The sequence below is a fragment of the Mesorhizobium sp. ESP-6-4 genome (assembly GCF_020164735.1).
Taxonomy (GTDB): Bacteria; Pseudomonadota; Alphaproteobacteria; order Rhizobiales; family Rhizobiaceae; genus Mesorhizobium.
Genome location: NZ_JAIUGS010000027.1, coordinates 1 through 44,430, shown reverse-complemented (window position 1 = coordinate 44,430; position 44,430 = coordinate 1). Strand labels below are relative to the sequence as shown.

The window sequence follows — 44,430 nt, the reverse complement described above, 5'->3', positions numbered from 1 at the left end:
CCGTCTCGCTCACCGACCAGGACGGCCAGAACGCCACCGGCACGCTCTCGGCCAATATCGTCGACGATGTGCCGACGCTCAACAGCGTGCAGAGCCAGCAGGCCAGCAACGACCCCGCGCAGACGCCCGCCGTCGGGGCCATCAACCTCGTCCCAGGCGCCGACGGCGTCGGGACAGCCATGACGATCACGGCCAATACAGCCGGCCTGACCTCTAATGGACACAACCTGGTCACCGAGCAGTCAGGCAATGTGTTGACCGCCTATGCCGACAACAACAACAATGGCATTCATGATGCAGGAGACACAGCGGTTTTCACGATTACCGTGAACACTGCGGCTGGTACCTCGGGGCAATACACCTTCGATCTGCTGGCCCCTCTCGATGGAACGACGACCAAAGTCTCCATCGGACAGGGCAGTTCATTTGGAAGTGGCCCAAGCTCGTCCGTGGTAGTGCACGACACCCCCACCAATCAAGATATCGTGATGGTAACCGGCTGGAAACCGACTGGCGGCTTCACTGGAACGGAAGAGACCGATTGGTACAATCAGACCGGATCCGGTACCAATCCTACAATGACGCAACAAGATAACATCAGTGGGTCCACCAATGGATGGGGGCTTGGCAACAACAATCTTAATCAGGGCGAGTTCCTCCGTTTCGACTTTGGAACGCCAAATGATTACGTAGGATCCTCCACCAGCTCTTCCGGTGATTACAATCCACCAGCCAACCTAACGTTGGCTAATGCCACATATGCCACATTCAACCTTTTCAACTATTCCGCTGGTGACAAGATTGAGTTCGTAGCGCATTTTACCGATGGAACTTCTGCTCACTACACCCCATCTGTAAACACAACATCTCTAACAATCACGTCGCCTTCCGGTGCGCAAATTGCCTGGATTGATGCATACGAATCGTCAGGTTCCATCAAGCTCAACCTCACCGATGTCGGAGTGGTCTCCACCACTGTCGACCATACAATTCCGGTGACGCTGCAGCTCACGGACGGAGACGGGGATCAGACAGGGACCGCGAATTTTACTGTGCACGTAGCCGACGGACTGACGCCTCTTGCCGTTGCCACTCCGGTCGTACTCGATCTCAATCACGACGGCATCCATACCACCGATCTCACGCACTCGACCGTTTCGTTCGACTACAACGGCGACGGCGTTGCTTCGAAGACCGCCTGGGTCGACACTCACGACGGCATCCTGGCGATCGATCTTAACGGCGATGGCAAGGTGAATAACGGTTCGGAAATCGCGTTCACCCAGCATGCGCCCGGTGCTGCAACCGACCTTGCCGCGCTTGAGCAGCTCTATGATACCAACCATGACGGCAAGCTGACCGCCGCCGACCAAGACTTCGCGAAGTTCGGTGTCTGGCAGGATGCCAATGGCAACGGCGTCGCGGATGCCGGCGAATTCAAGTCTCTCGCCGCCCTGGGCATCGTGGAGATCGGTCTCGAAAGCAACCACCAGCAGTCGGTGTCCGCAGACGGCTCGGTCGTGACCTTCGGCGAAGCCACGTTCACAACCGCCGACGGCCAGACAGGCGCGGTGGGCGACATCGGCTTCGGCAATTATGACGGTGTTGCCTCCGGCACTTCGACCCTTGCCGGCACTTCGGGCGCCGACACGTTCAAGATCGACAATCTGAATATCAAAGATCTGATCACTGACTACCATAGTGCAGAAGGGGACAAAATCGACCTGACCGCACTGTTCGACAAGGCGCCGGCCGGCAACATTGCCGATTATGTGCACTACAACAGCGCGACCGGCACGGTGAGCGTCGACACCAGCGGCTCTGGCAACTCGGCCAACTTCGTGGATGTCGCGGTTGTGCAGAATGCGCCGGCTGCCGGCACGATCAACATTCTCTACGACGACTCGAACCATCAGCAGCATACGGCCACCATTTAGCACTTATGCGTGGCCGCGCTTCCATGCTAAACATCAGCAAAGCATGAATTCGCAATTCGGAGAGGGGCTTACATGAAACATTCCGTAAGATTGCTGGCTTCGGCCGCGGCGCTGCTGGTGGCCGGGTCGACGGGGTTCGCCGCCGACATCATCGGCGAGCCGGCGGTGAATTATTGCCGCACTGTGGGCACGTCGGACCTGGTGCTGACCGACAACATGGTCGAGCTCAAGGACCATGTGGTGAAGCTGATGGACGAATCGGTCGCCGTCGCCAACAGCCCGGAATGGATCAACTCGTCGCGTCCCGCCTTCGTCTGGGCCTCGGAAGCCAAGGTCGCCTGCGGCATGGCCTATGGCTACCTCAAGACGAACTACAAGGACGAAGACACGCTCAACAAATGCGAGTGCTTCCACGACCGCATGGTCGAGTACATGCACTGAGCTGACGGGCAAGCGGACGCTGGCCGGCTGCGATGGTGGCCGACGGAGAACCGGCGAAGGCGATCGCGCTGGACCGGTCCGCCGTTTCACCGAAACGGCGGACCGGTCCATCTCTTTGTCTTGACGCAAGTGCGAGCGGAAGGCTACGGCGAAGTCGCCGAGCCCAACCGCCACGCAGTTTTCCTGGAATTGCCCTGGCGGTCGCCTTGCTTGGCCTGGGGCAAACACCTGTCCACGCCAATTGGCTGGAACGACCGCAGCCGCAGCGGGCGCAGCCCGTGCGCTGCGACGCGGCGCCCGAGCGGACGCGCGCGACATTCAAGGCATTCGCCACCTGCCAGGCGTCGCTCTACGGCCTCGAGCCGGTGCTGGCGCATGCGGTGATGGAGATCGAGAGCGGCTTCGATCCCGGCGTGCACGGCGCCGACGGCGAGGTCGGGCTGATGCAGGTCATGCCGGCAACGGCGCGGATGCTCGGTTTTCGCGGCTCGCTCGACGAGCTTGGCGAGCCGGCCGTCAACATCGCGCTCGGCGTCAGATATCTGGCGCAGGCAAACAGGCTCGCCGTGGGCGATCTTTGCACCACCGTGATGAAATACCGCGCCGGGCACGGCGAGACCCGCTTCTCGGTCCGCTCGGTCGAGTACTGCCGGCGCGCACGCGCGATCCTGGCACGGGAAGGCCTCGACGCGACCGGGCCGCTGCCGGTGGCGACGATCGGATTCTCCGACGTCTCGACGATCAGCTTCTCCGACATCTCGATTGTCGGCTTGCCCGCCGCCGGCGAGGAGAAACGCGTCTGCGTGCGACGATCGTTCGTGCCGGGGCTGCGCTACATGAAATGCGCCGACTATCGCAGCCCGGCGCAAGCAAGGACGATACAGGCGCTGAGAGCGCGGCTGTTCGACGGCTGAAGCCATGATGCAAGAATCGCGGGACGGCCGGGCAGGCAAACGTTAAGAGAAGTGAAGGCAGACCGGGGCGAATACTGGCGGCAGATGGATGGAAGCATCAAATGAAATGTGAGCGGCACGATCCGGACCTGAAGCGCGTCGCGCCGAAACGAATCGTTGCGGCGCGCTTCAGGTCTTTGTCAGATGCATGTCGTCTCCCCAAAACCGGGACCACTTTTGGGCGACATGCATTGGGGGCTCTCGCTCTCGGCCTCGTCGCGACGCTGTGCGCATGCCAGTCCAAGAGCGGCGCGTCGGACGTGCTCGATCCGTCGGCGGTAGCGGCACCCGCCGGCCAGGCGGGCGCGCCCGCGGCGCCCGCCCAGCAGGCAAGCGGCCAGGCCTTGGGCAGTGCGGCCTTGGCCAGCGCGACCTCGGCCGGCCCGGCCTCGGCCGCCGCCGCCAAGGCCCAGCTGACGCTCGGCACGGGGCCGACCAAGGTGGCCATGCTGCTGCCGCTTTCGGCGCCCGGAAGCACGGGCGAGACCGGCCGGAAAATGTATGACGGCGCGCGCCTCGCAATGGCCGACCTCGGCGACAAGCTTCTGACGCTGACGATCGAGGATACGCGCGGCGACAGCGGCTACGCGAAGGACCTCGCGGTGAAGGCGATCACCTCGGGCACGGCGAAGGCGGTCATCGGGCCGTCCGAGCTTGCGGCCGCTCAGCACCTTGCCAAGCTCTCCGGCTCCAAGCGGCCGCCGGTGCTGGCGCTGGCCGACAATTTCGCCGGCGGCCCCGGCGTCTATTCCGTGCGGCTCGGCGAAGCCGACAGCGCTGCGGCGGGCGCGGCGGCGGTCGCCGCCAAGGGCGCCAGGAAATTCGTGCTGCTGGTGCCATCGGGCGCGGACTCGGGCCCGATTGAATCCCGGCTGGCCAACGCGCTCAGCATCTATGGCGCCACGCTTGCGGTGACCCTGCCCTATTCGGCGAGCGACGGCGGCGCCAAGGTGGTGTCCGACATGGGCTCGCTGGTCGAGGCGCCCGACGCCGTGGTCGTCGCCTGCGGCGACGGCAGCCCTGTCGCCGTGCTCGCGGCGCTGAAGGCCAAAGGCATTCCGGGCAAGGCGGTGACGCTGATCGGCACCGACCGCTGGCTCGAGCGCCCGATGGATCCGCTCTACGAAGGCGCCTATATCGCGACGCTCGACCAGAGCGAGACCGGCCCGATCGCCGACCGCTTCAAGGCCACCTACAACTATCAGCCGGACGTCAACGTGGCCTATGCCTACGACGTGGTGGCGCTGAGCGCGGGCATCGCGAGCTCCGCCGGCCCGGACGGCTTCAGCAAGCAGGTGCTGGAAAACACCCGCGGCTTCCGCGGCTCGACCGGCCTGTTCCGCTTCCGCGCCGACGGCTCGAGCCAAAGGTCGATGCCGTTCTTCAAGGTGGAGAAGGGGCGGCTGAAGCTGGTGGAGAAGTCGACGTCGGGGTTTTGAATTTCACTGGGTGAGGGCCGTTGGATCTTCTTAGAAAGCTTCTTATCCTAGCCGTCGCCGGCGCCGTGGCAGCGGGTGCCGTCGCGCTCATCGAACAGCTGATATTTGAGGCGCCAAGACCGGCCGTGTCCGACGAGCCGTCGTCTGTGCCTGTCATCAAGAAGAAGCCGGTGCGGCAATGGAACCGGCACCTGACATAGCTGCCAAATGAGCCGGCAGTCAGCCGTCGAAGCTTTTTGCCTTTCCGCCGCAGGAGCGCAGATCGTCAACCTTTGGTTAGTGGAAAAACTGCCGGAGCGGCAAGGGCCTCCCCACGATCATAAGAGGCGATCGTCCTGACGACAACAATGGAAGCAACGGCAACCACTGCACCGGCAATCACATCGATTAGGTGATGTCCGCCTTCCGGAAGTGTGCTGACAATCATTACGGCATTCAGGCACCCTGCAGACCAGAACAACCAGCGGTAGTCTCGAAGCGCGTAGACGATCATGATGCCGAGTGCGGTGTGATAAGACGGGAAAGTGACGAGACCTTCGGACCTCGTCACGAGTAGATTAAATGGCTCTCCCGATCGTAGTCTCATTAGCTCGGTGAAGTGCCACATTCCCGCTCGTACCGTGAAATTGCTGAAGTCGATTGGTCTCGGTTGGAAATACGCATAGGCTCCGGCCGCCGGCACAAGCGACATCAAGATAGCGGTTACCGCCGATGAAACCGCCAGCAGGGCGATGAACTCGGTAAGACGAAGACGCTTTGCAAAGGCCAGCAAAAGGAACAGAAGCGGTAACTGCCGCGCGAGCGCGTGGTAAGCGAAAACAAGCATTCCTGCCACCAACGGCTGCTTGTTCGTGAGATCGAGAAAGGCGCGCCAGTCGAACCCTATCGCTGCATCTAGCGCTGCCAATGTTTGGTCCATCAGCGGCCTGTCAGTAGCGGAAGCTAGATACATGAACCAGACCGACGCAAAGCTCATTGGGACGAAAAGGCAGCCATTTTTGGCAAGCGAGCGGACGGCAATGGCACTGGCCGCGATTAATCGCCCCGTCCGCGACCTGTCTTTATCAATTCGCCATTCCACGAGCATCATCGCGACAATGATTGCCGCGAGCACCATCATAACATTGGCCAATTCGAACCAATTGTCCGAATCGAGAATGACGCTGGAGCGTCGGAAAAAGAAAAAGTCCACAACAAAGAAGGCCAGCGTAACAGTTGCTATCGTTGCAGCCAGTCTGAACTCGCTACTGCGCACCGCGACGCCTCAGCCTTGTCAGTTGAGTTGCTCAAGTATTCCGGAACTGGTTGCAACCACCACAGCGTGATACATCTGCAAAACCATCGCACAGATCGCCGCCATCGAAATTGGCACGCCAAACGGCACGACGCCCTTGCGGTCCATATGCTGCACGTAGTGGCGAAACATCCCCGCCGGCAATAGGAAAGGATTCTTGACCAAAGCAGCCGTGGCGACCGCGAACACCAGCAGGAACACGGAAAACACCGCGAGATTGCTCCCGCCCACCAAAAACGGAGTTACGCTCATCAGCTTGACGTCGCCAGCTCCAATCTTGCGCAAAAGCCAGAACGGAAAAAGCGCAAGAAACAGCGCGGCGCCACCGAACGCACTGATTCCCATTTCCAACCATGAGTGAGTTTGCAATGCTTGGAACTGCAGCACGCCAAGGCCAAGGCAGAGCAACAGCAGCACGTCACGGTTGGATATCTTCTGTGTGCTGAAGTCGGTCCAGGCGATTCTACCGAGCAGCAGGATGGCCAAGCCCTTGAACACGAGCGAAGCGGTCAGCAAAACGGTCATGACCGCTCTATGTTCCTGACGCTGGAGGACAGCAGCTTGAGATTGTTGGTCACGGTCGGATCGTTGGGCGCCAGCTCATAGGCCTTGAGGAAGTTGCTGCGCGCGTCCTGCAGCTTGCCGCGCAGCAGATAGGAATAGCCGAGATTGTTGTAATATTCCGGCGTCGCGCCGAGCAGCCGGTAGGCTCGTCCATAGGCCATGTCGGCCAGGTCGAAACGGCGGATGCGATCGCAGGAGGCGGCGAGGCCAAGCCAGGCGACGCCATCGTTGGGGGCCAGCCTGGTTGCCTTGTAGAACAGAGCGCCGGCATTGCCGTAGTTCTCGGAACGGAACTGGGTCTTGGCCTCGGTGACCGCCTGGTCGGAGGCGTAGTAGTCAACATCGCTTATCGTCTTCAGCCCGTCGAAGGTATCGCCGAAGGCGGTGTAGTCGCCTTTGGCCGGCTCGTTGGTGCGGACCACCCCGCCGGTGGTGTCCTGCGTCTGGCATCCGGCCAGGAAGATCAGCAGCAGGCTGGTCGCGACTGCGAGGCGCTTTGTCATTGAGTGTCCCACGAGTCCCCGACTCTGTTTTAGAATCTAATCATATGACGCACTAGAAGAAAATGCCCTTCATGCGAATGATAACCGGCAGCATAATGATCATCAGCACCACGGGGAAGATGCAGAGGCCAAGCGGGATCGTCATCTTGACGGGCAAGGAGTTGGCACGTTCTTCCGCTTGCAGGATCCGCTGATCGCGCATCTCGGCGCTGTAAACGCGCAGGGCGTCCGTCAGGCTGGTTCCGAGCTCTTCGGATTGCCGAAACAGAACCGCCAATGCCTTCGCCTCGTCCAGTCCGATGCGATCGGCGAGTTCGCGCAATGCCTCGCGCAGCGGCTTGCCCGCTCGTAACTGCAAATTCATGATCGTAAGTTGGATGCCCAGCCATTTGTGCGTGCCCGCCAGTTCCTGGCTCACCCGTTCGACCGCGGCCTCCAGGCTCATGCCGGCATCGGCACAGGTGATCATCATATCCATAAAATCGGGAAAGGCGCGGCGATAGATTTGCTTCTGCTTTCTCTCGAAGCGATCGAGCATGATGCTCGGGATGACGATGCATCCGAGGCCGATCAGACCCGCGCCCGCAAAGGCGAAGATGCCGGGCAAACGCGCCGGAAGTACCTTCGACAGAAGGGCATACATAAGCAGAAAACCTATGGCGACCGCCCCCAGCCGGCAAAGCGTGTAGATAAGCGGTGCGCTCGCGCCATAAAAACCGGCGCGAAAAAGCTTGGCTTCGAGAGCATCGGGCTCATTGCGCTCCTTCTCCATGGATCTGAAGTAGGCTTCGACCGGTTTTTGCGCCGCGGCCCGGACGAGATGGTCCTGTCCCAGGATCGAGCGGCGATCCACGGACCCATCACCGACGAGACTGTCCGTCACCAGCCTGCGCGTCTGCATCGCGGGCAGGAAAACCAGCGCGGCAAACAGGAACAAGGTCACCGCCGCCACGAAGACGGCGAGCGACACCAGAAAGGTTAGGTCATTCGTGTTCGAAAGCAGGTTCATGGCCGTTCCTAGAAATCGAAAGTGACCATGCGATACATGATGTACGTGCCAAGCAGCGCCCAGCTCCCGAATGACAAGAATACCGGCAGGATCATCGGGTTACCCCAGATCTTGCCATAATAGGACGGCGCCACGAGCATCAGAATCAGGAACATAAAGGGAGGAAACAGCGAGATGATCCATGCCGATACCCTCCCCTCGGCCGAGAGCGCTCTGATCTTCAATCCAAGTTTCCGCCTTTCGCGCAGGACGGATGACAGGTTCGCGAGGATCTCGGTGAGATTACCGCCCGTCTTGGCCTGAATCGAAAGCGACACCGACAGCAGGTGCAAACCCTCGAAGCCGACTCGCTCCGATAGTTTCCGCACCGCCTGCTCCATGCTAAGTCCGAAGGTGATTTCGTCGGCGACGATGCCGAATTCCGTCCCAAGCGGATCGGGCATTTCGCGTGCGACGAGACCGATTGCGACCGAAGCGGGGTGGCCGGCGCGGAGCGAACGGACGATCATGTCAAGCGCATCGGGCAATTGCCCGGCGAACTTCAGGATCCGCTTTTTGCAGGCTCGCCGCAGGAAAAGCAGCGGCAATGCGAACCCCACCCCCAAGAAGATGAGGAAAGCTGCCGGCGCCGAGACACCAAACAGAAACCAGACAAGCAGCGCCAGCACTAAACCGGCGAGAAGGAACGACACCGCGAAAGTCATTGGGTTTCCGGTTATGCCGGACCGGGTGTACAGCCGGTTCAACCAGATAAAGCTGGACGCGAAGTCTCCCGAACCAGTCAGGCCGCGCTCGCGCAGCAGGGTTTGCAGGGTCTGCTCCGCGGGTGCCTCGTCGGCGAGGCGGCGAAGCCGGTGATTGACGGCCACTCTCTGTGAGCGCCGGCGTGTGAGAGAGAGGTAGAAAGCCTCGCCGGCTAGGATGACGGAGGCGGCCGCGACCACATAGATGAAATAGAGAAGCGTCTGTCCCGTCAGCATCACATCGCCACCTGCGGATTGAAGGCATCCTTGGCGAAATGAAGGCCAAGCGTAGCTGCCTCAGTGGCGAAGCGCGGGCGAACACCGGTGGCGCGGAACTCACCGACGATCGTGCCATCGGCGGCAACGTCGCGCCTGATAAAATGATAGATTTCCTGTAACTGGACGACATTTCCTTCCATGCCCGTGATCTCCGAGATCGAGATCACACGCCGGCCGCCATCGGAAAGACGCTGCGTCTGCACGATGATGTCGAGGGCAGATGCGATCTGCGCGCGGATGGAGTCGTGCGACATCGGCATTCCCGCCATGCCGACCATCTGCTCCAGGCGCGATATGGCATCGCGCGGCGTGTTGGCGTGGATGGTAGTCATCGAGCCTTCGTGGCCGGTGTTCATGGCCTGCAGCATGTCGAAGGCCTCTTCGCCCCGCACTTCGCCGACGATGATTCGGTCGGGGCGCATGCGCAGCGCATTCTTCACCAGCTCGCGCTGACGGATCTCCCCCTTGCCCTCGACATTGGGAGGACGCGTTTCCAGCCGTCCGACATGCGGCTGCTGCAGTTGCAGTTCCGCCGCGTCCTCGATAGTGACCAGACGCTCCTTCGATGGGATATAGCTCGACAGCGCGTTGAGCAGCGTCGTCTTGCCGCTACCGGTGCCGCCTGAAACCAGGATCGACTTTCGCGCCTGCACCGCGATCCGCAGAATATCGATCATGGGCTGGCGGATCGAGTTGAATGCCATCAGGCGTTCGAGCGAATAAGGATTCTTCGAGAATTTGCGGATCGAGACCAGCGGGCCGTCGATCGAAACGGGCCGCACGGCGATGTTGACGCGCGAGCCGTCGTCGAGGCGCGCGTCCGCCATCGGCGAGGATTCATCGACCCGACGGCCGATATTGGAGACGATCTTGTTGATGATCCGCAGCAGATGCGCCTCATCGCGAAAGCGGATCGCGGTTTGCTCGATCATGCCGCGACGCTCTATGAACACGCGCTCATGGGTGTTGATCATGATATCGGTGATCGAGTCGTCCTTGAGCAGAGGCTCGATCGGACCGAGCCCCAGCATCTCGTCGGCGGTGTCGCCGGTCAGCTGATCCAGCTCGCGGGCATTCAAAGGCACGTTCCGGCCCCGCACGAATTCGCGCACGATCGGCCGAATCTCATTCAGGATCTCGTCCTTTGACGCGCTTTCCAACGCCGTCAAGTTGAAACGGTCAATGAGATGACGATGGAGCTCGACCTTGAGGGTCAGGAAATCGTCGCCCTGTGGCTCGGCTTCTACCGCGGGAGCAGCGGCCGTTCCATTCGGCGCAACGACGACCGGCGCCAGTATCTTCTGTTCGCTCGGCCCTTTAATGAAGCGACCCAACATGCCGCTTACCCCCTTATATTTTCCCCAAATGGAAACTAAGCGTTAACCACGAGCGGCACAAGCGGCCTGCAGGCTACACAACGTATAATACTTGCGACATAGTTAAGAGATGGATTTCGGAAAATCGTTTTATTTTCTCCTGCGTTCCGTGCACCGACTAAAGTCCTACGACCTTTGGCGGCACACAGCCGACATTGGTCGATAAGCCACTAGATATACTGAGATATGCATTATTTCTAATGTGGCAGCCGAGAGGTATGGCTGCGGCGGAATTGTGAACGAATGGTTAAGATCACTTGAAAAATGAGGCGAATCAAGCTGTTGTCAAAATTCAGAAAGCGCTTGGACGAGTATTGAAAGGTTAATGGACTGTTAATCCGTTTGACTTGGCTTTTTTACGGGACCTAGGATTGAACGTGACGGGGGATGCTTGGGTATGGGGTTCATCCTTGGCTCTGTCTCGTCGGGTTCAAACCTCTCAAAGGGAGAAATTGGCGTGAAGAAGCTCATGACGATGGCCCGGCAGTTCCGCGACGACGATAACGGCGCTGCCATGGTCGAATATTCGATTCTGATCGGTATCATCACCGCAGCGGTGATCACGTTCATCATCGCCGTCGGCGTCTATGTCACCAATGCATGGAGCACACTGTGCACCAATCTGGCGACCGACCCGAACAACGGCGTAGGCATGACCTGCTAACTGGAAATGGCCAAGCCCGGGGACGACCCTGAGGCCTGGCCAAACTGACATTGCAAACTCGGGCTTAGCCCGAGTTTGCAAGCGCCAAGGCGGGTCCAAGGGGTTTGGGAAATGCGCGCCAATACACTCATCATGGTTGTGCTTGCCGGTATATTCGGCGTTCTGGCGGTCGTGCTTGTCAACATCTGGCTAGCGGGGCAACGCAACGCTATGGCCAACGGCGTGCAGGCCAGCACGGTCGTGGTCGCGGCGGTGCCTTTGAAATTCGGGGACGCGCTGAGCGCCGACAAATTACGCGAAATTGCATGGCCGGCGGGAGCGGTGCCGACAGGCGCCTTCAAGACGGTCAAAGAAGCGATGGCCGGCAACGGGGCGCGCCAGGCGCTGCAGTCCATCAGCGCCAACGAACCTGTTCTCACTGCGAAGATCACTGGTCCGGGTCAGCGAGCCACGCTTTCGGCGGTTCTAGACGAGGGCATGAAAGCCGTTTCCATCAGGGTCAATGATGTGCTCGGCGTCGCCGGTTTCGTCTTCCCCGGTGACCGCGTCGATGTCCTGCTGAGCCGTACGGTCCGCGACAATGACGGCGCCGATAAGAGTTTCGTTGATGTCCTGTTGCAGAGCGTCAAGGTGCTTGCCGTCGATCAGGTTGCGGATGCGACCAAGGACAATCCGACCGTGGTCAAAGCCGTGACTGTGGAAGTGAGCACGAAAGATGCGCAGAAACTCACCCTGGCCGCCGGCGCCGGTCAGTTGTCACTAGCGCTTCGCCAGGCCGCCGGCAGCAAGGGCGAGATGAACGAGAGGGTGACGCTGGCGGACCTGACGGGCGACACACCGGAGGATGTCGCCAAGCGCCAGGCCGAGCTTGATAGGCAGGCCGCCGAGGAGGCAGCGCGCAAGCAGGCCGACGAGAAGATCGACGGACTCGCAAAGGCGGTGGAACGGGTCGGCAGCCAGATCGATCAGATGAACAAGGCAAAGCCGGTCACGGTCGTTGCCGCCGCGCCTCAACAGCCGGTGAAGGAAGTGATCAAATACGTCCAGCCGGAACCGCCGAAGCAAGCTACGGTTGGGGTGTTCCGGGGCGTCAAGCTGGAAACCTACGAAGTGCCGCGACAAGACTGACGAGGGTCGGCGCGGCGGAGGCTGCCCCTGGGCAGCAAGCGGGGAGACGGGGAATGAAGGGGTTTTGGGTCAGGATAGCGGCGGCCGCGCTATCTGTGTTGGGCGTATCGGCGATCTTCGGCCATCCGGCTGCGGCGGCCGATCGTTTCATCGACGTGTCGAGCCCGTCGCTGCATCGTGTGTTCGTGCCGGTTTCCCAATCCGCCACGATCCAGGTGAACGCCACGCTGGGCGATATCGTCGTCGGCGACGAAAAGATCGCCGATGCGCAGCCGATGACCGACAAGACGCTCTACATCATTGGCAAGAGCGTCGGCACCACCACCGTCAATCTGTTTTCCGAGGACAAGCGCTCATTGGGCGCCATTCAGATCGAGGTCGGCCAGGATGTCAGCGATATGGCAGTAGCCATTCGCCAGGTGGCGCCGAAGGCTCGCATCGAGATCGGCTCGATCAACGGCAAGGTTCGCCTGAGCGGTCACGTCAAGGACGCCGCGACCCTGGCATCCATCGTAGAGGTCACGCAGCAATATGGCCCCGACTCCATCATAAATGCCGTTACCATCGATGACAGCGAACAGGTCAATCTGTCGGTGCGCATCCTGGAGGCCAAGCGCAACGCCGGCCGCGATCTCGGCGTGTCCTTCAGAAGTAGGAATAGCAGGGGCACTACGCGGGTCGGGACGGGCATTGGCACGGTAGATAAGGACGGAGCCGAACTGGGCGCGGGCGACCTGGTCTCGGGCCTTCTGTCCAATACCAACCCGTTCGCGGCACTGATCACACGCATCATCGACAGCAACATCAAAGTCGACCTGATCATCGAGGCGCTCGAGGCGAAGGGAGTGGTCCGCACGCTGGCCGAGCCCAACCTCACCACGGTTTCCGGCGAAACCGCCAGTTTCAATGCTGGCGGCGAAGTGCCGGTGCGCAGCGTCAATGCGCAAGGCGAAGTCGAGATCGTGTTCAAGCAGTTCGGCGTCAATTTGAACTTCACGCCGGTGGTGCTGGACGACGGCAAGATCCACATCAAGCTTGCGCCGGAAGTCAGCGACCTGACCGGCTTCACCGCTGCCGGCGATCCGATCTTCACCAATCGCAAGCTGTCGACAGTCGTCGACCTGCGCGACGGCCAGAGCTTCGCGGTCGGCGGCCTGCTCTCCAGCAAGAATACCATTCAGCAAGATCAGGTGCCTTGGCTCGGCCAGGTGCCGATCGTCGGTGCGCTGTTCCACAATTCGAGCACGCAGAAGGAAGAAACGGAGCTCGTTGTCATCGTGACGCCGCATCTGGTGCGGCCGGTGAGGCCCGGCGAGCAACTGGCGACGCCTTTCGACAAGACGAGGCCCGCCAACGACCCGGAGCTGATGCTGCTCGGCCAGCTCGAAGTCAACAAGGACATGATCCGCATGTACGAGCATGGCGAAGGCGTCACCGGGCCCTACGGCCACATGCTGGATGTGAAATCGAAGGACAAGCTGGTCTATGTCAAGAAGTAAGCTCCTGCTCGCGCTTCTGTGCACCGGCCTGCTCGCGGGCTGCGCGGCCGACTATCTGCACAATTACGACACGATGACGCTGGCTTCCGGCGACTCGCAAAAGGCCAATCAGCTGCTGCAGACGGTCGATCCATACAATCCGGCTTCGAACAACACGAAGATCGAAGGCGACGGCGCGCGGTCTGTGGCCGTGGTTCAGAAATATAAGCTTCCGGCAAATGGGGCGGCGCCGGCGACAAACATGACGGTCAATGTAGTGCCGTCGAGCGAGACCAGCGCAGCGAAGTAGAAGGATGCGGTTCGTCAGGCGAGCGAGGAGCCTGGCACGAATGGAACAGAGAGTAAGATCATGTTGAGGACCATTCGTGAATTCTGGAACGATCAGCGCGGCATAGCGATGATCCTCGTTTCCATCATGTTACCCGTGCTTATCGGATTTGCACTGCTCGCTGTCGATATGAGCCGCGCAACCGGACTGCACAACGATCTGCAGAAGGGTGTCGACGCGTTGGCGCTTGCCGCCGCCGCGGAGCTCGACGGCAATCCGGATGCCATTACACGAGCCAATCGAGCCGTGACCAATCTTATTTCCAACAGAACGCGGTTTTCGACATTAGGCGATCACCAGATCGCGTTGGCCGATGTGACCGTGACCTACCTTACGGGCATCCCGGCCAGCGACAGCATCGCGCTGACTGCAGCCGGGCTAGATTCCAATGGCGTGAATTGGGCCAGCACGGATCCGAAGCTTGTAAAGTTCGCGGAAGTCACAGTGAACGCCTCCGGTGCTACAACCGACGGGGCCGGCGCTTTCGAGACGCTTTTTCCGGTCAGCTTGTCCAATATAAGCAGGATGGACATTCGGCCGCAGGCAGTGGCGGGTTTCACAAACGCGCTCTGCCAATTCACGCCGATGTTCATCTGCAATCCCTACACGTCCCTCGGCGCTCTTCAGACAGCCGTTTCGGGGACAAGCAAGCCGATGATCTTGCTCAAGGAGCAGACCGGCGGAAACAACGCCCAATATCTGCCCGGCAATTACGGGTTCCTGTCCTCTCCAGAGGGCGACAAATCCACGGCGACCCTGACCGAAATGTTCGCCGTGACGAACCCGCCGGCTTGTTACGGTCAAAACGGGGTTACGACACGCCCAGGCAACATTCCGCCCGTCGACGCTGGCATCAACACTCGCTTCGATCTTTACGACAACAGCGGGCCCTACAAGACCGATCCGACCGTCAACCCGCCAGCGCCTAACGTCCGCAAAGGCATGGCTGTCTCCAATGCCGGTAAGAAGAGTTGCGCCTATGCCGCGCCGGATATCAATCAGGCCAGCAAATACATGGCGCTTCCACATGACACCGGCTGCTGCGCGCAGGCCGGAGTGCCTGGCAGCGGTCTATGGAATTTCACCGGTTATTGGAGCGTCAATCACGGCACTGCGAGCACTTCCGGGGTGCTGACCGCGTGCGGCGCAAATCCCAGCCGTTACTGCGTCTACAAATACGAGATCAACAACCCGACGCTGAAAAGCGGCCAGGAGAAGACTGCGCCACAGTGCAACACGACGACGCAGGGCGCCGACAGGCGGCTTCTCTACGTCGCGATTGTCGACTGTGTTAACAATATTGTCAAAGGCGGCAATCAGACATTACCGGTGCAGGCTTTCGCCAGCATGTTCGTCACCGAACCGGCGGGAGGGCCGCCCGACGCCAATATATACGCCGAGTTCGAGGACATCAGTACATCGGTCGGCCAAGGCACGCTGAAGAAACTTCAGCGTAACGAAGCGCAGCTTTACCGGTAGGCCCATGCTGACCGCGCTCAGACAAATCCTCCACCGATTCAAGCGCGACGACGACGGGGCTGTCCTGGTCGAGATGACCCTTGTGACGCCTTTCGTGTTGCTGTTGTCGGCCGGCGTCTTCGAATTCGGGAACATCCTGAACACACGCATGCTCCTCGACGCCGGCGTCAAGGATGCGGCTCGCTATATGGCGCGCTGCAGCAGCGATTGGAACACTTGCTCCGGATATGCAACAAATCTTGCGGTGAATGGAGCCATAACCGGCGGCAGCGCAAGGGTCACGGGATGGACCACAGGCCAGATCTCCATCACTCCGGCAGTATCAACTCCAGCAATCGATCCCGCTACTGGTACTGAACTTTACCTTAGCAGCACTGCCAACGTCGTCGTCGTAGAGGTTAGCACGTCATACCCTTACGCTGGTGTCGGGCTCTGGTCTTATCTTGGCTTCGGCCAGCTCACCCTAACGGTTGCCCATCGGGAGCGCGTCTTCGGATGGTGATGCCGCGAGACAAGTTCTGGGCGGCGGAGTCCGGTGCCGCAATGGTCGAAGCAGCAATAGTCATGCCGCTGCTGCTGACGCTCCTGTTCGGTTTCGTCGACTTCGGCTATGCCTTCTATCAATGGAACGCGGCCAACAAGGCCGTGCAAGCCGGAGCGAGGCTGGCGCAAATTTCCAGCCCCGTTGCCAGCGGGCTTTTGCTCGAGGCAAAAACGCCCAGCAACTCGCTGGACGTGGGCAAAGCAGTTCCAGCCAACACTTACAACTATATCTGCACCGCCAACGCCGCGGGAGCAGTCTCGTGCACCTGCGGAACGGGTGCGACATGCCAGGATCTCACCGCAAGTCAGGCCGCCTTCGATTTTATTTTCAGCGGCAGCGCCGGCCGAGCTGGGATGCACTCATACCTGCCTATGCTGACGAAGTCCCAGGTCCAGATCCAGTATCAGGCATCCGGCCTTGGTTACTGGACCCGACCCAACGGTCCCGTCCCGACCATCACGGTCAGCATCGTCAATCATCAATTCCAGTTCTTCTTCCTGGCCGGTCTGCTTGGGTTCAACAACATCACCATGCCCTCGATGTTGAGCACGGTCACGGGCGAAGATTTGAAGAGTACCTTCCCATGAACGCTATCGACACCAGAGTTCTCCCCACAAAACGCAAGCAGGTGGCGCTGTTTTCCGGCGATGCGAATTTCAAACGCGACGTGACGACCCGCCTCGATGCGCTGGCGATCTATGACGTCAAGGTCTCTGATGCGGCGGAGTTCCTGAAGGGGCCGCCGGCCGACAGCCGGCCCGGCATCATCATCCTCGATCTCGCCAATGGCGAGCTGCTCGGCAATCCGGCAATCGTCGAGGCGCGCGCGGCCTGGGCCTCGGTGCCGCTGATCGCGATCTCGGACGAACTCACTTCAGAGCAGACGCGCGTGCTGGTGCGCATGAACGCGTCCGACTGGCTGCACAAGCCGCTCGACGCCAAGGAGCTGCTCAACGCCGTCACCTTCCACGACACCGGCAGCCAGGGCACCAAGAGCCGCATCGTCACCTTCATTGCCGCCAGCGGCGGCGCCGGCGCCACCACGCTGGCGATCTCGGCGGCCGAGTATCTCGCCTCGAAATCGGCCGAGCGCGCGGCCTCGACCTGCCTCGTCGATCTCGACTTCCAGAGCGCCAATTGCGGCGCCTATCTCAACCAGTTCAATCAGTTCGACCTCTCCGGCATCATCGGCCAGCCGGACCGGCTCGACGTCGAGCTGATGGATGTCATCAAATTGTCGCGGCCTTCCGGCCTGACGCTCTATTCCTTCGAGCGGCCGCAACTGCCGTTCGAGCCGCGCGGTTCCGACTTCGTCTTCCGGCTGCTCGATCTCGTCGCCTACCGCTTCGACGACATCGTCATCGACCTGCCCAACATCGAGACGCCGTGGCACGATTCGGTGCTGCGCACGAGCGACGAGATCTTCATCGTCTTCGAGCTCAACGTCGCTTCGCTCAGGCAAGGCAAGCGGCTCTACAAGAAGATCCGCGAATTGCGCGGCAACAAGGTCAGCATCACGCTGGTCGCCAACAAGCATAAGCGCAAATGGTTCGGCAACCACTTCTCGCGCAGCGAGCTGGAGAAGATCTTCAAGGCGCCGCACATCAAGTCGCTGGCGCTGGACAATGCGCTTCTGGCCGACGCGCTGAACCGCGCCATCCTGCCTTCCGAGGTGGACGGACGCGCGCGTTTCAACAAGGACCTCAAGCGCATGTTCAAGGAACGGCTGGACAATGCCCAGCGCTAGACTTCGCATCGTCGGGCGTCTTGCCGCGGCCGGCCTGATCGGCATCGCGCTGGCGTCGGCCTGCGGTTTGGCGCAAGCCGGATCGGGCCTGCCGCCGCTGCCGGCCATGGGCCCCAGCCTGCGCAAGGCGGTCGCCTTCGAGACCCGTGAGCAGCCCGGCACGATCGTCATCCGCAAAAACGAGAAGGCGCTCTATCTGGTGACCGCAGCGGGGCATGCGCTGCGCTATCAGATCAGCGTCGGCCGCGACGGCTTCGGCTGGACCGGAACGGTCAAAATCGCTTCCAAGACCGAATGGCCGGAATGGCGCCCGCCCAGGGAAATGCGCGCGCGCCGGCCGGAACTGCCGGCGATGGTGCCGGCCGGTCCCTACAATCCGCTCGGCGCCAGGGCGCTTTATCTGTCGCGCGACGGGCGCGACACGCTCTATCGCATCCATGGCACCAACGATCCCAAGGGCGTCGGATTCGACGGCACGTCCGGATGCTTCCGGCTGACGAACACCGATGTGATCGATCTTTTCAAACGCGTCGCGGTGGGCGCAAAGGTGGTGGTTGAATGACGATGATCAGCGAGCCGGACGTTCCGGCAATCGAACTCGGTCACAGGGAAGCCGCTCCGGGAAAGCCCAGCCGGGCCAAGCTGATCGGCGTCATGGCGGTGGGTGCGTTGCTCGTCACCGTCGTCAATGTGACGGCCGCGGTCTATCTCTATCGCGGCGTCAACGACCTCAAGACGATGGAGGCGCGGCTGGAACAGCTCGGCCAATTCGAGCAGCGGATCGGCGCCCGCATCGACAGCGTCAATAACGGTTTCCAGAGCCGGTTCGAGACACTGGACCATCAGTTGCAGGCGAATTTCGGCCGGATCAACGGCAATATCGCCAAGCTTGAGCAAGGCCAGCCCGTCGCCGCCAGCGAGCCGGCGCCCGGCGCGGCCGAGCCTGCCCTGCTCGACAACACCACGGTGGCGGATGCGTCCGCGGCCGACGGAGACGCTGGCGCCGGAGACGGACAGCCCGCGTTCAAGCGCAAGGTCGCGCCTCCCGGCCCCAATCCGTCCTACCAGCGCATCCAGCAGCCCGACGGCAAGGTCTATTACAAGAAGATCAACTGAGCAGGCGGTCTTCGCCTAGACCGGCAGGTTACAGATCGCGCTGCAGCGCAAGCATGCGGACAGCGCGGGCTTCGGCACGCAACTTTGCCTCGCGCAGAAACGCGACATGGCAGTAGGCGCATGCCGCGAGACCAAGGCACAGCACAAGGCTGTTCTTCAAGCTGAAGTCGAGCATGAGCGAGAAGTGCAGGCCGTTCGGTATGGTGAAGGCGGCAATGGTGCTTGCCGTTTCCGCACTGCTGCTCAGCGCCATCATCTTGCCTGCGAAGATCAGCGCGGCGTGATTGGCGAGGAAGAAGCCGGCGGACCTTTTTGCCCGGCAAATCATCCAGCAGGCGCCTGCCGCCAGGACGATAAAGGCCGCATCGAGCGCCATCGATCCGCCGAGATAGACGTGCACCTGCTGCCAGAACATGGTCGAGAACGGCCGCAGCTCGAGCCAGGCATGCCACGCAGCGGGGCTCGCCGGATAGAAGCCGAGAAGCAGCGCCGCCGCTCGCTCCGCCGCCAGCAGAATGAGCACCAGGGCCGGAAAGACAAAAAGCAGTATCGGCTTGCGCATCGTGTCATCCCCTCGACATCCGATGGCCGATTCTAGGCCGCATTGGTTGCGCGAGACTTAACGCAACACCTTGCTTTTCAAGGAATGTCGCTCACATCTAATGTATGGTCCGGTTCAGCGGTCGGGGGTGGCGCCATGTCGACAGGAGCTAACGGGTCGGGCTCGGGCCGCACCGCTGGCTATCGGCACGATCCCGCGAGGGTCCACGCGTGAACCAGGTGAGCCCGTCCGGCCGCCCGCTGCTGGCGTCAGCGCTCGGCGGTCTCGGCCTGCTCGCAGGCATGGTGCTGATCGTCGAGGGTGGCCGCCTGCTGCCGCCCGCTTCGATCGCCCCGGCTCAGGACGCCGGCGACCTGAAGCCGGCCTTCCATGGCCCGATCCATGACGCGCCGCCAGGCCGGCCGGCGCGCAAGATCGCCGAGGACCTCATTGCGCCGCCGCCGCTCGACCCATCCGGGATCGAGCGCATCGAACCGCGTCCTCCGCTTAGCGAGCTCGGACTTGCGCAGCGGCCGCAGACGCCGATGCCGCAGGATTGGCGCGAGACGCTGCTTTTCCGTCCCGTCGCGACCTCCTCGGCGGTCGTCGAAGCCATGGGACGCACCGTCGCCATCAGCGGGACGGTCGACATAGGCCCCGACAGGACCTGCATGTTCGACGACACCGCCTGGCCTTGCGGCCAGCGGGCGCGGGCCGCCTTCAACGCCTGGCTGCGCGGACGAGCCCTGAAATGCCTCCTGCCGCCGGACGTCGACCGTTTTGCCATCGCCGCGCCCTGCGCGCTCGGCACGCAGGATGTCGGCGCCTGGCTGGTTTCCAACGGCTGGGCGATGGCCGCTCGCAGCGGCATTTACGGCAAGGCGGAGGTGGTGGCGAGAACCGCCCGGATGGGCATTTTCGGCCCACCGCAATAGTGCTGTCGCGGGAAGGCCGGCGGCCGGTTTCCTCGCGGACTTGCGTGAAAGCAGAATGGTCAGGGGAGTTCAGCACTTCTAAAACCTGGACTGGGCCGACGACCTGGCAGGTCGTCAGCCGTGGACCGCGGCCGCCGGTGTGCCGGATCCGGCGCTTGCCATGGAGAACATGCCGACTTGCATCAAATTGTACGTTTCCCTGACACCGAAATCGTAACGGACCTCCTGTATGCCATGCGTCGAACAGGAGATTGGCCCTTGACTGCGAAAACACCGACCGCGCCGGTTCAAACGTGGAAGCACCTCATCTTGCTGGCCGCGCTTGGCACCGCCGCCTGCGTCGCGCTTTCGCTCGGGTTGAACTACCTGCTGCTTTTCAGCGACAGCCTCACGCCATTCGGCCGCGGGGCAATTACGGCAATCATCGTGCCGATCGTCATCGGTCTGCCGTTGTTTGCCCTGCTCGGCTGGCAACAGGTGGAGATCCGCCGCTACCGGCAGGAACTCACCAGATCCGGCACCTACGACCAGCTGACCGGCTGCCTGAACGGCAAGGTGTTCACCTCGATGGTCGACAGGAGGGCGGCGAAACCAGCCGGACCGCGCTCCGGCGCCTTTCTGGTCATCCATCCGGAACATCTGGCATCGATCAACCTGCGCTTCGGTCTCGAATGGGGCGACGAGGCCTTGCGGCTGATCGCATCGGCTATCCGGTCCGCGGTGCGCAAGGACGATCTGATCGGCCGGATCGGAACCTCGATGTTCGGCGTCTTCCTGCCGGGCGCGAGCGAAGAGGACGCCAAGGACGTCGGCGAGCGCATTCGCGGCACGGTCGGCGAGATCTACTTCGCGCCGAAAGGCGACAAGGACGTGCTTGCGATCAAAGTCGGCGGCGTCATTTTCGAGCGGGAGCTGGATTTCGAGGACATGTTCCGCTTCGCGGAGGAAGGCATGGCCGAGATCCCGGACGAAGCCGGCCTGCGGCTGTCGCATGTCACCAACTGAGCCGGCGCGATCGCCCGACACGCCCACCAGATGTTTCGGAAAGCCGGTGCTGCGAGAGGATTGAACTTCCGCTAATTCAATAAAAACAATACTTTACACTATATTTCTAGCATTGTGACGACCGACAGGGTGACCCTGCTGGACAATTGTCTTGCGGGCAAACCCCAGCAAATCACCCCTCGACCTTGCTTGGATTTCCGCTAGCATGGCCGCGAATTAGCTGTTCCTGAAGAAATCGAATTTCGCTGAAGGGGGCGAAAATTCATGGAGATGCAGCAGGTCCGCTATTTCTTGGCCCTGTCCAACACGTTGAACTTCACCAGAGCGGCCGAGGAATGCAACGTCACTCAGCCGGCGCTTACGCGCGCGATCAAGACGCTTGAAGAAGAACTCGGTGGCGAGCTCCTCCGGCGAGAGCGTCAGCACTCGCACCTGACGGAACTTGGACGGCGGATGCTGCCCTTGCTGCAACAATGCTATGACGCGGCCACTTCCGCCAAGTCATTGGCCAAGGCTGTGCAAAGCAGCGATGTTGCGCCGCTCAATGTGACCATTTCGAACAGTATCAACATTGCGCTGCTGGTTTCGCCGTTCACCGAGCTCTTTCGGGCCTATCCCGGTGTGCATCTTAAAATCCACCGTGGCTCGCCGGCGGCTGTGATCGAGGCGCTAAAGGGCGGTGAAGTAGAGTTGGCGATTGCCGGCCCCCTTGGACAGGCTTGGGACCGCCTGGACGTATGGCCTCTGTTCCAGGAAGGGATCGAACTCGCGGTAAATTCAGATCACCCGCTCGCCCGGCGAAATGAGGCTGATGTCGCGCTGGCTCAGCTCGCCGCCGAACCTGTGCTCAGCCGGATCGATTGGGAGACGAGCGAGGAACTAGCGCGTTGTCTTTCCGCTAAAGGGTATACTCCCCGGACCGCGCATGAAGTCGAGACCGATCAGGATCTCCTTGCGCTGCTTGAGGCCAATGCCGGAGTTGGCTTTGTCTCGCTTACTGCACCGCGATCCTCGAACATCCGCCGGCTCAAGCTTCGCGATCTGGACGTCTCGCGGATCGTGTCGGTTTATGCGGTCGCCGGCAGGCAGCGCGCACCTGTCGCGACGACGCTGCTCAATCTCTTGAGAGCGGCCGACTGGTCATCCTTTGGCGTCAGCGAGCCCGCCTGAGCGCCGCGATCAGGTCGTCGATGTCCATGCGACGGCGGTAGTCCGGATCGACGAAGCGGTCGGTGATGATCCCGTCGGTTCCGACGACGAATGTGGCCGGGATCGGCAGGAACCAGCTGGAGTTGCCCTGGTAGCTTGGGAGGTCATAGGCAACGCCCATCAACCGCTCCATTTCGGTTCCGATCCATATTGCCAGGTTAAGAGACAGGGCGTAGCCATTGTCCATATCGGTCAGGAAGGGGAAGCTTGCGCCAACCGCGGCCTTCATCGCCCTGGCGAATTTGCCTCGCTCGGGCATGATCGCCACGATTTGCCCGGCCAATGCCGCGATCTCCTGCTGCGCTTCGACGATGCCGATCGCGTTCAAACGGCAGTAAGGGCACCAATGCCCGCGCTGGAAGGTGATCACAGCGGGCCCTTGGAGCAGGATGTCGGCCAGGCCAACCAGCCTGCCTTCGTCGTCAGGCAGCAGGAATGGCGGCATGACATCGCCGGGCTTTGGCGCCGCCGCTCCGGCACCCTGCTTCTCCAGGCGTTCCACCAGTCGATCTACAGCGTCCGCAAACTCCGAGTTTAGGCGGCGGACCGCCGCGGCAACCACCGCCAGCCGTTCATTGAGAGGCGCATCAAGCTCGATGGCTGCCTGCACGGACTGCTCGAATGTCATTGCCTGGTCGTCGGCGGCCATGTCTGCACTTTCATACCTCGCACACAGCCTATCACCGTAACCCCTCGGCAGTTGCCATGTTTTTCCTGCATGGATTTGATGCCCCACCTGCATCGACACATGCCAGATCTGTGTCTTCTTCGCTGACCCGAGGCGACGCGTTACATCATGTTCCTGATATCCGCCGTGAAGGTCGGGAAAGCACAGACCATCTCAGACAGCTCTCGTGCCGTGATGCCGTGCCTCATCGCGAGCGCAAATATGTGGATCAGCTCTTCGCCGGCATGGCCGACCAGGTGAGCCCCAAGGATCCTGTCTGTCGTTTCCTCGACGATGATCTTCGACCACGCTACCGGCTCGGCGTAAATCCTGGCCGAAAGCCAGCCTTGCATGTCGTTTGAGTGGACGTTGATGATGAAGCCGCGTTCCCTCGCCTTGGCCTCGGTCAAACCGACGGTTGCCACGGCCGGAATGCTGTAGAGCGAGGCAGGTATTTGACTGTAGTCGGGCCGATGTTTCGGGCCGTCGACGATATTGCGGCCGACGATGCCGCCCTCGTAGGTCGCTATCGGCGAAAGCTGCGGAGAATTCCAGACCGCGTCGCCGCAGACATAGACGTCCGGATTGGAACGGGACCTCAGATGATCGTCGATCTCGATGCGGCCTTCGCGATGCACGATGACGCCGGCGCCGAGTTCGAGGCCCTCGACATTGGCAACGCGCCCGGCGCAATTGACGGCCCGATCTGCGTCCACCCGGTATTCGGCACCATCCTTCGCGAAGCTCACCCGCAGTCGCCCGTCGACCTCCTCGATCTCCTTGACCCAGGCCTTGGTATGGATGCTGATACCCAGGCGCTCGCTCTCGCCAAGGAGCTGAGCAACGGCATCCACGTCGAAGCTTCCCAGAAGCTGCGGCAGCGCCTCGAGGATCGTGACTTCGACGCCGGCGCGCGCATAGACGTGACCCAGCTCGAAAGCGATAACGCCACCGCCAATGAACACCACGGCGCGAGGCAGCGTCGGATCGCTCAGCACATCGTCCGATGTCGTCAGGAATTCCGAGCCGGGAATCGGCATTGGGCGCGGCTTCGAGCCGGTGGCGATGACGATGTTCCTGGCCTCGAATTCTCGACTGCCGACGCGGATGGCGTTGCTGGCGACAAATGCGGCCTCGCCGTAGATGACGTCGACGCCTCGCTTGGCCATCAAACCGGACAATCGGGACGGGATATCCCTGATGATGTCCTTTTCCCGCTCGATCAAGCCTCGCCAATCTAGCCGCGGCGGTTCGATCCTTATTGCATGATCGCCGGCCCTCGCGATCTCGTCGAGCGCGTGGGCTGCCGCGACCAGCACCTTCTTCGGAGTGCAGCCGCGATTGGGACAGGTGCCGCCAAGATCGCGAGCCTCTACCATGGCGACGGAAAGTCCGGCGGCGCGTGTCGCAACCGTCACGCCCATTCCGGCATTGCCGCCGCCCAGGATCACGACGTCATACTTTTCCATCGCATCGCCTCCTCCGCTCTAATGAAGCTTGATGCGCGGTCTGGCGCGCTTGACGATCATCTCGCCGATCGAAGCCAGCGTTGTCTGCGCCAGGCCGTGCACCGCCTTGAGATGCATCTTGTGCAGCGAGCGATAGACGAGCCTCGCAACGAGACCTTCGATCTTCAGTCCCCCGATCAGGCTGCCGAACGCACCGTAGTCGGCGAGTGAGACGAGGGAACCATAGTCGCGGTAGCGATACGCCGGTGGGGCCCGCCCCGCGAGACGTGCCGCGATCACCTTGGCCATGTGGTGAGCCTGCTGATGCGCTGTCTGGGCGCGCGGCGGCAAGGCGTTTTCTTCGCCCGGGAGAACGCAGTTCGCGCAGTCGCCAATCGCGAACACATTCTCGTCTGCGACCGTGCGCAAGGTTTCATCGACGATCAGGCGGTTGATGCGATCGGTTTCGAGACCTTCGAGACCCTTCAGGAAATCCGGCGCCTTGATACCGGCCGCCCAGACGACCAGTTCGGCAGGCACAAAGAGCTTGTCGCCGAGCCGTATACCGTCTTCGGTCACTTCAGTGACCTTGATCCCGCAGCGTATCTGCACGCCCAACTTGATCAGCAAGCGTGCCGTAGCGCGCGCCATCTGCTCAGGCAGCGCAGGCAGGATTCTGGGTCCGGCTTCGACGATGGTGATGCGGATCAGCCTTTCGAAATCGATGTTGTCGAGATTATGCGACGCAATCTCGCGCATCGACTTGTGAAGTTCCGCTGCCAGCTCGACGCCGGTGGCGCCGGCGCCGACGATGACGCAATGAAGCTGACCAGGTGAAAGCTGCTTATACTGCGCATTGGCGCGCAGGCAGGCATCGATCATGCGCTTGTTGAAGCGGGCCGCCTGTTCCGCGGTATCGAGCGAAATGGCATGGCGCGCGGCGCCTGGTGTGCCGAAGTCATTGGTCACGCTGCCGACGGCCATGACCAGCGTGTCGTAGCCCAGAACGCGCGGCGGGATGACCTGGCGACCGTCATCGTCGAAGCTGGGCGCAACGAAAACCTGGCGTTTGGCACGATCGATGCCGACGACCTCGCCAATGCGGTATCGGTAGCCGTGGCGGCTGGCATGGGCGATGTATTCGACCGCGTCGCGCGATGCACTCAAGGCGCCGGATGCCACCTCATGCAACAGCGGCTTCCAGATATGGGTGCGGTTTCGGTCGACAAGCGTGACGGAAAGCCGCCGGCTGCCGAACTTGCGGCCGAGGCGCGTCGCCAGTTCCAGGCCGCCCGCGCCACCGCCTACAATGATCACGCGGTGCAATGACTTGTCCGCGTGCGAGGGAGTCTCCGGGATCGTGCGGAACAGCGCAGCATTGTTGGCGAGCACGGCTTCTGGGATCAACCGCATGCCGGGGGTGACAATCTGCATCGGTGGTCTCCGTATCTTGCTCGTCGCGGCACGTCACTCTTGGGATTCGTGGATCACGATGCCTTGCAGCATGTCGACCTCGCATTCCCAGGGCTTGTCAGCGAGGACGCGCTGCCCATGCTCGTATCCTGCCTGCCAGCGCGTGCGTATGCCCGAGCGGGTGAAGTCGATGTCCTTGGTGTGGTCCTCGCCGTCCAGTCGCGGCGAAAGCAGGCGAACGAGATGCATGACCGACGGGCAGCCATAGGAGGCGAGCTCCTTGAACATCGGATCCTCGCGACGCTCCTCCGGCACGAGCCTTCCCATTTCGCGCACGACATGCCGCAACCGATGCAGTTGCTCCTGCCGTGCAACGTGGCTCCGGCCGCGGCTGGCGTATTGAAGGTCCTTCTGTCGCCCCATGACCTGCCAGATCGATTTCGGCTCGTTGGCGCGGGGCTGCCACATGTTGACGGCAAAGATCAGCGCGTCACGCCGAGGGCGCTCGTCCAGCACGACCTCGATGGGCGTGTTCGAATAGATGCCGCCGTCCCAATAAGGCTCGCCGTCGATGCAGACTGCCGGAAACGCCGGCGGCAAGGCACCCGACGCCATGACATGCGCCGCCGACAGGATCATCTCGCGCGTGTCGAAATATTTGAGCTCGCTGGTGTTGACGTTGACCGCGCCGACCGTCAGCCGCGTGTGGCGCCCGTTGAGATAGTCGAAGTCGATCAGATTGCTGAGCGTCCTCTTGAGCGGATCCGTGGTGTAATAGGATGCGTTCTCGACACCGACCTCGCGGTTGACTCCGAACATGGCGCTTGGGTTCGGCTCGAAGAACCCCGGGATGCCGCGCATCACCGTGCCCATATTGGCAACGACGTTGCTTGGAACCATCATCCGGAAAAACTCGTCGAATGGACTGCTGTGGCTGACGCCGTCCCAGAATTCCTGCAGCCTGGCCAGACGCAAGCCGGGCTCGTTTCCAGCAATCAGCGCGGCGTTGATGGCGCCGATGGACGTGCCGATGACCCAGTCCGGTTCGATGCCGCCCTCGACCAGCGCCTGGTAGACGCCGGCCTGATAGGCGCCGAGCGCGCCGCCGCCTTGAAGGACAAGAACGGTCTGACGCTTGACTTCGCCCTGGTGGCCGATCGCCGGTCCTGCTTGCGGGGCGGACAGGTTTTGCGTGATCTTGTTCATCGCCTTCGCTCCTCGTGCGGGTCTAGTGAGCAGTCCAACCGCCTTCGATCGGCATCACGGCGCCGGTGATCGAAGCCGCGTCGTCCGAAGCCAGGAACAGGCAAAGCGCGGCAACCTGCTCGACCGTGACGAACTGCTTGGTCGGCTGCGCTGCCAACAGAACATCCTTGATCACCTGCTGCTCGGTGATGCCGCGCGCCTTGGCGGTATCTGGTATCTGCTTCTCGACCAGCGGCGTGAGCACGTAGCCGGGGCAAACGGCGTTGACTGTGATGCCCTGTTCGGCAACCTCCAGCGCGACTGCCTTGGTCAGGCCGGCGACACCGTGCTTGGCAGCGACATAGGCGGATTTATAGGCCGACGCGACGAGCGCGTGCGCCGAGGCCACGTTGATGATGCGGCCCCATTTGCGCGCCTTCATCGCCTGCAAGGCGCGCCGGATCGTATAGAATGAAGACATGAGATCGATCGCCACCACCGCTTCCCATTTCTCGATCGGGAAGTCGTCGATCGGCGCGACATGCTGAATGCCGGCGTTGTTGACCAGTATGTCGACGGCGCCGAACTCGGCGATGGCCTTGTCCATCATCGCCGTGATGGCGTCGCCCTTGCTCATGTCGGCATTGTCGTATCGAACGGCGACCTGATGATCGGCCGCAAGCTTGGCCCGCAGGCGTTCGATCTCGGCGGCGTCGCCAAAGCCGTTCAGAACGATGTTGCAGCCCTCGGCCGCGAAGGCTTCGGCAATGCCTTGCCCGATGCCGCTGGTCGAACCGGTGATGAGCGCTGTCTTGCCTTTGAGCATCGTCTTGTCCTTCCGATTGCGCTATGAGCGACGGGGTGCGGGCCGGCTCCGGATCTGACGATGAGTATGGTGAACCGCCGCAAGCTGCGGAAATGCCGTTGAGACATGGATTCGATAGCTGACGGTCAGATCGTCGGCTGTGGAGGCCGATCGACCGCTCGGGTTGTTTGACGTCAGGGCAGCTAGTAAGATTGCATGGCACCCGGGCCGTGCCGTATGCACGTCCAGTGAGGGAGCGTGCAGTGGAGATCAGCCAGGTCAAATACTTCTTGGCCGTCGCCAAGGAACTGAATTTCACGCGGGCGGCCGAGCAGTGCAATGTCACGCAGCCGGCGCTGTCGCGCGCCATCAAACTCCTGGAAGATGAATTCGGCGGGCCGCTTTTCCACCGTGAGCGCCGTTTCACTCACCTCACCGAGCTCGGCCGCATGGTTGAGACTTATCTCGAGGGCGTCTTCGAGAACTCACGCCAGGCAAAGCAGATTGCCGAGCAATATGTCACCCTGAAGAAGATGCCGCTCAAGCTCGGCATCATGAGCACCATCGCTCCGGACGAGATCATCGAGCTCATCGCGGCCGTGCGCGCGCACCACCCGGGCGTCGAGCTGCATCTTTGCGATGCGGACGCGGTAAGCCTCAGGAGAAGGCTGATCGAGGGTGAGCTCGAGGCTGCCATCTATGCGTTGCCTTCAGACGCCCCCGACGAAGAAGTGCACGCCCTGCCGCTTTTCCAGGAGCAGATGGTGATGGCTGTTCACCTGACCCATCGCCTTGCCAATCAGCGCGCGGTGCGGGTGAAGGATATGAGCAACGAAAGCTACATCCATCGCAACAATTGCGAGTTCGCCGGCTACGCGGATGCCATCCTTGCCGAACAAGGCGTCACGGTCAGCCCGGTATACTGGAGCGATCGTGACGACTGGACATTGGCGATGATCGCCGCCGGGCTCGGCTTCGGCTTCATGCCCGAGCATACCGCCAAGCATCCTGGCGTGGTGCCTCTGCCGATCACGGAGCCGGAATTCTGGCGGGAGGTCAATCTCGTCACGGTGCGCGGCCGCAGGCATTCGCCCGCGGTGGGCGCATTGGTGCGAGAGGCCACGCAGAAGAAATGGTTTGGCGAGCGGGCTAAAGCGTTGTCCGCCGCCGAATAGGGTCGCCGGGCAAGGCAGCGTGCCTTGCGTGTCCGGGCAATGCTTTTCCGCATTCAGTTCTTCTTGACGGTTGAGGTCACCGACTGGATGACTTCCGTCGCCATCTTGAACTGCGCGGTGCGGTCGGTGATGCCGTGCCGCTTGGCGATCCAGTCGAAATCGCTGTAGGCGGCGTAAACCGAGCCGTCGGCGCTCTGGTAAACCAACACTCTCACAGGCCAGTCGAGCCCGGCTTCGGGATTGGAGGTGATGAAGGTGGTGCCGAGCGCCGGATTGCCGAACATGACGAGCCGCGACGGCCTGACGTCGTTGCCCGCATTCTTGCCAAGCTGTGCCTGGTCGATGACGCCGAAGAACTTGATGCCTTTCTTGAGCACGTCCTTCTTGATGCGGGCGACGGTTTCAGCGACGGAATAGTCGCTCTTGACGGTGACGACGCCGTCCGAAGCCGCAGCCGGGAGGGCAGCAAACATCAGCATGGCTGCGCCTGCAAACAGAGCTTTGAGATGATTGGTCATGTCGGTCTCCTTGGTTGGACAACTAAGTTTTGATTTCAGGTCTCAGGCCTTCGGCGTTTGCAGCACGCGCGCGATCGCGATCGCACTGGCGAGAACCGCGACCAGCACGATCACGCATGCGGTCCAACCGACACGGTCGTAGATCTGTCCGATGAGGAAGCTGCCGGCGAGCCCGCCCGCGTAGTAGGACGCGAGATAGATGCCGCTCGCGGCGGCGCGATCGCGCGACGCGGTCCGGCTGACATGTCCCGTGGCTATCGCTTGAGCCAGGAAGGTGCCGACGGCGACCAGCGCCATTCCGGCGAGGACGACCGGAAGGCTGGGTGCGAGCAGCAGAAGCAAACCGATGATCGCCAGCCCAAGCGTCGCGCCCACCCCCATTTTCGGGCCAAGGCCTGAGGCCACGCGCCCGGCGAGCGGAGTGGTCAGCATTGATGGCAAGAAGACGAAATAGACTGCGCCAAGCGCCATGGGGGTCAGCGAAAGCGGCACCGCGACAAGCTGAAAATTCACATAGGTGAACGTGCCGATAAAGACGAACAGGATCAAAAAGCCGATCGCAAAGCAGGCACGCAGCTCGGCGTTCCGCAACGGGGCTTTCCAGGCGGCGCGGGCGAGCCCCTCTCCCGCGTCCGCGCGCATCATGGATGAGGTCTTTTGCAACGTGAACCAGACAAGGGTGGCGCCGAGCAGATTAAGCGCGGCGAAGGTCAGAAAGTTGGTGGAGATGCCGAACGTGTCGGCGACGGCCGCCGACATCAACCGGCCGAAAAAGTTGCTGGCAACATTCCCCGTCACATAGGCCGCAAGCGCGCTCGTCGTCTGCCGCGCCGAAAAATGCTCCGCCAGATAGGCCATGGTGAGCGTGAACGCAGTCGACATGCAAAGGCCTTGCACCACGCGCAGCAGTGTGAAGACCGCAATATTGTCCGTCTGCGACAGCAGCGTCGTCGGGATCGCCAGGGTGGCCAGGCTGATCCAGATGCCGTTGCGGCGGTCGATGCCGCGCCCAAAGAGAGCGACGGCAATCCCGGCCACCGCCATGCCGAAGGTGCTGGCGTTGACGGCAAAGCCCATGGTGGCGCGGCTGACGCCGAATTTCACCACCAGCGACGGCAGGATGGCTTGGGTGGCGAACAGATCGACGAGCGTCAGGAACGCAATCAGCGCGATCAGGCCGAAGCGCCAGCTATCCGCGGCCGCCATGCGAAGCCGCGTCGGTTCGGAATGCTCACTGGTCGTCATGACGGGCTCCGTTGCCACGTCCTCAGGCAATCGCCCGAGGACGGGCTGTTGGTTTCTGATGCCGGGATATCTTCACCGCAACGAGCGGCTTACATCATGTGATCGTTGTGCATCGCCGGCGGCAGGACGTCGGCGGAATAGAGGACGGCCGGGGCCTTGCCGTTGTTCTTCCACCAGTGGGCGAGCTGGCCGAACTCGGCGGTCGCGTCGCCGGCCGGATGCTCGATGCCGACCTTGCAGGTGCTGGCGTATTCAGTGATCGAGCCTTCGACGACTATAATGTTGGCAGGGCGGACATTGTGCTCATGCCACGGCACGACGCCGCCGGGCTGAACGACGAGCTTGCGAAGGCGCAGCATGTTGCCTTTCCAGGCCTCGCCCTTGCTGCTCAGATCGATTGCAGAAAGCACCGTGTCGGTCACGCCGACCGGCTTGCTTGGATGTTCCTGGACATCGGTGGTGGCGGCCTGGCCGGCAGGGCAGTCGCCGGCGAAAGCCGGGGCCGCGGAAAGTGCAACGGTCGCGGACAGCATGCCCAGCGCGAACGCAAGGTTGAGTTTCTTGGTAGCCATCTCGTATTTCTCCTTTGTCGGTGCCCAATCGCGGGAGGCGGGGCATGACGAGGAGAGTGACCGGAGCCTCCTCGAAAGAGAAATGCTGACTGGCTCTTAAATCGATACCTGAAAACTATCGTGGTTCATCATACCGGCGCAGCAGTCCGCGCCACGACAGAGACCATGGCGTCGGTTCTTTTCTTCGACTTGCTATGCAGCCGTTTTCCTAACCGATAGATCGATGCCGCTTTCCGGCCAGCTATGCGCCTTGACGCTGTTGACGAAAGTCGATGTGGCCGGCGAGAACCGGCGCCCGGCTACGACGACAAGCGATACCTCTCGCCAAACCTCCGGATCTATGACGGGCCTGATCTGCAATCCCGGGATGACGGCGCTGAATTCCGGGATGAAGCAGATGCCCAGCCCGCCGGAGACCATGTTTTGAATCCAGTCTTCGCGCTCGCTGGCGTAGGAGATCCTGAGCTTGACGCCACGTTCATTGCAAAGGCCCGCAAGATAGTCGCGATACTCGCAGTTCAGGCGCCTGAGATAGTTCTCGCCGTCGAGCTCCGAGATGGCGACATTGTCGTTTCGGGCCAGCCGGTGCCCGTTGGGAAACGCGAGCACGAACCGCTCGCGGTAGAGGGGCGTGACATCGAACCTCTCCGGAAAGCTGTTGCTCGACGCCATGATGGCGACATCGATCTCACCCGCTTCCAGCAACTGCGACAGGGATGCCGGCACCCCCTCGACAAGCTGCAGCTGGATGCCCTGCTGGCGCCGGTTGAAGTCCGTCAGCAGCCCGGTAAACCGCCGCGGACCGATCGTGCACATCACGCCAACCTTGAGATTTGCATTCTCCAGGCAAAGGAATCTCGACGCCTCCTGGCGAACGCCGGTCACCTCATCGAGGATCTGCTGAAATCTGGGGCGGAGCAAAGCGCCCAAATCGGTGAGGTGCGTCAGATTCCGCTCGCGGCGAAACAACAGTCCGCCGACCTCATCCTCGAGCTGCTGGATAGCGCGCGAGAGCGCCGGCTGGGTAACGTTGCACTTCTCGCCTGCGCGCGTGAAATTCCGGGTCTCGCAGACGGCCAGGAAATAGCGAATGTGATGTATGTCCATGCGGGTCGTCCCTCAACTGCATCTGCAGGCTCAAACCCTGCCGCAATGCATTCCATCACGCCAATGCACGGGGGGTATAAAGTCGATAGCAATCGGTCATGATGAGCTTCCGGCGAATGCCCTCGCTTTCTCAAAAGGATGATGGCGAGCAAGCTGCTCGCCATCGTGCCGCCGTCCGATGTTGCCCGAAACGGTTGTCGAGCGCTCAGTTGGCGCCGCCGAGCGCCTGGAGGTTGGCGCAGAATTCGGCGTGCGGCTTGCTCATCGCCGCATCCTGGCACTCCTTCATCATCGCGCCCTGCTTGTCCTTCGACATCGCGTCCCAGGCGGCCTTGAATTCAGCCTTGGGCTTCATCGTCTTCATGCTGGCGTCGGTGAAGAAGGGCTGCATGTTGGACGGCTCGTCGAGCGCGCCGGCGAACGCAGCGCCGCCGAGCATGGAAAGTGCAAATGCGCCGATGCAGATGGCTTTGATATTCATGGTGGGATCCTTCTCCGGAGTTGTGCAATCGCCCCTTTGACGACTGCGTTGATGACCGGCAGCATTTTGGAACTCTATTGTTCCCGCTTGCCGAGGTGGACCTTGCTTCATCCGGCGCTCAATTCGCCAATGCCATCTGCGAATGGGGTTTATGCCGGTTCTGCATTCCGGGCGTGCGCCGCTAATTGGCTCCGCCCAAAACAAGCACGTTGGCGCAGTATTGTGCGTGGGGTTTGCGTTGCACGCCTTCGTCATCTTGACCCGGTCATGCTTTGACAGAGCGAACCAGGCCTTCTTGAACCCGGCCATCGGTTTCATCGTCTTCATTGTGGAGTCTGCATAGAAGGTCGGGAATGCAGCGAGGTCGCTGAACGGGTCGGCGGACGCCGGGCTCACGCCAAGACAAACTGCAAGCACAGCCACACAGGCAAGTTGTCTTCTCATCATTCATCTCCCTTCCAGGCGCGGCTCCGGCAACGGCGCCAGCCTGATCGGGATGAAGATTGTCGCGCGCGAGGGCCGGCAGCCGATGCAATCTGCCTATGGACTTCATGCCACCTTGGCATTTCGGCTGAACAAGAAGATGCGGCAGTCTCTCTCCAATCGCCCTTGCTGGCGACCTTGGGATGGAGACCAGGCCATGCTTGCCCAGTCCGCAGTGAGCACAGTCCAATCGATGACGTCAGCGACGGATCTTATCACGTCAGTGACGGATCCTAATGTCGAGGGCCGGACGATCGACATCGTGCTGGCAAACGACGCGCATGCCGCTTTCGTCTGGGGTGTGCTCGATCGGCTACTGGACGAGCCGAACTGCAGCGTGAGCGGCGTTACCGCGTCGGGCTTTGCAGCGATGCAGGCGGCGGTCTTTGCTTATGGGCTGAGCGTCGGCGGAAGGCGCGGCGCGCGGACGGCACTCGCCAATTTCTGGCGGCGCGTCAGCCATGCCTCGATGTTCGCCATCGACAGAACGAGCCTGCTTAGATCGATGCTGGAACAGTCGATCGACCTTCAGCCTATCCGGGACGAAGACTGCCCGGTGAAGCTGCGCGTCGTGGCCGTCAACGCCCGCACAGATGCGGTGAAGATATTCTCGGACGAACAATTGTCGATAAACGCGATCGTGGCGGCAGCCGCTGTTCCGTTCCTTTCGCCGGCCATTGAGATCGATGGCGATCTCTATTGGGGCGACGGCGACATCTCGCTATTGCCGCCTGCGGCATCGATCGGGGCCTGCCATCGTGTGGTGGTCAGCGGCAAGCCGTCGATATTCATGGCGCGCTGTCCGGATCGCAGCCCCGGCGCCACCCAATGCGTGACCGGATGCGCCCCGGTTCAAAGCATCTTCGACAGCCACTATCGGGCTGGAGCTCCGCTGCTTGTGAGGCCCTGGATCGACTGGGGCGAGCTGACTGACATTCGCGACAGGGGACGGCAATGTGCCGAAGACTGGCTTGCCGCTGATCTTTCCAGCACCGACGAGCGCCCGGCCAGCGACTCCAGAACCCAATACATCTAGGCGCCTTCCTCCCGCCTAGCCGCGCCTGCTTCGCATACTCCCGAATGCAGGCGCCAGGCCCTCCGGTTCCCGGCCGGAGGGCCTTTTCGCGCCGCCCTCGGCACATCGTGGCCCGCTTATCAATTCCATGCCGAGACAGCATTTCAGCTCGGCATGGCGATCGTGGAAACTGATCTGCAGACGGGCCTCAGGGCCGGTCTTTCCGTCGAAACGCCAACCAGGAGACAAGCCTGTGATCAACACCAAGACCCTTATCGGCTCGGCCCTCGCGGCCGCCACCTCGCTCGCCGCCACGGCGGCATATAGCGGTCCCGCCGCCAAGCCCGGCTTCGCCTTCGAGAAGTGCTACGGCGTCGTCAAGGCAGGCCAGAACGACTGCCAGACTGCGACGCATTCATGCGCCGGCACTTCCACCGCCGACAACCAGCCTGACTCCTGGCTCTACGTGCCGGCCGGCAGCTGCGCGAAGATTTCCGGGGGCAGCGACAAGCCCAAGGCCTAGCCGACTTTCCACCTCGAGCAATCAGACCAGAAGGAGGAGACCGATGTCCAATATGTTTTCGCCACTCGCAATCCCCGCATCGGCGGGCATCGGTCTTCGCTCGCCCCACATCGCGGAGATGCTGACGCGGCGCCCGTCCGCGGGCTGGCTCGAGGTCCACGCCGAGAACTACATGGGCGACGGCGCGGGTGTCCAGGCGCTGGAAAGACTGCGCCAGACCTACCCGCTGTCCGTGCATGGCGTCGGTCTATCGCTGGGCAGCGCGCAAGGCCTGGATCGCGATCATCTCGAAAGGCTGCGCAAGGTCTGCGAGCGCTTTGAGCCCGATCTGGTTTCCGAGCACCTTGCCTGGAGCGTCGCCGACGGGGCCTACCTCAACGATCTCCTGCCGCTGCGCTATGACGAAGAGGCGCTGGCGATCGTTGCCCGCAACGTCGAGACGGTTCAGGACACGCTGAAGCGACGCGTGCTGATCGAGAACCTGTCGGCCTACCTGGCATTCGCGGACTCCTCGATGAACGAGGCCGAGTTCCTGGCGGCGCTCGTGGCGCGAACTGGCTGCGGCCTACTGCTCGACGTCAACAATGTCCAGGTCTCCGCGCACAACCTGCAATATGACGCCAAGGCATTCATCGACGCGCTGCCTGAAGAGGCTATCGGCGAGATCCATCTCGCCGGCCATGCGACCAACAAAGTCGGAACCGACACCGTGCTGATCGACGATCATGGCTCGCGCGTGCCGCCGGTCGTCTGGGCGCTCTACCAGCATGCCGTGGACCGGCTTGGGCCGCGCCCGACATTGATCGAGTGGGACACCGACGTTCCCGTTCTCGACGTGCTGCTGGGCGAAGCGATGTGGGCCGACATGCTGACCGCATCGCTCATGTTCAGCCGCAAGCAGGCGGTGCGGCGCGAGCAAACGGCAGAAGCCCGAGCGACGCCGATCCGCCTGCCGATCGAAGCCGAAACGACAACCAGCATGCCCGTCCTTGCGGCGTTCGCGGCTGCCAGAACCGCGAGACCATCCGTCTCCCTGGCGCTGCCTCCGCTCGAGGAGGAATACCATGCTGCCGCTTGAGCACCTGCAGACCACGATGGCGCGCTCGGTGCTGGCCAAGGATCCAACGATCGCCGCGAGATTGCTGACCGCGGGCAGCGCCGATCCGCTAGCCCGCCTGCGCATCTACCAGAACAACACCCGCAGCTCGCTGACAGCGGTGCTGATGGCGGTCTTTCCGGTCACGGTTCGCCTGGTCGACGAACGTTTCTTCCGCTACGCAGCAAGCGAGTTCATTCGACGCCATCCGCCAACGGAATCGCGGCTGGCGCGCTATGGCGCCGGCTTCCCGCGCTTCCTGAAGTCGACCGACACGCTGTCCGACATGCCGATCGTTGCCGAAACGGCGCGGCTCGAATGGGCCATCGCCGAGGTGCTCGATGCACCTTCGTCGCAGCCCCGCAGCCTCGCCGAATACGACAACACCGAGCTCGGCCCGTCGCCAGATATCGTGTTGCAGCCTTCGCTGCAGCTGATCATTTCGCACTGGTCGATCCTTTCGGTATGGACTGCGCATCAGCAGGAAGGGCCCGTCGACCAGAACAGCGCCTGGACAAGGCGCCCCGAACGCGTGGCGTTGTGGCGGTCGGGGGATAACGTGCGACTTGCTCTGCTCGATCGCGCGAGCCTCGCCTTCTGGCATTCACTGAAGCACGGTCTCGGCCTTGAGCATGCCACCGGCCGTGCGTTGGCCCTCGACCCTGCCTTCGACCTGGTTTCGGCCCTTATGCGTCTGTTCGGCGACGGTCTCGTCGCCAATGTGCGCGTCGCCGCGAATTTCCTCTCAAACACATGGAGACAGTCATGAGCGCAGCATCAGAACATTCCTCGTCCATGCCGGCCGGCCTTGTCGGCCTCTACAGGCGCGCCATCAAGCTGCCCGAACACATTCCATTTTCGCTGGTCCAACTCGCCGCGCGCGTGGCGGTGGCGCATGTCTTCTGGCAATCGGCCCAGAGCAAGCTCGCCTCGTGGCCAGTGACGCTGCAGTTGTTCGCAAACGAATACAACCTGCCGTTCATCGATCCCTCGATAGCGGCGCCATTGGCGACAACGGCCGAAATCACAGGCTCGGTGTTGATCTTTTTTGGACTGTTCTCGCGCCTGGCGGCCCTGATGCTGCTCGGCGTCGTCTCCGTCATCCAGCTCTTCGTCTATCCGGAGAACTGGGCCGAGCACCTGTTGTGGGCCTCGTTGCTGCTCCTGGTTCTGACACGCGGCGCCGGCATTTTCTCGCTCGACCATGTCGCGGAGCGAAACCTTTCGGCGTCCGGCGGATGAACATCGCGACGGGTGAGGCTATCGCTTACCCCGTGCTCGCGGACTTTGACGATAGCCATGTCTTGAAATCGGCGCGAAAGACGGACGCAGACTTTTGGCTCTCAAGAGCTTCAGCAAATTCAACGGGATAGGCTGGTGCTGCGAGAGAGGATTGAACTCTCGACCTCTCCCTTACCAAGGGAGTGCTCTACCACTGAGCTACCGCAGCCTGCGATGGCGGCGCTTCTGCCATATCGAACCGGTAAGCGCAAGGCCAAGAAAAACCCAAAGCGTCGCATGTGATTCCCGCCGGCAATTATACGGTTTGGGGCGGCATGGGCGGCTGATCCACAGGATGAACCCGACTTTCGGCCCGCTTTCATGACATGGCCGCGCGAAAATGCTAGCCATGCGGAATCGCGGCCGGCTGACCGCCGGTCAGGAATGGACGATGGACGACAAGGCAAATCCACCGAAAAAAGGCGGCGGCGAGCGCAAGGACCGGCTGGCCGAGGCGCTGCGCGCCAATTTGCAGAAGCGCAAGATGCAGGCACGTTCGCGACGGGTTGGCGACGCTGACAAGCAGCGCGCCCGCGACCGTGACAAGCAGCGCACTGGCGACGTTCACAAGCAACGCGCCGGCGACGCTGACGAACAGCGCGCTGGCGATCCCGACGATCGGCCGGAAGAGTTGCCGGCTGCAGGAAAAATGCACAAGGACTGACCAAATCAGCCATACTGGCCGGCCACAGTCGGTCCGGTTTTAGGAAAATCCTATTTCTTGAACCAAGCCGGCCAATAGTCTAAGCCGGGCACACTCAAACCGATTGAAGCGGCCTGTTCGGGCCGAGGGGACGTTTTCTCATGGATCGCATCAGAATTGTCGGCGGCAATGAGCTTGCCGGCACCATTCCGATCTCGGGCGCCAAGAACGCGGCATTGCCGCTGATGATCGCCTCACTGCTCACCGACGACACGCTGACGCTGGAAAACGTGCCGCATCTGGCCGATGTTGAGCAATTGATCCGCATCCTCGGCAATCACGGCGTCGATTATTCCGTCAACGGCCGGCGCGAAAAGCAGCAGGAAGGCTATTCGCGCACGATCAATTTTTCGGCCCGCAACATCGTCGACACCACCGCGCCTTACGAGCTGGTGTCGAAGATGCGCGCTTCCTTCTGGGTGATCGGGCCGTTGCTTGCCCGTATGGGCGAAGCCAAGGTGTCGCTGCCCGGCGGCTGCGCCATCGGCACGCGCCCGGTCGACCTGTTTCTCGAGGGCCTGCAGGTTCTTGGCGCGGAACTCGATGTCGACAATGGCTATGTCATCGCCAAGACCCGGAATGGCCGCCTCATCGGCAATCGCTACGTCTTCCCGAAGGTCTCGGTCGGCGCCACCCATGTGCTGATGATGGCGGCCTCGCTCGCCAAGGGCGAGACGGTGCTGGAGAACGCCGCCTGCGAGCCGGAAATCGTCAATCTCGCCGAATGCCTGATCGCCATGGGCGCCAAGATCCATGGCGCCGGCACCTCGACCATCACCATCCACGGCGTCGAGGCGCTGTCGGGGGCGCGCGTGCGCGTCATCCCCGACCGCATCGAGACCGGCACCTATGCCATGGCCGTCGCCATGACCGGCGGCGACGTGATGCTCGCCGGCGCTCGTCCAGACCTGTTGCAGACCGCGCTTGACGTGCTTGTCGAGACCGGGGCCGAGATCACGCCGACCAATGAGGGCATCCGCGTCAAGCGCAACGGCTTAGGCATTGCGCCGGTCGACGTGACCACCGCCCCCTTCCCTGCCTTCCCGACCGACCTGCAGGCGCAGTTCATGGGCTTGATGACCATGGCCAAGGGCAAGTCGCGCATCACCGAAACGATCTTCGAGAACCGCTTCATGCATGTGCAGGAGCTGGCACGGCTGGGCGCCCACATCACCCTTTCCGGCCAGACGGCGATCGTCGACGGCGTCGCAAGGCTGAAGGGCGCGCCCGTCATGGCGACCGACCTGCGCGCCTCGGTGTCGCTGGTGATCGCCGGCCTGGCCGCCGAAGGCGAAACCACGGTCAACCGCGTCTATCACCTCGACCGCGGCTTCGAGCGGCTGGAAGAGAAGCTCTCCGGTTGCGGCGCGGTGATCGAGCGCATTTCGGGCTGACGCTTCGCAGCATTCTTTCCCAGCGGTTGCGCCGAGCGGAAAGACCGCATAACAGAACGTTGAATTGTCAACGTTCAGGGTGCGCATTCCGCATGGCAGCTCTCAAGCTCATCGCGCTCGACGACCAGGATCTGAGCATCGTCTCGGCGCATGTCCAGGACGCCGTGATGAAGGTCTCCGACCTCGAATATCTGCCGGCGGCCAAGCGCTTCGTGCTGACCATGAACCGCTTCGTCTGGGAAGCGAAATCCGGCTTGTTCCGCCAGCACAATGAACGGCGCCAGAGCGTCTTGCATTTCGATCGCGTGCTCGGGGCCAAGACCAACGGCATTGCGCGCGATAAGCCGGCCGAGGTGCTGTCGCTGCTGGCGGTCAGCTTCATCGCCATCAGCAAGCCGGCCGGCATCGTCGAGCTGATCTTTTCGGGCGGCGGCACCATTATGCTCGACGTCGAATGTATCGAGGCCAGGCTTGCCGACATCGGCGGCTCCTGGGAAGCCACCTCGCGCCCCCTGCACAGAGGCTGAAGCGCGATGGCGATAACGCTCCGACAGCAGGACGCCGATTTCGAACAGCGTTTTTCGGCCTTCCTCACCACCAAGCGCGAGGTGTCGGCCGATGTCGAGGCCGTGGTGCGCGACATCATCGCCCGCGTGCGCGCCGAAGGCGACAAGGCGCTCGTCGATTACACGCTGAAGTTCGACAAAGCCGATCTCAACACGCTCGGCATCGCGGTATCGAAGGACGACATCGCCAAGGCCTATGAAGCGGCCGATCCGGCGACCGTCGAGGCGCTCAAATTCGCGCGCGACCGCATCCGCTCGCATCACGAGCGACAGAAGCCGAGGGACGATCGCTATACGGATGCCGCGGGCGTCGAGCTCGGCTCGCGCTGGACGGCGATCGAAGCCGTCGGCCTTTACGTGCCGGGCGGCACGGCGAGCTATCCAAGCTCGGTGCTGATGAACGCGGTGCCGGCCAGGGTCGCCGGCGTCGAGCGCATCGTCATTGTCGTGCCGGCCTCGGGCGGCGTCATCAATCCGCTGGTGCTGGTGGCAGCCGACCTTGCCGGCGTTTCGGAGATCTACCGCGTCGGCGGCGCGCAGGCCGTTGCAGCGCTTGCCTATGGGACCGAGACGATCAGGCCGGTCGCCAAGATCGTCGGTCCGGGCAACGCCTATGTCGCGGCGGCCAAGCGGCAGGTGTTCGGCACGGTCGGCATCGACATGATCGCCGGGCCGTCGGAAGTGCTGGTGGTGGCCGATGCCGACAACGATCCGGACTGGATCGCGGCCGACCTTTTGGCGCAAGCCGAGCATGATGTTTCGGCCCAGTCGATCCTGATCACCGACGAACCGGAATTCGGCAAGGCGGTCGTGCAGGCGGTCGAGCGCCAGCTCAAGGTGCTGCCGCGCGGCGAGACGGCCGGGGCCAGCTGGCGCGATTTCGGCGCGGTGATCCTGGTGCCGACGCTCGACGCCTCGCTGCCGCTGGTCGACAGGATCGCGGCCGAGCATGTCGAGCTCGCCTTCGACGACGCCGAGGCATTCCTTTCCAGGATGCGCAACGCGGGCGCCGTGTTTATCGGCCGCCATACGCCGGAAGTCATCGGCGATTATGTCGGCGGCTCCAACCACGTCTTGCCGACGGCGCGGTCGGCGCGTTTCTCGTCGGGTCTGTCCGTGCTCGATTTCGTCAAGCGCAGCTCGATCCTGAAGCTCGGCCCGGAGCAGCTCAAGGCGCTGGCGCCCGCCGCGATCGCGCTCGCCAAGGCCGAAGGGCTCGATGCCCATGTCCGCTCCGTCGCGATCAGGTTGAACATGTAACGATGTCCGGCCGCGACCAGACCCGCGACAGGCTGATCGACGTCGAGCTCGACGAATCGATCGGACGTTCGACGCCCGACGTCGAGCACGAGCGGGCCGTGGCGATCTTCGACCTCATCGAGGAGAACCGTTTTCGGCCGGTCAATGATGACGGCGCGGGTCCTTACAAGCTTAAGCTTTCACTGGCCGAGTCCCGCCTGGTTTTCGGCGTCAGCCGCGAGAACGGCGCCGAGGTGGTCACCCACATCCTGTCGCTGACGCCGCTGAGGCGCATCGTCAAGGACTACTACCTGATCTGCGAAAGCTACTACGAAGCCATCCGGTCCTCGACGCCGAGCCATATCGAGGCGATCGACATGGGCCGGCGCGGCCTGCACAATGAAGGCTCGCAGACGCTGATGGACCGGCTTGCCGGCAAGATCGAGATCGACTTCGACACGGCGCGCCGGCTGTTCACGCTGGTCTGCGTGCTGCACTGGCGGGGTTAGATCAGGATGATGTTTCGTTGAAACACCATCCTGATCCAGTTCTTTGTTGGAGCATGGTCTTTTCCAAAAACCGGTTCCCACTTTTTGGGATCATGCTCTAGTGGCCGCCCTGCCCCATTCGATCCTGTTCCTATGCGGCATGAACGCCGTGCGCTCGCCGATCGCGGAACAAATGGCGCGCCGCATGCTTCCCGCCACCACCTTCGTCGCTTCGGCCGGTGTGCGCGCCGGCGAGCGCGACCCGTTCGTCGATGCGGTGCTCGCCGAAGAAGGCCTGTCGCTTGGCGAGCGCCAACCCAGGACGCTGGCGGATATGGAGGACGATTATTTCGACCTGATCGTGACGCTGGCGCCGGAGGCGCATCATGCGGCGCTCGAGCTGACGCGCTCGCTGGCCGTCGAGGTCGAATACTGGCCGATGCCCGACCCCACCGACACAGGCGGCACGCGAGAGCACATCATGGCCGCCTATCGCGATGTGCGCGAGCGGCTGAAAGCGCGCATAAGCCGACGTTTTCTGCTTCCCGAGGCAAAAAACGCGGCCGATTAAGCATGTTCACAAGCGGGCGATTATCATATAGGTTCCGCCGCAAATTCCGGCCGGAGTCGGATGATTTCCGGTCGGTTCGGCCGGAAATCATCCGACTCCGGATCAAAGAACTAGAGCACGATGTTGCCCGAAAACCGCTTGACACTTTTCGGCATCATGCTCTAGGCGCCGGAACCGCCATCCAAGCAAAGGTATCGAATGCCGAAGGAAGAAGTCCTCGAGTTTCCAGGTGTGGTCACCGAACTGCTGCCCAATGCGATGTTCCGGGTGAAGCTCGAAAACGAACACGAAATCATCGCCCACACGGCCGGCCGCATGCGCAAGAACCGCATTCGCGTGCTGACCGGCGACAAGGTCCTGGTCGAGATGACGCCCTACGACCTGACCAAGGGCCGCATCACCTATCGCTTCAAGTAATCATCTAGCGCGGACCCAGAGCCGGATGATTTCAGGTCTGTTCGACCCGAAATCATCCGGCTCCAAATCAGGGAGTGGAGCATGATGTCGTCCGAAAACCGCTTCACACTTTTCGGCATCATGCCCCCATGAGCATTCTGCAGAAGCTGGTGCTTGCCTCTGGTTCGCCGCGCCGCATCGAACTCTTGCAGCAGGCCGGCATCGAGCCCGACCGGGTGCTGCCCGCCGATGTTGACGAGACGCCGCTGCGCGCCGAGCATCCGCGCTCGCTGGCCAAGCGCCTTTGCAAGGACAAGGCCGAGAAGGCGCTGGCCTCGCTGAAGAGCGAGGAGGACTATGCGCCAGCCTTCATCCTCGCCGCCGACACGGTGGTGGCGGTCGGACGGCGCATCCTGCCCAAGGCCGAGACGATCGACGACGCCGTCAATTGCCTCGGCCTGCTTTCCGGCCGCTCGCACCGGGTCTATTCCGGCATCTGCCTGATCACGCCCGGCGGCAAGCTGCGCCAGCGGCTGGTTGAGACAAGGGTGCGCTTCAAGCGGCTGCCGCGCGAGGAGATCGACGCCTATGTCGCGTCGGGCGAGTGGCGGGGCAAGGCCGGCGGCTACGCCGTGCAGGGCCTGGCCGGCTCCTTCGTCGTCAAGCTGGTCGGCTCCTACACCAACGTGGTCGGCCTGCCGCTCTACGAGAGCGTGGCGCTGCTTTCCGGCGAAGGCTTCAAGGCGCACCAGCACTGGCACGCCGCGCGCTCATGAGCATAGTCCACACATGAGCTCGGGCGACAAGGTAACGCCGCTGAGGCCGAAACGGCCCTGCCCCGAATGCGGCAAACCGTCGGTGCGCGAGCATTATCCGTTCTGCTCGGCGCGCTGCAAGGACATCGACCTCAACCGCTGGCTGAAGGGCGCCTATGTCATTCCCGGCCGCGACGGCGAAGAGGAAGAAGACGACAGCCCGACGCCCAAGGACGAGCCGTAAGCGCAGCCGGCGACCGGTTGTTTTCCAGCGATTTTTCTTTCCTGACGAAATCAACACCTAGGCGCTGGACAGGCAAGATTCCCGTGCTATAACCCACGCGCTTTCAAGGGGCGCCGCCTGGCGCCTTCGTGAAACCCGGCGGGCGCATCCCGTTAGCCGGCACAGGCCCAGATAGCTCAGTTGGTAGAGCAGCGGACTGAAAATCCGCGTGTCGGTGGTTCGAATCCGCCTCTGGGCACCATTCCCTCTTGGTCCGTTCCGGACACATAGGTTACGGTTTATACCGGAGACATGGGTAACACTTTTGGCCCGAAGGGGTTGTGGAGT

The 44,430-nt window shown here is 62.0% G+C and carries 49 protein-coding genes and 2 tRNA genes; 33 read left to right on the top strand and 18 right to left on the bottom strand.

Annotated features, from left to right (window positions below; translation table 11 throughout):
- From LB523_RS27815 to LB523_RS27800, 4 genes are all read left to right on the top strand, one after another.
- On the top strand, window positions 1-1,937 hold a 1,937-nt coding region (locus LB523_RS27815), incomplete at its 5' end, for a type I secretion C-terminal target domain-containing protein (RefSeq protein ID WP_224609068.1).
- 72 nt (window positions 1,938-2,009) lie between these two features.
- Complete coding sequence (locus LB523_RS27810) at window positions 2,010-2,378, top strand: hypothetical protein (RefSeq protein WP_224523887.1); 369 nt, start codon at window positions 2,010-2,012, stop codon at window positions 2,376-2,378.
- A gap of 278 nt (window positions 2,379-2,656) precedes the next feature.
- A complete protein-coding gene (locus LB523_RS27805) occupies window positions 2,657-3,292 on the top strand; it encodes a lytic transglycosylase domain-containing protein (RefSeq protein ID WP_318012000.1) in 636 nt (211 codons plus the stop codon).
- Between the two features lie 230 nt (window positions 3,293-3,522).
- On the top strand, window positions 3,523-4,770 hold the full coding sequence (locus tag LB523_RS27800; RefSeq protein WP_224609065.1) for an ABC transporter substrate-binding protein: 1,248 nt from the start codon (window positions 3,523-3,525) through the stop codon (window positions 4,768-4,770).
- 265 nt (window positions 4,771-5,035) lie between these two features.
- Here the strand turns inward: LB523_RS27800 and LB523_RS27795 are convergent, their stop codons facing one another.
- From LB523_RS27795 to LB523_RS27770, 6 genes are read right to left on the bottom strand one after another with little or no spacing between them, the layout of a single operon-like run.
- Complete coding sequence (locus LB523_RS27795) at window positions 5,036-6,025, bottom strand: phosphatase PAP2 family protein (protein WP_224609062.1); 990 nt, start codon at window positions 6,023-6,025, stop codon at window positions 5,036-5,038.
- Window positions 6,026-6,043: 18 nt separating this feature from the next.
- Window positions 6,044-6,589: a prepilin peptidase gene (locus LB523_RS27790; protein ID WP_224609059.1), complete on the bottom strand. Its 546-nt coding sequence runs from the start codon at window positions 6,587-6,589 to the stop codon at window positions 6,044-6,046.
- Window positions 6,586-7,131 (bottom strand): tetratricopeptide repeat protein, encoded by a 546-nt coding sequence (locus tag LB523_RS27785; protein WP_224609055.1) that lies wholly within the window; start codon window positions 7,129-7,131, stop codon window positions 6,586-6,588. The genes LB523_RS27790 and LB523_RS27785 overlap by 4 nt, the downstream gene beginning before the upstream one ends.
- Before the next feature lie 52 nt (window positions 7,132-7,183).
- Window positions 7,184-8,140, bottom strand: a complete 957-nt coding sequence (locus tag LB523_RS27780; RefSeq protein ID WP_224609052.1) for a type II secretion system F family protein — start codon at window positions 8,138-8,140, stop codon at window positions 7,184-7,186.
- 8 nt (window positions 8,141-8,148) lie between these two features.
- Window positions 8,149-9,120, bottom strand: a complete 972-nt coding sequence (locus LB523_RS27775) for a type II secretion system F family protein (RefSeq protein WP_224609049.1) — start codon at window positions 9,118-9,120, stop codon at window positions 8,149-8,151.
- Entirely contained in the window at window positions 9,120-10,499 is a 1,380-nt protein-coding gene (locus LB523_RS27770) for a CpaF family protein (protein WP_224609046.1), read from the bottom strand. Before LB523_RS27770 ends, LB523_RS27775 begins: the two co-directional genes overlap by 1 nt.
- Window positions 10,500-10,995: 496 nt before the next feature.
- Here LB523_RS27770 and LB523_RS27765 point away from each other — a divergent pair, with 496 nt between their 5' ends.
- The 10 genes from LB523_RS27765 to LB523_RS27720 all read left to right on the top strand — a co-directional run bounded on the left by LB523_RS27765 (window position 10,996) and on the right by LB523_RS27720 (window position 19,043).
- Window positions 10,996-11,202 carry a Flp family type IVb pilin gene (locus LB523_RS27765; RefSeq protein ID WP_224609043.1) on the top strand — a complete coding sequence of 69 codons (207 nt, stop codon included), beginning with the start codon at window positions 10,996-10,998 and terminating at the stop codon, window positions 11,200-11,202.
- A 111-nt stretch (window positions 11,203-11,313) separates the two neighbouring features.
- Complete coding sequence (cpaB, locus tag LB523_RS27760; RefSeq protein ID WP_224609077.1) at window positions 11,314-12,330, top strand: Flp pilus assembly protein CpaB; 1,017 nt, start codon at window positions 11,314-11,316, stop codon at window positions 12,328-12,330.
- 53 nt (window positions 12,331-12,383) lie between these two features.
- Window positions 12,384-13,829 carry a type II and III secretion system protein family protein gene (locus LB523_RS27755; protein ID WP_224609040.1) on the top strand — a complete coding sequence of 482 codons (1,446 nt, stop codon included), beginning with the start codon at window positions 12,384-12,386 and terminating at the stop codon, window positions 13,827-13,829.
- Entirely contained in the window at window positions 13,816-14,118 is a 303-nt protein-coding gene (locus LB523_RS27750; protein WP_224609037.1) for a hypothetical protein, read from the top strand. The genes LB523_RS27755 and LB523_RS27750 overlap by 14 nt, the downstream gene beginning before the upstream one ends.
- 60 nt (window positions 14,119-14,178) lie before the next feature.
- Complete coding sequence (locus LB523_RS27745) at window positions 14,179-15,636, top strand: TadE/TadG family type IV pilus assembly protein (RefSeq protein WP_224609034.1); 1,458 nt, start codon at window positions 14,179-14,181, stop codon at window positions 15,634-15,636.
- A 4-nt stretch (window positions 15,637-15,640) separates the two neighbouring features.
- Complete coding sequence (locus tag LB523_RS27740) at window positions 15,641-16,138, top strand: TadE/TadG family type IV pilus assembly protein (protein WP_224609031.1); 498 nt, start codon at window positions 15,641-15,643, stop codon at window positions 16,136-16,138.
- Window positions 16,132-16,767, top strand: coding sequence for a TadE/TadG family type IV pilus assembly protein (locus LB523_RS27735; protein ID WP_224609028.1), 636 nt, complete (start codon window positions 16,132-16,134; stop codon window positions 16,765-16,767). Before LB523_RS27740 ends, LB523_RS27735 begins: the two co-directional genes overlap by 7 nt.
- Window positions 16,764-17,927, top strand: a complete 1,164-nt coding sequence (locus LB523_RS27730; protein ID WP_224609025.1) for a CpaE family protein — start codon at window positions 16,764-16,766, stop codon at window positions 17,925-17,927. The genes LB523_RS27735 and LB523_RS27730 overlap by 4 nt, the downstream gene beginning before the upstream one ends.
- A complete protein-coding gene (locus LB523_RS27725) occupies window positions 17,914-18,489 on the top strand; it encodes a L,D-transpeptidase (RefSeq protein ID WP_224609022.1) in 576 nt (191 codons plus the stop codon). Before LB523_RS27730 ends, LB523_RS27725 begins: the two co-directional genes overlap by 14 nt.
- On the top strand, window positions 18,486-19,043 hold the full coding sequence (locus LB523_RS27720) for a hypothetical protein (RefSeq protein ID WP_224609019.1): 558 nt from the start codon (window positions 18,486-18,488) through the stop codon (window positions 19,041-19,043). The genes LB523_RS27725 and LB523_RS27720 overlap by 4 nt, the downstream gene beginning before the upstream one ends.
- Window positions 19,044-19,071: 28 nt before the next feature.
- Here the strand turns inward: LB523_RS27720 and LB523_RS27715 are convergent, their stop codons facing one another.
- Window positions 19,072-19,605, bottom strand: a complete 534-nt coding sequence (locus LB523_RS27715) for a hypothetical protein (RefSeq protein ID WP_224609016.1) — start codon at window positions 19,603-19,605, stop codon at window positions 19,072-19,074.
- Between the two features lie 209 nt (window positions 19,606-19,814).
- On the opposite strand from LB523_RS27715, the gene LB523_RS27710 reads away from it, so the two are divergent.
- From LB523_RS27710 to LB523_RS27700, 3 genes are all read left to right on the top strand, one after another.
- The gene (locus LB523_RS27710) at window positions 19,815-20,519 is read left to right on the top strand and encodes a thermonuclease family protein (protein WP_224609014.1); all 705 of its coding nucleotides are present in this window, start codon (window positions 19,815-19,817) and stop codon (window positions 20,517-20,519) included.
- Window positions 20,520-20,777: 258 nt separating this feature from the next.
- Window positions 20,778-21,524 carry a GGDEF domain-containing protein gene (locus LB523_RS27705; RefSeq protein WP_224609010.1) on the top strand — a complete coding sequence of 249 codons (747 nt, stop codon included), beginning with the start codon at window positions 20,778-20,780 and terminating at the stop codon, window positions 21,522-21,524.
- Between the two features lie 264 nt (window positions 21,525-21,788).
- The gene (locus LB523_RS27700) at window positions 21,789-22,694 is read left to right on the top strand and encodes a LysR family transcriptional regulator (RefSeq protein WP_140847209.1); all 906 of its coding nucleotides are present in this window, start codon (window positions 21,789-21,791) and stop codon (window positions 22,692-22,694) included.
- Here LB523_RS27700 and LB523_RS27695 read toward each other — a convergent pair.
- The 5 genes from LB523_RS27695 to LB523_RS27675 form a co-directional block, all read right to left on the bottom strand.
- Entirely contained in the window at window positions 22,678-23,382 is a 705-nt protein-coding gene (locus LB523_RS27695; RefSeq protein ID WP_140700483.1) for a peroxiredoxin-like family protein, read from the bottom strand. The two genes, LB523_RS27700 and LB523_RS27695, sit on opposite strands and share 17 nt — an antisense overlap.
- A gap of 140 nt (window positions 23,383-23,522) precedes the next feature.
- Window positions 23,523-24,869 (bottom strand): dihydrolipoyl dehydrogenase family protein, encoded by a 1,347-nt coding sequence (locus tag LB523_RS27690; protein WP_224609006.1) that lies wholly within the window; start codon window positions 24,867-24,869, stop codon window positions 23,523-23,525.
- An 18-nt stretch (window positions 24,870-24,887) separates the two neighbouring features.
- Window positions 24,888-26,282: an NAD(P)/FAD-dependent oxidoreductase gene (locus LB523_RS27685; protein WP_224609002.1), complete on the bottom strand. Its 1,395-nt coding sequence runs from the start codon at window positions 26,280-26,282 to the stop codon at window positions 24,888-24,890.
- A 33-nt stretch (window positions 26,283-26,315) separates the two neighbouring features.
- Window positions 26,316-27,467, bottom strand: a complete 1,152-nt coding sequence (locus LB523_RS27680; protein ID WP_224608998.1) for a patatin-like phospholipase family protein — start codon at window positions 27,465-27,467, stop codon at window positions 26,316-26,318.
- A 22-nt stretch (window positions 27,468-27,489) separates the two neighbouring features.
- Window positions 27,490-28,272 carry a 3-hydroxybutyrate dehydrogenase gene (locus LB523_RS27675; protein WP_224608995.1) on the bottom strand — a complete coding sequence of 261 codons (783 nt, stop codon included), beginning with the start codon at window positions 28,270-28,272 and terminating at the stop codon, window positions 27,490-27,492.
- Between the two features lie 242 nt (window positions 28,273-28,514).
- Between LB523_RS27675 and LB523_RS27670 the strand changes: the two genes are divergently transcribed.
- Complete coding sequence (locus LB523_RS27670; RefSeq protein ID WP_224608992.1) at window positions 28,515-29,426, top strand: LysR family transcriptional regulator; 912 nt, start codon at window positions 28,515-28,517, stop codon at window positions 29,424-29,426.
- A 53-nt stretch (window positions 29,427-29,479) separates the two neighbouring features.
- Here the strand turns inward: LB523_RS27670 and LB523_RS27665 are convergent, their stop codons facing one another.
- The 5 genes from LB523_RS27665 to LB523_RS27645 form a co-directional block, all read right to left on the bottom strand.
- Complete coding sequence (locus LB523_RS27665; protein ID WP_411966504.1) at window positions 29,480-29,944, bottom strand: DUF302 domain-containing protein; 465 nt, start codon at window positions 29,942-29,944, stop codon at window positions 29,480-29,482.
- Window positions 29,945-29,986: 42 nt separating this feature from the next.
- Window positions 29,987-31,189 carry an MFS transporter gene (locus LB523_RS27660; RefSeq protein WP_224608989.1) on the bottom strand — a complete coding sequence of 401 codons (1,203 nt, stop codon included), beginning with the start codon at window positions 31,187-31,189 and terminating at the stop codon, window positions 29,987-29,989.
- An 89-nt stretch (window positions 31,190-31,278) separates the two neighbouring features.
- Window positions 31,279-31,761, bottom strand: a complete 483-nt coding sequence (locus LB523_RS27655; RefSeq protein ID WP_224608986.1) for a cupin domain-containing protein — start codon at window positions 31,759-31,761, stop codon at window positions 31,279-31,281.
- Window positions 31,762-31,953: 192 nt separating this feature from the next.
- Window positions 31,954-32,868: a LysR family transcriptional regulator gene (locus LB523_RS27650; RefSeq protein ID WP_224549148.1), complete on the bottom strand. Its 915-nt coding sequence runs from the start codon at window positions 32,866-32,868 to the stop codon at window positions 31,954-31,956.
- Between the two features lie 205 nt (window positions 32,869-33,073).
- Entirely contained in the window at window positions 33,074-33,349 is a 276-nt protein-coding gene (locus LB523_RS27645) for a hypothetical protein (RefSeq protein WP_224523767.1), read from the bottom strand.
- Between the two features lie 496 nt (window positions 33,350-33,845).
- On the opposite strand from LB523_RS27645, the gene LB523_RS27640 reads away from it, so the two are divergent.
- The 5 genes from LB523_RS27640 to LB523_RS27620 all read left to right on the top strand — a co-directional run bounded on the left by LB523_RS27640 (window position 33,846) and on the right by LB523_RS27620 (window position 37,708).
- On the top strand, window positions 33,846-34,868 hold the full coding sequence (locus LB523_RS27640; protein WP_224608983.1) for a patatin-like phospholipase family protein: 1,023 nt from the start codon (window positions 33,846-33,848) through the stop codon (window positions 34,866-34,868).
- 232 nt (window positions 34,869-35,100) lie between these two features.
- The gene (locus LB523_RS27635) at window positions 35,101-35,370 is read left to right on the top strand and encodes a DUF2282 domain-containing protein (protein WP_140700495.1); all 270 of its coding nucleotides are present in this window, start codon (window positions 35,101-35,103) and stop codon (window positions 35,368-35,370) included.
- Between the two features lie 43 nt (window positions 35,371-35,413).
- Window positions 35,414-36,448: a DUF692 domain-containing protein gene (locus tag LB523_RS27630; RefSeq protein ID WP_224608980.1), complete on the top strand. Its 1,035-nt coding sequence runs from the start codon at window positions 35,414-35,416 to the stop codon at window positions 36,446-36,448.
- Window positions 36,435-37,235, top strand: coding sequence for a DNA-binding domain-containing protein (locus LB523_RS27625; protein ID WP_224608977.1), 801 nt, complete (start codon window positions 36,435-36,437; stop codon window positions 37,233-37,235). Before LB523_RS27630 ends, LB523_RS27625 begins: the two co-directional genes overlap by 14 nt.
- Window positions 37,232-37,708, top strand: a complete 477-nt coding sequence (locus LB523_RS27620) for a DoxX family protein (RefSeq protein WP_411966414.1) — start codon at window positions 37,232-37,234, stop codon at window positions 37,706-37,708. Before LB523_RS27625 ends, LB523_RS27620 begins: the two co-directional genes overlap by 4 nt.
- 133 nt (window positions 37,709-37,841) lie before the next feature.
- On the opposite strand, the gene LB523_RS27615 is transcribed toward LB523_RS27620, so the two are convergent.
- Window positions 37,842-37,916: transfer RNA gene (locus LB523_RS27615), tRNA-Thr, on the bottom strand.
- Between the two features lie 222 nt (window positions 37,917-38,138).
- Between LB523_RS27615 and LB523_RS27610 the strand changes: the two genes are divergently transcribed.
- From LB523_RS27610 to LB523_RS27565, 10 genes are all read left to right on the top strand, one after another.
- Window positions 38,139-38,411 (top strand): hypothetical protein, encoded by a 273-nt coding sequence (locus LB523_RS27610; RefSeq protein WP_224523940.1) that lies wholly within the window; start codon window positions 38,139-38,141, stop codon window positions 38,409-38,411.
- 140 nt (window positions 38,412-38,551) lie between these two features.
- Complete coding sequence (gene murA / locus LB523_RS27605) at window positions 38,552-39,844, top strand: UDP-N-acetylglucosamine 1-carboxyvinyltransferase (RefSeq protein WP_140847171.1); 1,293 nt, start codon at window positions 38,552-38,554, stop codon at window positions 39,842-39,844.
- Between the two features lie 92 nt (window positions 39,845-39,936).
- Window positions 39,937-40,371, top strand: a complete 435-nt coding sequence (locus LB523_RS27600; RefSeq protein ID WP_095765704.1) for a DUF2948 family protein — start codon at window positions 39,937-39,939, stop codon at window positions 40,369-40,371.
- 6 nt (window positions 40,372-40,377) lie between these two features.
- Window positions 40,378-41,670, top strand: a complete 1,293-nt coding sequence (gene hisD / locus LB523_RS27595) for a histidinol dehydrogenase (protein ID WP_224608974.1) — start codon at window positions 40,378-40,380, stop codon at window positions 41,668-41,670.
- Window positions 41,671-41,672: 2 nt separating this feature from the next.
- Window positions 41,673-42,158, top strand: a complete 486-nt coding sequence (locus LB523_RS27590; RefSeq protein ID WP_095765706.1) for a UPF0262 family protein — start codon at window positions 41,673-41,675, stop codon at window positions 42,156-42,158.
- Between the two features lie 100 nt (window positions 42,159-42,258).
- Complete coding sequence (locus tag LB523_RS27585; RefSeq protein ID WP_224608971.1) at window positions 42,259-42,708, top strand: low molecular weight phosphatase family protein; 450 nt, start codon at window positions 42,259-42,261, stop codon at window positions 42,706-42,708.
- A gap of 198 nt (window positions 42,709-42,906) precedes the next feature.
- Complete coding sequence (gene infA, locus LB523_RS27580) at window positions 42,907-43,125, top strand: translation initiation factor IF-1 (RefSeq protein ID WP_006200926.1); 219 nt, start codon at window positions 42,907-42,909, stop codon at window positions 43,123-43,125.
- A gap of 128 nt (window positions 43,126-43,253) precedes the next feature.
- Complete coding sequence (locus LB523_RS27575; protein ID WP_095765708.1) at window positions 43,254-43,880, top strand: Maf-like protein; 627 nt, start codon at window positions 43,254-43,256, stop codon at window positions 43,878-43,880.
- A 13-nt stretch (window positions 43,881-43,893) separates the two neighbouring features.
- On the top strand, window positions 43,894-44,103 hold the full coding sequence (yacG, locus tag LB523_RS27570) for a DNA gyrase inhibitor YacG (protein WP_140847161.1): 210 nt from the start codon (window positions 43,894-43,896) through the stop codon (window positions 44,101-44,103).
- 165 nt (window positions 44,104-44,268) lie between these two features.
- Window positions 44,269-44,344: transfer RNA gene (locus LB523_RS27565), tRNA-Phe, on the top strand.
- Window positions 44,345-44,430: the final 86 nt, after the last annotated feature.

Excerpts from the sequence above, each read along its gene's own strand:
- LB523_RS27725 (WP_224609022.1), top strand. The coding sequence starts at position 17,914 with ATGCCCAGCGCTAGACTTCGCATCGTCGGGCGTCTTGCCGCGGCCGGC.
- LB523_RS27775 (WP_224609049.1), bottom strand. The coding sequence starts at position 9,120 with ATGCTGACGGGACAGACGCTTCTCTATTTCATCTATGTGGTCGCGGCC.
- LB523_RS27625 (WP_224608977.1), top strand. The coding sequence starts at position 36,435 with ATGCTGCCGCTTGAGCACCTGCAGACCACGATGGCGCGCTCGGTGCTG.
- hisD (WP_224608974.1), top strand. The coding sequence starts at position 40,378 with ATGGCGATAACGCTCCGACAGCAGGACGCCGATTTCGAACAGCGTTTT.
- LB523_RS27660 (WP_224608989.1), bottom strand. The coding sequence starts at position 31,189 with ATGACGACCAGTGAGCATTCCGAACCGACGCGGCTTCGCATGGCGGCC.
- LB523_RS27735 (WP_224609028.1), top strand. The coding sequence starts at position 16,132 with ATGGTGATGCCGCGAGACAAGTTCTGGGCGGCGGAGTCCGGTGCCGCA.
- LB523_RS27740 (WP_224609031.1), top strand. The coding sequence starts at position 15,641 with ATGCTGACCGCGCTCAGACAAATCCTCCACCGATTCAAGCGCGACGAC.
- infA (WP_006200926.1), top strand. The coding sequence starts at position 42,907 with ATGCCGAAGGAAGAAGTCCTCGAGTTTCCAGGTGTGGTCACCGAACTG.
- LB523_RS27650 (WP_224549148.1), bottom strand. The coding sequence starts at position 32,868 with ATGGACATACATCACATTCGCTATTTCCTGGCCGTCTGCGAGACCCGG.
- LB523_RS27690 (WP_224609006.1), bottom strand. The coding sequence starts at position 24,869 with ATGGAAAAGTATGACGTCGTGATCCTGGGCGGCGGCAATGCCGGAATG.
- LB523_RS27685 (WP_224609002.1), bottom strand. The coding sequence starts at position 26,282 with ATGCAGATTGTCACCCCCGGCATGCGGTTGATCCCAGAAGCCGTGCTC.
- LB523_RS27630 (WP_224608980.1), top strand. The coding sequence starts at position 35,414 with ATGTCCAATATGTTTTCGCCACTCGCAATCCCCGCATCGGCGGGCATC.
- LB523_RS27600 (WP_095765704.1), top strand. The coding sequence starts at position 39,937 with ATGGCAGCTCTCAAGCTCATCGCGCTCGACGACCAGGATCTGAGCATC.
- LB523_RS27655 (WP_224608986.1), bottom strand. The coding sequence starts at position 31,761 with ATGGCTACCAAGAAACTCAACCTTGCGTTCGCGCTGGGCATGCTGTCC.
- LB523_RS27785 (WP_224609055.1), bottom strand. The coding sequence starts at position 7,131 with ATGACAAAGCGCCTCGCAGTCGCGACCAGCCTGCTGCTGATCTTCCTG.
- LB523_RS27780 (WP_224609052.1), bottom strand. The coding sequence starts at position 8,140 with ATGAACCTGCTTTCGAACACGAATGACCTAACCTTTCTGGTGTCGCTC.
- LB523_RS27700 (WP_140847209.1), top strand. The coding sequence starts at position 21,789 with ATGGAGATGCAGCAGGTCCGCTATTTCTTGGCCCTGTCCAACACGTTG.
- LB523_RS27730 (WP_224609025.1), top strand. The coding sequence starts at position 16,764 with ATGAACGCTATCGACACCAGAGTTCTCCCCACAAAACGCAAGCAGGTG.
- LB523_RS27665 (WP_411966504.1), bottom strand. The coding sequence starts at position 29,944 with ATGACCAATCATCTCAAAGCTCTGTTTGCAGGCGCAGCCATGCTGATG.
- LB523_RS27770 (WP_224609046.1), bottom strand. The coding sequence starts at position 10,499 with ATGTTGGGTCGCTTCATTAAAGGGCCGAGCGAACAGAAGATACTGGCG.
- LB523_RS27720 (WP_224609019.1), top strand. The coding sequence starts at position 18,486 with ATGACGATGATCAGCGAGCCGGACGTTCCGGCAATCGAACTCGGTCAC.
- LB523_RS27590 (WP_095765706.1), top strand. The coding sequence starts at position 41,673 with ATGTCCGGCCGCGACCAGACCCGCGACAGGCTGATCGACGTCGAGCTC.
- LB523_RS27790 (WP_224609059.1), bottom strand. The coding sequence starts at position 6,589 with ATGACCGTTTTGCTGACCGCTTCGCTCGTGTTCAAGGGCTTGGCCATC.
- LB523_RS27810 (WP_224523887.1), top strand. The coding sequence starts at position 2,010 with ATGAAACATTCCGTAAGATTGCTGGCTTCGGCCGCGGCGCTGCTGGTG.
- LB523_RS27575 (WP_095765708.1), top strand. The coding sequence starts at position 43,254 with ATGAGCATTCTGCAGAAGCTGGTGCTTGCCTCTGGTTCGCCGCGCCGC.
- LB523_RS27675 (WP_224608995.1), bottom strand. The coding sequence starts at position 28,272 with ATGCTCAAAGGCAAGACAGCGCTCATCACCGGTTCGACCAGCGGCATC.
- LB523_RS27645 (WP_224523767.1), bottom strand. The coding sequence starts at position 33,349 with ATGAATATCAAAGCCATCTGCATCGGCGCATTTGCACTTTCCATGCTC.
- LB523_RS27715 (WP_224609016.1), bottom strand. The coding sequence starts at position 19,605 with ATGCGCAAGCCGATACTGCTTTTTGTCTTTCCGGCCCTGGTGCTCATT.
- LB523_RS27680 (WP_224608998.1), bottom strand. The coding sequence starts at position 27,467 with ATGAACAAGATCACGCAAAACCTGTCCGCCCCGCAAGCAGGACCGGCG.
- LB523_RS27620 (WP_411966414.1), top strand. The coding sequence starts at position 37,232 with ATGAGCGCAGCATCAGAACATTCCTCGTCCATGCCGGCCGGCCTTGTC.
- LB523_RS27745 (WP_224609034.1), top strand. The coding sequence starts at position 14,179 with ATGTTGAGGACCATTCGTGAATTCTGGAACGATCAGCGCGGCATAGCG.
- LB523_RS27695 (WP_140700483.1), bottom strand. The coding sequence starts at position 23,382 with ATGGCCGCCGACGACCAGGCAATGACATTCGAGCAGTCCGTGCAGGCA.
- LB523_RS27755 (WP_224609040.1), top strand. The coding sequence starts at position 12,384 with ATGAAGGGGTTTTGGGTCAGGATAGCGGCGGCCGCGCTATCTGTGTTG.
- yacG (WP_140847161.1), top strand. The coding sequence starts at position 43,894 with ATGAGCTCGGGCGACAAGGTAACGCCGCTGAGGCCGAAACGGCCCTGC.
- LB523_RS27640 (WP_224608983.1), top strand. The coding sequence starts at position 33,846 with ATGAAGATTGTCGCGCGCGAGGGCCGGCAGCCGATGCAATCTGCCTAT.
- LB523_RS27610 (WP_224523940.1), top strand. The coding sequence starts at position 38,139 with ATGGACGACAAGGCAAATCCACCGAAAAAAGGCGGCGGCGAGCGCAAG.
- murA (WP_140847171.1), top strand. The coding sequence starts at position 38,552 with ATGGATCGCATCAGAATTGTCGGCGGCAATGAGCTTGCCGGCACCATT.
- LB523_RS27750 (WP_224609037.1), top strand. The coding sequence starts at position 13,816 with ATGTCAAGAAGTAAGCTCCTGCTCGCGCTTCTGTGCACCGGCCTGCTC.
- cpaB (WP_224609077.1), top strand. The coding sequence starts at position 11,314 with ATGCGCGCCAATACACTCATCATGGTTGTGCTTGCCGGTATATTCGGC.